Origin of the sequence: Rhodobacter viridis, from assembly GCF_003217355.1 — a bacterium.
Classification (GTDB): domain Bacteria; phylum Pseudomonadota; class Alphaproteobacteria; order Rhodobacterales; family Rhodobacteraceae; genus Rhodobacter; species Rhodobacter viridis.
The window spans coordinates 113,156-165,723 of sequence record NZ_QJTK01000009.1; the positions used below are offsets into that span (position 1 = coordinate 113,156).

Sequence of the window (52,568 nt, forward strand, 5' to 3'; positions counted from 1 at the left end):
GTCCAGAAGCCATTCGCCCGGATAGTCGACGATATCGAGATGCACGGTGCGCGGCTTGTAAAGCGCGCCCAGCATCCCCGAGGGTTGCAGCCGGAAGCTGAGCCGCAGTTCCGAGACCGCCCGCGTGCCCTCGGGCCAGGAGGGCGTGGGGCCGGTCATGCTGGCGAGATGGCTTTCATAGTCGAACCGCGGCACGGTGTCGTCGGGCTGCGGCTTGAGGTAAGCGGCGCGGATGCGGCCTGCCCCGGTCAGCGCGGGCATCCGGCCGCGGTCGAGCAGGTTTGCCACCAGCGAGGTGATGAAGACGGTCTTGCCCGCGCGCGAGAGCCCGGTGACCCCAAGCCGGATCACCGGCTCGAACAGGGCTTCTGAAACCGAGGAGCTGAGCCCCTCGATGCTGCGGCCGATGTCCTCGGCAAGGTCGGTGATGCCCACTGCGCTGCCTTTCCCGGTCATTCTGATTGAGGCGAAGATAGGCATTGCCCCAACCGATTCACAGAGGGGAAAGCAGCGCACCCCCGGGGCCATTGCGCAAAACCCGCGGCCGCGCTATCGCCGGGACATGCCCAGATTTGCCTTCAGGATCGAATATGACGGCGGCCCCTTTGCCGGATGGCAAAGGCAGGCTGTGCTTCCCTCGGTGCAAGGCGCGGTGGAGGCGGCTCTGGACCGGCTCGAACCCGGCGAACATACGATTGCCGCCGCCGGGCGGACCGATGCCGGGGTGCATGCGACCGCGCAGGTGGCCCATGCCGATCTGACGAAAGACTGGAACCCGTTCCGGCTCTCCGAGGCGCTGAACCACCATCTGCGGCCCGAACCGGTGGCGATCGTCGCCTGTGCGCGGGTGAGCGACGACTTCCACGCCAGGTTTTCCGCGATCGAGCGGCGCTATCTGTTTCGCCTGATCACACGCCGCGCGCCGATGGTGCATGAGCGCGGCAAGGTCTGGCATGTGCAAAACCCGCTCGATGTCGCGGCGATGCGCGACGCCGCAGCGCATCTGATCGGCCTGCATGATTTCACCACCTTCCGTGCCACGATGTGTCAGGCGAAATCACCGGTGAAGACGCTTGATGAAATCCGCATCGAGGAAATCGCCCTGCCGAACGGGCGCGAAATCCGCTTTCATCTGCGCGCGCGCAGTTTCCTGCACAATCAGGTGCGCTCGATCGTTGGCACTTTGGAGAGGGTGGGCGCAGGCAGCTGGACACCCGAGGATGTGCGCCAAGCGCTTGCCGCACGTGACCGCGCGGCTTGCGGGCCGGTCTGCCCGCCGCAGGGGCTTTACCTGTGCGGCGTCGGCTATCCGGACGATCCCTTCGTCTGAATTATTCCGCGGGCAGTTCCGTGGCACGCCCGGCGCGCTGCGCCTGCACGACCTGACATTGCAGCGCCTCCGACGGCAGGCTTTGCGGCGCGTATTCCGGCACGGCCCGGGCCACCACCGCGATCACATCGGCATCCGTCCCGCGCTCGATCGCCTCGCGCAGGTCGCGCAGCGCCGCCGCCGTGGCGAGCTCTGACAGATGATCCTCGCGCACCGAGATGATCTTCGGATGCGCCGTGGTCTGGGCGCCCTTGCGCACCATCAGCTCTTCATGCAGCTTTTCGCCCGGACGCAGGCCCGTGGTGACGATCTCGATGTCGCCATCGGGGTTGTGCACATCGCGCACGGTGAACCCCGAGCTTTCGATCAGCCGCCGCGCCAGCTCGATGATCTTCACCGGCTTGCCCATGTCGAGTACGAAGACCTCGCCCCCCTCGGCAAAGGACCCGGCAAGCAGCACGAGCCGCGAGGCTTCCTGAATCGTCATGAAATAGCGCGTCACCCGCTTGTCGGTCAGCGTGACCGGACCGCCGCGAGCGATCTGTTCCTGAAACAGCGGCACGACGGAGCCGGACGAGCCAAGCACGTTGCCAAACCGCACGATCGAGAACAGGGTATGGCCCGGACGCGCCGCCAGATCCTGAATGATCAGCTCGGCCAGCCGTTTCGAGGCGCCCATCAGGTTGCCCGGCCGCACCGCCTTGTCGGTCGACACCAGCACGAAGCGCTTGACCTGCGCCTCGCGCGCGGCCCGCGCCAGAACCGCGGTGCCAAGCACGTTGTTCGCCATGCCCGCCCGGGCATTGACCTCGACCAGCGGCACATGCTTGTAGGCGGCGGCATGCAGCACGATCTCGATGCCATGTTGCTCGAGCACCTGCATGACCTGCACGCGATCCGCGACCGAGCCGAGCACCGGGACGATTTCGACGCCGGTGGATTCCGCCAGCACCCGCATCTCGGCTTCGGCATTGTAAAGCGCGAGTTCGGACAGCTCGTAGAGCACCAGCTTCCTCGGACGGCAGGCAACGACCTGACGGCAAAGCTCGAGCCCGATCGAGCCCCCGGCCCCCGAAATCAGCACTTTGGCATCACGATAGGCGTTGCGCCCCGCGGTCAATTCGTGGCTGAGCGGATCGCGGCACAAAAGCGCGGCGGTGCCGACCGGGCGCAGCAGGTCGAGCAACTCCTTGCCGCCGTGGATCTGGGTGAAGGCGGGCAGGCTGTGCACCTGCAGCCCCAGATTTTCGAGCCGCTTTGACAGGAAGGTCTGCTTGTCGGTCGAGACCGAAGGCATCGCGAGGATCACCCGATTGATCTTGTATTGCTCGATCACCCGGGCGGCATGCACACCGGAATGGATCGGCACGCCGTTCATCGTCATGCCGGCGAGCGTCGCGTTGTCGTCCAGAAACGCGCAGACGACGAAATCGTCGCTGTCGCGCAGCTCGCGCGCCAGCGCCATGCCGGTGCGACCCGCGCCGTAGATCGCCACGCGCGAGAGCGTGCGCGCGTTGCGATAGATCGCGATCAGAAGCTGCGTCAGCCCCACGCGGGTGAAGAAGAAGGCGGTGAAATAGAGCAGCCCGAACACCACATGTTGGCCGGAAGCTTGATCCACCGCAGCAAATCTGGATTGCAGTGCCGAGGTCAGCGTGAGCGCTGCCGCCAGCACGGCCGAGCGCGTCACCGCCTCGCCCTGATAGTCGCGCAGCTTGATCTGCGACAGGCCCAGCAGGTGACTGAGCACCCCGGCCTCGACCAGAAGCAACGGCAGTTCCAGCACATGCGACAGGATCAGCGACAGTGTCGCGCTGCCTTCGCTCAACAAAAGCAGCGCGAGACAAAAGCTCAGCGGAACCAAAAGAAGATCGACCGCGATGAGGATCGAGGACTTTTGCCTCCGGCTGAGCGAGATGATCGATTTCAAGAGCACGCGCGCGCCCCGCTCCCACAATTAATGCGTGTGCAGAATACCGACGGACCGGTTCGGGTCAACGGCGTGCTGACCAAAACCACGCCTATTGCCCGGAACCATTGCAAAAAGGCCGCGCTATCGGCGGCAATCAGCTTATCATTCGTGCGATGGTGCGACCGATCAGCCGCAAATCGAAGCAGACCGACGCGTGGCGCGCATAGATCAGATCGAGCCGCGCCTTCGCCGGGATGCACAGGCGGCAGTAGATGCGGTCGGTTTCCGCCGCGCTGCGCGAGCGGGCCAGCAACCACTCCTCGTGACGGTGGTAGTGGATCGAGGCAAGGCCGGTCACCCCGGGACGAGACTTCAGAACCTCGGCATAGACCTCGGGGAAACGCTCGACATATTCGCGCAGCGGCGGCCGCGGCCCGACGAAGCTGATGTCGCCACGCAGGATGTTCCAGAGTTGCGGCAGCTCATCAAGGCGGACGCGGCGCAACACCCGGCCGACCGGCGTGATCCGCGCCGCCTTGTCGGCGCCCGAAACCCCTGCATCGGTCGCCACGACGGTCATGGTGCGAAATTTCCACAGCCGGAAGGCCTGCGTGGGGGTCTTCATCCGCTCGGCGGCATAGAAGAACGGGCGCCCCTGTGTCAGGGCGAGCGCAAGCAGCACGACCGCCCCGATTGCTGCGATCACCGGCAGGATCAAAAGCGCGAAACAGATGTCGAAAAGTCGCTTCGTCCAGCTCATGCCCGTCCCTCCTCGAAGCGCAGATCGGCGAGGATGGCCGCGGCCGTCACAGGCAGATCGGGCACAAGACCGAGCGCAAGCGCCCGCGTCACCGAAAGTTCGACCGTTGCGATCGCCTCGGGCGGCGCCGGGTCAGACTGCCAGCCTTCGCCCGCGGCCCGCAAGAGCGCGTCCATTCCGACGACCCCCGGCAGCGCCAGATTGATCACCCCGGGCAGCGTCGCGCCACCAAGCGACAAGCGAACAAGCCGCGCCAGCGCCCGCGCCAGCGCCTGCGGCCCGATATAGCTGCGCCGCGGCGCAAATCCGTCCGGAAAGACATGCAGCCTGCGCCCGCCTTGCGGGGCCGGTTGCCCCAAAAGCGCATCCGCCCCCGCGACATTGCCGATACGCAAGACCACCGCCCCCGGGCGTCCGGCCGCCACGGCCTCCATCGCGACCTTGGCGCGGCCATAGTCCGACACCGGTGCCGGGGCGTCTTCCTCGCGGCAGAGCGGCACCATCGGCACCCCATAGACCGCCGCCGACGAGGCCAGGAACACCGGCCGCCCCGCAGCCTGATCGAGCACGAGCGCGGCAAGGCTGCGATGCACCGACAGCACCTCGGCCGTGCCCCGCGTCGGACCGGCGAGCATCAGCACCGCATCGGCGGCCGCCATCGCCTGCGACAGCGCCTCGGGCGCGGCCAGCGGGTCGAAGACCGTCGTCGGCCCGCCGAAGGCCGCGAAGTCTGCGGGCCTGCGCGCCTGCCACACGAGGCGCGGCGCCGCGGTGCCCGACAGGCTCCAGGCGTGGCGCAAAAGCCCGCCCAGCCGCCCGGATCCGCCCAGAACGAGCAGGCGCGGAAAGTCCAGCTTGAGGTTTGACGTGAATGAACGCATAGACTTGACTGCCGAAAAACGGGTGACTCGTTGGTGGGACAAGCCTTAACACCCGCGGCGAGACGCTGGAACGGGGGAACGTGAATGCTGTCGAAACCGGGACTCGTCGTCGCCGTACTGCTGACTGCGGTATTTTCGGGCTGCACGCTGCCGCGCGGCGCCGCGATGCAAAGCGAAATCCTCAGCAACGCCGACGACAAGACCCCCAGCTTCGCGCATTACCCTGTCGATTCAAAATTGCTGTCCGAGCTGTCCGACTGGCCCGCAGCCAAAAGTGCCGCCGCGAAACGGTCCTGGATCAAGGGCGGCAGCGGTGGCGCGGGTCAGGTGCTGGCCGCGGGGGACACCGTGGCCCTGTCGATCTGGGAAGGCGGGCAGAACAAGCTGCTGACCAGCGAAGGCGCCCCCACGACGCAGATCGCCCCCACCACCGTGGCGAACAACGGTCAGATCTTCGTGCCCTATGTCGGCGCCGTGAAGGTCTCGGGCCTCAGCATCGAGGCCGCGCGCGAGAAGGTGCAGCAATCCGTCACCGCGCTGATCCCCGAAGCGCAGGTGCAGTTGGCCGCAACGCCGGGCAAGGGCAATGCCGTCTCGCTGATCGGTGGCGTCTCCAATCCGGGCACGATCCCGCTTGTCGACCGCTCGCTGACGGTTCTGGGCGCGATTTCGGAAGCCGGCGGCGTGCAGGCCTCGATCGAGAACCCGCAAGTGCGGCTTTACCGCGGCGGCAAGGTCTATGAGACCTCGATGCAGCGCGTGCTCGATGATCCCGCACTCGATACCGGGCTGCGGCCGGGCGACAAGCTGATGGTGCTGAAGGACGATCGCAACTTCCTCTCGCTGGGGGCGGCGGGCGTCGAAAAGATCATTCCCTTCCCGAAGGATCACGTGAACGCGCTTGAGGCCGTGACGCTGGCAGGCGGCATCAACGACTCCCGCGCCAATCCGAAAGGCGTGCTGATCCTGCGCGAATATCCCGCAAGCGCCGTGCGCAGCGACGCGACGCAGGGGCCGCAGAATGCCCGCGTGGTGTTCTCGATGGATCTGACCACCTCGGAAGGCCTGTTCTCGGCGCAGAATTTCGAAGTGCAGCCGAATGATCTCGTGCTCGCCACCGAAAGCGCGCTGGTCAACACCCGGACGATCCTTGGGCTCTTTGGCTCGACGCTGGGTCTGGCGCGCACGGCGGATGCGGTCGCGAACTGATCGGCTGACACCGATACAATCCGGTCTCTGGACCTTTCGGCGCGGCTGTGGCTAGGGTCGCGCCCGACAAAGGAGACCGTCATGGCATTCGGCACGAATATCCGCACCTGGTTCGAAGGACGCTGGCACGAGGGGGACGTCGCGGTCATGCGCGCGGCCGATCACGGCATCTGGCAGGGCTCGTCGGTCTTCGACGGCGCGCGGATGTTCGACGGCCTCGTGCCCGATCTGGACCTGCACTGCGCGCGGGTGAACCGCTCGGCCGCGGCGCTGATGATCACGCCGACGATGGATCCGACCGAGATGGTCGAGATCGCCCGCGAGGGGCTGCGGAAATACGCGGCAGGCGCGGCGGTCTATGTGCGGCCGATGTATTGGGCGCTCGACGGCTCCGATCTCGGTGTCGCGCCGATGGAGGGGGCGACGGGCTTCGCGCTGTGTCTGGAAGAAGTGCCGATGCCGCCCGCCGACAAGACCGTCACCCTGACGACGACGCAATTCCGCCGCCCGGTGCTGGCCGACAACGTCTGCAACGCCAAGGCGGGCTGTCTTTATCCCAACAACGCCCGGATGCTGGTCGAAGCGAAGCGCAAGGGCTTCGGCAATGCGCTGGTGCAGGATGCGATGGGCAATGTCGCGGAATCGGCGACGGCGAACGTCTTCATCGTCAAGGACGGCGTCGTGCTGACGCCCATCGCGAACGGCACTTTCCTTGCGGGGATCACCCGCGCCCGCCACATGGCAAACCTGCGCGCCGCGGGCGTCGAGGTGCGCGAGGCGATCCTGACGCTCGACGACGTGCGGGCGGCGGACGAGGTGTTCCTCTCGGGCAACTTCGGCAAGGTCACCCCGGTGACGGGCTTTGACGATGTCACCTATGCCCACGGGCCGATGACGAAACGCATCCGCGAGATCTACATGGACTGGGCGCTGTCCGCGCCGCTCTGAAACGATTGCCAAAAGGTCAAGTTCCGGTCCATGATGCCTGCAATCCGGAGGACAGGATGCGCAAGTTTCTCGTGGTGCTCGACCAGACCCGCGAATGTCTGAATGCGATGCGTTATGCCGCGATGCGGGCGGCGCATACGGGCGGGGGAGTCACCATTCTGTCGGTGATCCCGCCCGACGACTACCAGCACTGGATCGGTGTCTCGGAAATCATGCGCGCCGAAGCGCGCGAGACGATCACCGCGCATTTCGAGGTTTTCGCGAAATGGATGCGCGACAAGCAGGGGGTGAACCCCGAACTGGTGATCCGCGAAGGCGATCCGGTGACCGAGATCATGGGTCTGGTGCGCGAAGACCCGGAAATCGGCGTGCTGGTGCTGGGCGCTGGCACCGACAAATCCGGGCCGGGGCCGCTGGTGACGCAGCTCAGTCGCAGCTCGGGCAACCTGCCGATCCCGCTCACCATCGTTCCGGGCGACATGTCCAAGGAACGGCTCGAGTCGATCACGTAAGGGGTCAATCTTGACGGTTTCGGTCGGCAAGCGCATATAAGCCTCAAGCCAAGGAGGCATCCGATGTTCATCCAGACCGAGACGACCCCGAACCCCGCCACGCTGAAATTCCTGCCGGGGCTTGACGTGATGCCCGAGGGCGTCGCCGATTTCACCTCTGTCGAAGCGGCGCAGGTCTCGCCGCTCGCGGGTCGGATCTTCCGCGTTGCGGGGGTGAAGGCGGTGTTTCTGGGTTCGGATTTCGTCACCGTGACCAAGGACGAGGCCACCGAATGGGCCCATGCCCGCCCCGCGATCATGGGCGCGATCATGGAGCATTACCAGTCGGGCCAACCGGTGCTGATGGGCGCGGCCGCGGGCGGCCACACGACGGGCGGCGCCGAGGATGGCGAAGACGGTGCGATCATCGCGCAGATCAAGGAACTGCTGGATACCCGGGTCCGCCCGGCGGTGGCGCGCGATGGCGGCGACATCACCTTCCACGGCTTTGAAAAGGGCGTGGTTTACCTGCACATGCAGGGCGCCTGCGCGGGCTGCCCGTCCTCGACCTACACGCTGAAGATGGGCATCGAGAACCTGCTGCGCCATTACATCCCGGAAGTCAGCGAGGTCCGCGCCGTTGCGCAGTGAGCCGCTGGTTCTGGGCTTTGACACCTCGGCCGCGCATTGCGCGGCCGCTTTGGTTCGGGGCGACGCGGTTCTGGCCACCCGCGTCGAAGACATGGCCAAGGGGCAGGCCGAACGGCTGATGCCGCTGCTGGAAGAGCTGCTTGCAGAGGCGGGCCTCGGCTGGAAAGACCTTGATGCCCTTGGCGTCGGCACCGGCCCCGGAAATTTCACCGGCGTGCGGATTTCCGTCGCCGCCGCGCGCGGTCTGGCGCTGGGGCTGCAGATCCCGGCGATCGGCGTTTCGATCTTCGAGGCGCTGGCCCATGACACCCCCCGCCCGGTCGCGGTGGCCCTCGATGCCCGCCGCGACGAGGCCTATGCGCAGCTCTTCACCGCGACGGGCGCCGCGGCCCCGAGCCTGACCCCCGCGGCAGCTCTGGCCGAAACGCTGGCCGGGGTCCCGGTGATCGGCCTCGCCCTGCCGCGCTCGGCACCGCTTTCCCCCCGTCATCCGCTGGCCGAGGCGGTGGCGCTGGTCGCGGCAACGAAGCTTGGCACCGACCAGCCCCGGCCCGCGCCGCTTTACCTGCGCGGCGCCGATGCCGCGCCGCCCTCCGACCCGCCGCCAGTGATTCTCGACTGATGACCCCGGACGCCCTTGCCGATCTGCATGCCCGCTGCTTCACCACGCCCCGGCCGTGGTCAGCGGCGGAATTTGCCGATTTTCTGGGCTCGCCGCTCTGTTTTCTGCTGACCGAACCGGCGGGGTTCCTGCTTGGTCGGGTCATCGCGGACGAGGCGGAACTGCTGACCATCGCCGTCGATCCTGCCGCGCGACGGCAGGGCATGGGCGCAAGGCTTCTGTCCGGCTTTGCAGCGACCGCCAAAGCCCGCGGCGCCAGCTGTGCCTTCCTTGAGGTCGCCGCCACGAACGCCCCGGCGCAGGCGCTTTACCGGCAGGCGGGCTGGCGGGAGACCGGGCGACGGCGGGCCTATTACCATGCCCCCGACGGTACCGCCGAAGACGCGCTGGTGATGACCTGCGACCTGTCGCACGGCTGAGCCGCCTGCCCTCAAGTCCCCCTTGACCCCCTGCCCCGGTTCTGGCCCTATCGGCCTCGGGTTGCCCGTCCTCGCCGGGCGGACCGAAATCAGACAGAGGCCGCCAGAACCTGCGGCCATAGTCGACAGGAGAGATGTCATGAAGAACGTTTTGCTGGGAACCGTCGCCTTCCTCGCGGTGGCTGCGGTCGGTGGGTATGTCCTCGTCCTCAAGCCCGGAGCGTCTTCCGCCCCGCAACCCACCCCCGCCGCCGAACCGGCTCCGGCCGCCGCTGCCCCTGCCTCCCCCGCGGCCGATGCCAGTGCCGCGGCAGGTCCGGCGCTGATCTTCGACCTTGGCGGCAAATTCGACAAATCCTTCAACGAAGCTGCCTTCAACGGCGCGCAGAAATGGGCGGCCGAGACCGGCGCGACGTTCAAGGAACTGGAAATGCAGTCGGAAGCCCAGCGTGAACAGGCGCTGCGCCGCTTCGCCGAAGCCGGCGCAAACCCGATCGCGATGACCGGCTTCGCCTTTGGGGACGTGCTGAACACCGTCGCCCCGGATTACCCGGACACCAAATTCGTCATCGTCGATGCGGTCGTCGATCAGCCGAACGTGCGCTCGGTGGTGTTTCAGGAAGAGCAGGGCTCGTATCTGGTCGGCATGATGGCGGCGATGGCCTCGAAGACCGGCACCGTGGGCTTCGTCGGCGGCATGGACATTCCGCTGATCCGCAAGTTCGAATGCGGCTATGCGCAGGGCGCGAAAGCGGCGAAACCCGAGATCAAGGTCGTCTACAACATGACCGGCACCACGCCCGCCGCGTGGAACGACCCGGTGAAGGGCTCGGAACTGACCAAGGCGCAGATCGCGCAAGGGGCTGACGTCGTCTTTGCCGCCGCGGGCTCGACCGGACTTGGCATCCTGCAGACCGCCGCGGACGAGAACATCCTCGGCATCGGCGTCGACAGCAACCAGAACTTCCTGCATCCGGGCAAGATCCTGACCTCGATGATCAAGCGCGTCGATGTCACGATCTATGACGCCTTCAAGGAAGGCGCCGCGATGAAGACGGGCACCGTCGTCGCCGGGCTGAAGGACGACGGCATCGGCTATGCGATGGATGAAAACAACGCCAAGCTGGTGACGCCGGAGATGAAAGCCGCGGTCGATGCCGCCGCCGAAAAGATCAAGTCGGGCGAGATCAAGGTGCACGACTACATGACGGACAACACCTGCCCGGTGAACTGATGGCATCGGCAACCGAGACGGGGCGGCAGGCAACTGCCGCCCCAGCGCCAAGACCGCCTGCGATCGAGCTGCGGGGGATTTCCAAATCCTTCGGCGCGGTGCAGGCGAACAAGGACATTTCGATCCGCGTGCGGCCGGGCACGATCCACGGCATCGTCGGCGAAAACGGCGCGGGCAAATCGACGCTGATGTCGATCCTCTATGGGTTCTACCGCGCCGACGCGGGCGAGATCCTGATCGACGGCCGCCCCACCGTCATTCCCGACAGTCAGTCCGCGATCCGCGCGGGCATCGGGATGGTGTTCCAGCATTTCAAGCTGGTGCCGAATTTCTCGGTTCTGGAAAACGTGATCCTCGGCGCCGAAGATGGCGCGCTGCTTCGCCCGTCGCTCGCCAAGGCGCGGAAAACGCTGGCCGATCTGGCGCGGGACTATGAACTTGACGTCGATCCCGACGCGCTTGTCGAAGAACTTTCCGTGGGCCATCAGCAGCGCGTCGAGATCCTGAAGGCGCTTTACCGCCACGCCGACATTCTCATTCTGGACGAGCCGACCGGGGTTCTGACCCCGGACGAGGCCGACCATCTGTTTCGCATCCTGCGCGGGCTGAAGGCGCAGGGCAAGACGATCCTCCTGATCACCCACAAGCTGCGCGAGATCATGGAGATCACCGACGAGGTTTCTGTGATGCGCCGCGGCGAGATGGTGGCGACGGTCACCACCGCTGACACCAGCCCCGAACAGCTCGCTGAGCTGATGGTGGGCCGCAAGGTGCTCTTGCATGTGCCGAAAGGCCCCGCCAATCCGGGGCGCGAGGTGCTGCGCGTCAGCGATCTGCACGTCACCGATGCGCTGGGGGTCGAACGGCTCAAGGGCATCAACCTGACGATCCGCGCGGGCGAGATCCTCGGCATCGCGGGGGTGGCGGGCAATGGCCAGTCGGAGCTGTTGCAGGTGCTCGGCGGTTTCGCCAAGGGCACGGTCAGCGGCATGATCGCGGTGGAGGGGGCGCAAATCCCGGCTGCGGGCAAGGGTGCGACCGGCCAGACCCGGCGGCAGATCGGCATTTCCCATGTGCCCGAGGATCGCCACCACCTCGGCCTGATCCTCGATTTCGCCGCTTGGGAAAACATCGCCTTCGGCTACCACTCGGCGCCGGAATATCAGGCGAATGCGCTCTTCATGGACAATGACGCCATCCTGCGCGACACCGAGGGCAAGATGGACCGCTTCGACGTGCGTCCGCCGGACCCGTCGCTGCCCGCGAAAAGCTTCTCGGGCGGCAATCAGCAGAAGATCGTTCTGGCGCGCGAGATCGAGCGCAATCCGGTGCTGCTGCTGGTCGGCCAACCGACGCGCGGGGTCGACATTGGCGCCATCGAATTCATCCACCGTCGCATTGTCGAACTGCGCGATGCGGGCGCGGCGGTGCTGCTGGTCTCGGTCGAGCTTGACGAAATCCTGTCGCTGTCGGACCGCATCGCGGTGATGTTTGACGGCCAGATCATGGGCGAGCGCCTGCCCGCCGAGACGAACGAACGCGAGCTGGGCCTCTTGATGGCCGGTGTCGCCAGGACCGCGGGGGCCGCGTGATGGAGAAACTTCCGGCTTGGGCCGATCTGGTGCTGGTGCCGCTGATTTCGCTGGCGCTGGCGGCGCTGATTTCGGCGCTTGTGGTGCTGGGCATCGGTGGCGACCCGATCGAGGCGGTCTCGGTGATGGTGAAGGGTGCCTTGGGCTCGGCCTATGGCTGGGGCTATACGCTTTACTACACCACCTCCTTCATCTTCACCGGGCTGGCGGTCACGGTCGCCTATCACGCCAGCCAGTTCAACATCGGCGGCGAGGGACAGGCGCAGCTCGGCGGGCTGGGCGTCGCGCTGGTGCTTCTGGCGGTTGATTGGCCGCACTGGTCGGTGGCGCTGCTCGCCGCCAGCCTGGGCGCGGCGGCTTTCGGCGCGGCCTGGGCGGCGATCCCGGCCTGGTTGCAGGCAAAACGCGGCAGCCACATCGTCATCACCACGATCATGTTCAACTACATCGCCGCCGCGCTGATCGTCTATCTGCTGGTCGAGGTGCTGCGCCCCGTGGGCCAGATGGACCCGGCCACGGCGCATTTCCCGGCCTCGGCGCATCTGCCAAGCTTTGGCGAAATCCCGGGCCTGTCGCTTGTGTTCTCGAAACAGGTGCCGGTGAACGTCTCGTTCTTTCTCTCCATCGCGGCCTGTTTCGCGGTCTGGGTGCTCTTGTGGCGCACCCGGCTCGGCTATGAAATCCGCGCCTTCGGCAAATCCGAAACCGCGGCCGTCTATGCCGGCATTTCGCCCACCAGGGTCATCGTCGTCTCGATGCTGATTTCGGGCGCCTTGGCCGGGCTGATGGCGGTGAACAACGTCATGGGCGAGTCCGAGCGGCTGCTCCAGAACGCCTCCGAGGGGGCCGGTTTCATCGGCATCGCCGTGGCACTGATGGGGCGCAACCATCCGCTTGGCGTCTTCCTTGCCGCGCTGCTCTTTGGCTTCCTGTATCAAGGCGGGGCCGAGATGGGGCTTTGGACCACGATCCCGATCGAGCTGCGCACGCTTCTGCAGGGCCTCGTGATCCTCTTCACCGGGGCGCTTGATACGATGGTGCGGATGATGCTGGTGCCGCTCTTTCGCGCGGCGCCGATGAAACGCATCGGGGGGGCGGCGTGATGGATTACACGACGCTGATCGAGATCCTCGGCTCGACGCTGCGCCTTGGCACGCCGCTGCTTCTGGCCTGCATCGCCGGGCTTTATTCCGAACGCGCGGGCATCTTCGACATCGGGCTCGAGGGCAAGATGCTGATGGCCGCGATGGCCTCGGGCGCGGTGGCGGCGCTGAGCGGCTCGGCCTGGATCGGGCTGGCGGCCGGCATCACCGCCTCGCTTCTCTTTGCGGCGATCCACGGGCTTGCCTCGATCACCTTCCGCGGCAACCAGCTGATTTCCGGGGTGGCGCTGAACTTCGTCGCCTCGGGGGCGACGATCCTGATCGCGCAGACCGCCTTCGGTCAGGGCGGCCGCACGCCACCGCTCGACGGCGCGGCGCGGTTTCAGGCGATCACCCTGCCCTTTGCCGAGGCCCTGTCGGGGGTGCCGTTCCTCGGCCCCTTCTATGCCAAGGTGATCTCGGGGCAATCGCTGCTCGTCTATCTGGCGCTCGCCATCGTGCCCGCGACCTGGTGGCTGCTTTACCGCACCCGCTTCGGGCTGCGCCTGCGCGCGGTGGGGGAAAACCCGGAATCCGTCGACACCGCGGGGGTCTCGGTGATCCGGCTGCGCTACACCGCCGTCGCGCTGACGGGCGTGCTTTGCGGCATTGCCGGGGCCTATATGGCGACCTCGCTGCAGGCGGGCTTTGGCCGCGAGATGACCGCGGGCCGCGGCTACATCGCCTTGGCCGCGCTGATCTTTGCGAAATGGCGGCCGTGGCAGGCGCTTTGGGCGACGATGCTGTTCGGCTTCCTGCAGGCGCTTGCCCTGCGTCCCGACGTGATCGAGGCGATGTCGCCCGGCAGCCTGACCATCCCGGTCTCGTTCCTCGATGCGCTGCCCTATCTGCTGACCGTGATCGTGCTGGCGGGCTTTGTCGGCCGTGCCATCCCCCCCCGTGCCGGAGGCCAACCCTATGTCAAAGAGCGCTGAACTTGCCGATCTGATCCGCTCCCGCGCCGGGGCGGAGCCGCCCGCGATCGGGCTGATCCTCGGCTCGGGCCTTGGCCATATCGCCGAGGAGATCGAGGGCATCTTCATCGATTACGCCGACCTGCCGGGCTTTCCGCAGGCGGGCGTGTCCGGGCACAACCCGAAGCTGGTGATCGGCCAGCTTGAGGGCGTGCGCGTCGCGGTCTTCGGCGGGCGGGTGCATTATTACGAACACGGCAACCCGGCCGAGATGCGCCTGCCCTTGGAAATCCTGCGCGATCTGGGCTGCGCGGACCTTCTCCTGACCAATGCCGCCGGATCGCTTCGCGACGACATCGGCCCGGGCGATCTGATGGCGCTGTCCGATCACATCAACTTCGCCGGGGTGAACCCGCTCATCGGCGAGCCGAGCGACGCCCGCTTCGTGCCGATGACCGAGGCTTACGATCCGCAGATGCGCGCCGCCCTGCAAGCCGCCGCGGCCGCCGAGGGGATCGCGCTGCCCGAGGGCGTCTATTGCTGGTTCTCCGGCCCGTCCTTTGAAACCCCCGCCGAGATCCGCGCCGCCAAGGTGTTTGGCGCCGATGCGGTCGGCATGTCGACCGTGCCCGAGGTGATCCTCGCCCGCTTCCTCGGCCTGCGCGTCGCGGCCGTTTCCGTCGTCACCAACATGGGCGCGGGGCTCTCGACCGAGGCGATCAGCCACGACCACACCAAGGCGATGGCGCCCCTTGGCGCGGCGAAATTCGAACGCATCCTGAGGCGGTTCCTGCGGTCTCGATAACGTTACGGTAAGCCCCCCTTGCTACGCTTTGCCGCACGGGGCATGGTGGGGCAACCAAGCCGTTCGGACGACCATGCAGATCTACCTCCCCATCGCCGAGGTATCGGTCAACATCTTCCTCTTGCTGGGTCTGGGCGGCCTCGTCGGGCTGCTTTCAGGCCTGTTCGGCGTGGGCGGCGGCTTCATCATCACGCCGCTTCTGTTCTTCATCGGCATTCCGCCCACCGTGGCGGTGGCGACGGGCGCCAATCAGGTCGTGGCCTCCTCGGTTTCGGGCGTGCTGGCGCAATTCCGGCGCAAGGCGGTCGACGTGCCGATGGGGATCGTGCTGCAGGTGGGCGGGATCCTCGGCTCCGGCCTTGGCATCGTGCTGTTCAACTGGCTGACCCGGCTTGGTCAGGTCGATCTGGCGGTGCAGCTGGCCTATGTCGTCTTTCTGGGCGGGATCGGCGCCTTGATGTTGCAGGAATCGATCCGCGCCCTGCGTCGCGCCAATCGCCCCGGGGCGGTGCGGCCCCGCGATCAAAGCCGCAAGCTGGTGCATCGGCTGCCCTTCAAGATGCGCTTTCGCACTTCGGGCCTTTATATCTCGGTCATTCCGCCGTTTCTGGTCGGCATGACGGTCGGCGTGCTGGCCGCGGTGATGGGCGTCGGTGGCGGCTTCATCATGGTGCCCGCAATGATCTACCTGCTCGGCATGCCGACCAAGGTGGTGATCGGAACCTCGCTGTTTCAGATCCTGATCGTTTCGGCCTTCACCACGCTGATGCATGCGATCACGAACCAGTCGGTCGACGTGATTCTGGCGCTTTTGCTGATCGTCGGCGGCGTGGTGGGGGCGCAGATCGGCACCCGGCTTGGCGCCCAGCTGAAGGCCGAGCAACTGCGCATCCTGCTGGCGCTGCTGGTGCTGGCGGTGGCGCTGAAACTGGGGCTTGATCTCGTGCTGCCGCCGTCCGAGTTTTACAGCCTGCAAACGGGGCGTGCCCGATGATCCTGCGCGCGCTTCTCCTGCTGATCCTCATGACCCTGCCCGCGCAGGCCGAACGGGTGGTGGCGGGCATCAGCGCCGACAACATCGGCATCACCGCCGCTTTCGACGGCTCCTCGGTGCTGATCTTCGGCGCGGTGAAACGCGACGCCCCCGAGCCGGAGGGGCAGCTGGGTGTCATCGTCACGCTGGAAGGGCCGCCACAAAAGGTCACCGTGCGGCGCAAGACGCGCGAGATGGGGATCTGGGTGAACAGCGACAAGATGGTGATCAGCTCGGTGCCGAGCTTCTATGCCGTCGCCTCGTCGGCGCCGCTCGACCGCATCCTCTCGCCCGAGACCGATGCCAAGGAACACATCTCGGTGCCCGTCGCGGTCGAAGCCTATGCCGGTCCCTTGGGCCGCAGCGATGGCCGCCCCTTTGCCGAGGCGCTGCTCCGGCTGCGCGAAACTTCGGGCGCCTATTCGGTCTCCGAACGCGCGGTGACGCTCGCGGCCGACACGCTCTTTCGCGCCGATTTCGACCTGCCCGCCAATCTGATCGAGGGCGAATACACGGCACGCATGTATTTGCTGCGCGAGGGCAAGGTGATCGATCAGACCTATGCGCCGATCAAGGTGCAACGCATCGGGCTCGAGCGGTTCACCTATGCGCTCTCGCGCGAACAGCCGCTGATCTACGGGCTGATGTCGCTGTCGCTGGCGATCTTTGCCGGTTGGGCCGCGGCGGCGGCGTTCCGGATGATCCGGAACTCCTGAGCCTTCAGAACGCCCGAAAGGTCATCGTCGTCAGGGTGCGGGCGATGCCCTCGATGCCGAACAGGTTTTCGTTCAGCCAGTGGCCGACATCGGCCTCTTCCGGGATGTAGACCTTGGCGATCAGGTCATATTCGCCCGAGGTCGAATAAAGCTCGCTCACCACCTCGCGTTCGTAGATGGCATCGGCGACGGCATAGGTCTTGCCGGGCTGACAACGGAACTGGACGAAAACGCAACGCATCGCGGGCCTCCTCGGGGTGGGGCAGAGTTCGGGTTGGCGGCAGATTAGGCGCGGACGCGGGAAAGGAAAAGCCTCACTCTTCTTCGCGTTCGAGCGTCAGCGCGGCGGCGGCACTGGGCAGATCGTCGATGCCGAGCGGGCCGGAGGGCCGCGCCAGCATCGCCTTCGTCACCCAGAGCAGCCGATGCTCGGCGCGGGTGATCGCGACATAGGCGAGCCGCTTCCACAAAGGAATGCCCGCTTCGCTGCGCCCGGTGCGGAAGGCGGCATAGATGTCGGGGGCAAAGACCTGCACATCGGGCCATTGGCTGCCCTGCGCCTTGTGGATCGTCACCGCCGCCCCGTGCAGGAAGGTCGCCCCCATCCGCGCGGCAAAGGGGATGAAGGGCTCTTCCTCGTCCGGCATCTCGATCTTGACGATCGAGGCGGCCGAGAGCCGCGGGTCTTCGGCCCCGATCACATGCAGCCGCGAAAACCCGGGCTTGCGGCCGGGGCCAAGGTAGATCACCTGCGCGCCCTTGATCAGCCCGCGGGCTTCCAGATCGATGCGCTTCTTGCGATGCTTGAGCGGCAATTCGATGCCGTCGCAGATCAAGGGCTCGCCGGGCAAGAGCGCATCGGCGGGGGCACCATGCGCGTTGCGAAACGCCTGAATGAGCCGGATGCGGGTCGCATTGCGCCAGACCAGCACGGGGGACCGCGCCATCAGATCGCTTTCCACCCGCTCGGCCCAGACCACCCGCGGATCGCGCTTGGCGGCCTGCGCCACCATCCGCTCGAAGGTGTAGAAATCAAGGCTTTCGTCGGCCAAGGCATGGGCCAGATCGAGGATCGGGTTGTCATCCGCCTGACGGTGAATGCGGTGCAGGGAATGCACCGCGGCCTCGGGCAGACGTTCGAAACTCATGTGCCCGGACTGGTTCACCGGGGCCAGCTGCGCCGGATCGCCAAACAGCACCAGCGTCGGGAAGATTTCCTTCAGATCGTCGAACTGGCGCTCATCCAGCATCGAGGCTTCATCGACAAAGCCGATGTCGAGCGGATCATCCCGCCGTTTCCAGCCCGAGATGAAATCCGAGCCGCGCAGCCCCGCCGCGGCCAGGGCGCCCGGGATCGACTTGTTCGTCTCGTAAAACGCCTTGGCGCGGTCCAGCGACAGGTCCGTCAGCCCCTCGATGCGCAACAGATCCAGATTGGGCCGCTCGCCCTGCCCCGCCAGCCATTCCGCGATGCGCTCGTATTCCGGGTGATAGACCGGGGTGTAAAGAATGCGGTGGATCGTCGTCGCGGGCACACCGCGTGAGCGCAGCACCGAGGCCGCCTTGTTCGTCGGCGCGAGGATGGCCAGCGTGCGCCGATCCTTGCGCCGCTTGCCTTCCCAATCGCCCGAGACCACCTCGACCCCGGCCGCTTCGAGCCCCTTGTAAAGCTGCGCCAGAAGCAGCGTCTTGCCCGAGCCCGCCTTGCCGATCACCGCCAGAACCGAGGGCTCGCCGCCCTCGGGCATCAAGGTGCCATCGACCAGATCAACACCCGCACGCTCCAGCGCAGAGGCGACGGCATCCCAGGCTTCGGCCTGGTCTTCGGAAAAGGTGACAGCGGCAGGAAGGCTCATGGCCGCGACCCTACACGGCGCGCCCGGCTTTCGAAAGGCGCGAAATCACCCGCGGGGGGAGCCTCCGGCGGGGATATTTGAGGCAAGATAAAGGGGGTTGGCTTCTTCTTGGGGCAAATACGCCACGGGGTGAGACGGGATCGAGCAAGCGCCCGGTGGACGCTTGCCCCGTCGAGCGGGCTGCCCCTGGCAGCCCTGGGGGGTGTGAAACCCCCGCCGCCACGGCTCAGGCCGCGACCGTCTCTGGCGTGGCCAGCGTGACGATATCCATCATGATCCGATTGAGCTCGAAATCCTTCGGCGTGTAGACCCGCGCGACGCCCATCGCCTTGAGCTTCGCCGCATCCTCGTCGGGGATGATGCCGCCAACGCAGACCGGCACATGGCCAAGCCCCGCCGCGCGCATCCGGTCCATCACCTCTTCCATCAGGGGCAGGTGCGAGCCCGACAGGATCGACAGGCCGATCACATGTGCGCCCTCGGCCACGGCCTGCGCCACGATCTGTTCGGGCGTCAGGCGGATGCCGTCATAGGTGATGTCCATGCCGCAATCACGGGCACGGAAGGCGATCTGCTCGGCGCCGTTCGAATGGCCGTCCAACCCCGGCTTGCCGACCAGGAACTTCAGCCGCCGCCCGAGCTGCGAGCTGACCGCATCGACCGCGGCGCGGATGTCATCCAGCCCCTCGGTCCGGTTCGACGGGCTGCGCGAAACGCCCGTGGGCCCACGGTATTCGCCATGCACCGCCCGCATCACGCCCGCCCATTCGCCGGTCGTCACCCCGGCCTTCGCCGCGGCGATCGAGGCCGGCATGATGTTCTTGCCCGCCGCCGCATCGGCGCGCAGCTGTTCCAGCGCCGCCGCGACAGCGGCCGCATCGCGCGCCGCGCGCCAAGCCTGCAGCCGGGCGATCTGATCCTGTTCCACCGCCGGATCGACGACCATGATCCCGCCATCCGAACCGACGAGCGGCGAGGGCTCGCCCTCGGTCCAGCGGTTCACGCCGACAATCGTGGTATTGCCGGTTTCGATATTGCCGACGCGGGCAGCGTTGCTTTCGACCAGACGCGCCTTCATGTAATCGATCGCGGCAATCGCGCCCCCCATCGCATCGAGCGTTTCCAGCTCCTGCCGCGCGCCCGCCTTCAGCGTTTCGACCTTCGCCGTCACCACCGGGTTGCCATCGAAGAGATCGCCATATTCCAGCAGGTCGGTCTCATAGGCCATGATCTGCTGCATCCTGAGCGACCATTGCTGATCCCAGGGCCGCGGCAGGCCGAGCGCCTCGTTCCAGGCGGGCAGCTGCACGGCGCGGGCGCGGGCGTTTTTCGACAGCGTCACGGCCAGCATCTCGATCAGGATCCGATAGACGTTGTTTTCCGGCTGCTGCTCGGTCAGGCCAAGGCTGTTCACCTGCACGCCATAGCGGAAGCGGCGGTATTTTTCCTCGGCGATCCCGAAGCGATCTTGGCAGATTTCATCCCAGAGCTCGGTGAAGGCGCGCATCTTGCACATCTCGGTCACAAACCGGATGCCCGCATTCACGAAGAACGAGATCCGCCCCACCATCGCCGGGAAGTCCGCCGCCGGAACCTTGCCCTTGAGGTCATCGAGCACCGCGATGCCCGTGGCCAGCGCAAAGGCCAGCTCCTGCTCCGGCGTCGCCCCCGCCTCCTGCAGGTGGTAGGAGCAGACGTTCATCGGGTTCCATTTCGGCAGGTGGCTTGCCGTATAGGCCGCGACATCGGTGATCATCGTCAGCGACGGTTTCGGCGGACAGATATAGGTGCCGCGGCTCAGGTATTCCTTCACCAGATCGTTCTGCACCGTGCCCTGCAGCTTCGAGATATCGGCGCCCTGCTCCTCGGCCACGGCGATATAAAGCGACAACAGCCACGGCGCGGGCGCGTTGATCGTCATCGAGGTGTTCATCTGCTCGAGCGGGATCTGGTCGAACAGCGCCCGCATGTCGCCCAGATGGCAGACCGGCACGCCGACCTTGCCCACCTCGCCACGCGCCAGAACGTGGTCGCTGTCATAGCCCGTCTGCGTCGGCAGATCGAAGGCGACCGAGAGACCCGTCTGACCCTTGGCCAGGTTGGTGCGGTAGAGCGCGTTCGACTTCGCGGCCGTCGAGTGACCGGCATAGGTGCGGAAGAGCCAGGGGTGATCCTTGGCGGGTTTGGTCGTCTCGGTCATGGCGGCCTCCGGCGTCGATTCTGATTTCGCAAGAATGTTGCTTTGATCGACCTGATAGGCGAAACAATGTGTCGCTGTCAATTCGCCGCAGCGCGGCGAGACGCGAGGTCCCGAAAATCTTCAAATCCTTTCAAGACGAGACTTGCCGTCGATCACGATTCTGTCATCTTTCAGACTATGGCCCCGAGGCCATGCACATTGGGGGAAGGACATGTCGAAGAGAAGGATTGTTGCCGCGCTGGCCGTGATCGCCACGCTGGGTTCGATTGCCTCGCCGGTTTGGGCGCTCAACCGTCATGTCACCATCGTGAACAACACGGGATACACGATGGTGAAGTTCTACGGTTCCAACACGGGGACGGACAACTGGGAAGAAGACATTCTGGGCAATGATGTTCTGCCCTCGGGATCGTCGGTGGACATCAACTTCAACGATCAATCCGGTTACTGCAAATTCGACTTCAAGGCAGTTTTCGAGGACGGCGACGAGCTGGTGCGCCAGAACGTCAATGTCTGCGAGGTCGGGACTTTTACCTACAACTGACCCCCGGGACTTCCCTTGCAGGCCGCGCCCGTCCGGCGCGGCTTGCTGTTTCAAAAATGCTGCACCTGCAGGGTCATAAAATTACAAAAACCTAACGTCACTCATTGCATTGTTGCTTTGCAAAGTTTATTTCACTCCTCGAAGCCCGCGTCGATTCTGCAACGCGGCGAAAACAGGAGACGCTGATGGCCCTCGATCAGAACACCGGCATTGCCCCCTATGAGGCCCCCGAAAAAGACCTTTACGAAATCGGCGAGATGCCGCCCTTGGGCTATGTGCCGAAGAACATGTACGCCTGGGCGATCCGCCGCGAGCGTCACGGCGAACCCGAGCAGTCGTTCCAGGTCGAGGTCGTGCCGACCTGGGAAATCGACAGCCATGAAGTGCTGGTTCTGGTGATGGCCGCAGGCGTCAACTACAACGGCGTCTGGGCGGGCCTTGGCGTGCCGGTCTCGCCGTTTGACGGTCACAAGCAGCCCTATCACATCGCCGGGTCGGACGCCTCGGGGATCGTCTGGAAGGTCGGCTCCAAGGTCAAGGGCTGGAAGGTCGGCGACGAGGTGGTGATCCACTGCAACCAGGACGACGGTGACGACGAGGAATGCAACGGCGGCGACCCGATGTTCTCGCCCAGCCAGCGGATCTGGGGCTACGAGACGAACGACGGCAGCTTCGCGCAGTTCACCCGCGTGCAGGCGCAGCAGCTGATGCGGCGCCCGCAGCACCTGACCTGGGAAGAATCGGCCTGCTACACGCTGACGCTCGCCACCGCCTACCGCATGCTCTTCGGCCACCCGCCGCATGACCTGCAACCGGGTCAGAACGTTCTGGTCTGGGGCGCCTCGGGGGGCTTGGGCAGCTTCGCGATCCAGCTGATCAACGCGGCGGGCGGCAACGCCATCGGCGTGATCTCGGACGAGGACAAGCGCGATTTCGTCATGGGGCTGGGCGCCAAAGGCGTGATCAACCGCAAGGACTTCAAGTGCTGGGGCCAGCTGCCCAAGGTGAACTCGGAAGAGTACAACACCTGGCTGAAGGAAGCGCGCAAGTTCGGCAAGGCGATCTGGGACATCACCGGCAAGGGCGTGAACGTCGACATGGTGTTCGAGCATCCCGGCGAAGCGACCTTCCCGGTCAGCTCGCTCGTGTGCAAGAAGGGCGGCATGGTCGTGATCTGCGCCGGCACCTCGGGCTTCAACTGCACCTTCGACGTGCGCTACATGTGGATGCACCAGAAGCGTCTGCAGGGCTCGCACTTCGCGCATCTGAAGCAGGCGGCGTCCGCGAACCGGCTGATGCTGGAACGTCGGCTTGACCCCTGCATGTCCGAGGTCTTCCCCTGGGCCGAGATCCCGAAGGCGCATACCAAGATGCTGCGCAACCAGCACAAGCCGGGCAACATGGCCGTGCTGGTGCAGGCGCCCACGACCGGGCTGCGCACGTTTGAGGACGCGCTCGAAGCCGGGCCGAAAGCGTAACGCACCTGCCGACCCCTCCGCACCCCGCGCCTTCGGGCGCGGGTTTTGCATGTCGGCCATGCGTTAAATCAACATAGTTGAGTTATTCCTTGACCCGCGCCGTCCTCCGCGTCATGCTCAGGCGAAGTGGGGGGCGATCGTGCAACGGATGGTCAGGGAAGAGACGGACGGCGCAGGTGCCAAGATCGGCACCGACCATTCCGCGATGCGCGCCCGCAACGAGCGGCTGGTGCTGTCGCTGATCCGCCGCCACGGGGCCTTGGCGAAATCCGAAATCGCGCGGCTGACCGGGCTTTCGGCGCAGACCGTTTCGGTGATCATGCGCGGGCTCGAGGCCGCCGGGCTTCTGACCCGGCAGGCCCCGGTACGCGGCAAGGTCGGCCAACCGACGGTGCCGATGTCGCTGGCGCCCGAGGGGGCGCTGTTTCTGGGCCTCAAGGTCGGGCGGCGCCGGACCGAGATGGTTCTGATCGATTTCGTCGGTCAGGTCCGCGGCGCGCGGGTGATGCGGCATGATTTTCCCAGCCCCGATGGCGTGATCGACTTTGCCCGGCGTTCGGTGGCCGAGCTGACCGCGCCGCTGCCCGAGGACTTGTTGAAGCGCATTCAAGGGCTTGGCATCGGCCTGCCGTTCCAGCTCTGGGATTGGGCGGCGTCGCTTGGTCTGGCCGCGGATGCGATGGACGACTGGCGCCACCGCGACATCCGGGCCGAGCTTGCCCCCGAGATGCCTTGGCCGGTGCTGTTGGAAAACGATGCCTCGGCCGCCTGCAATGCCGAATTGGTCTTCGGCAAGGGCAGCCTGCCGAAGGATTTCGTCTATGCCTTCCTTGGCTTTTTCGTTGGCGGCGGGCTGGTGCTGAGCGGCTCGATGTTTGCCGGGCACAGTGGCAATGCGGGCGCCTTGGCCTCGACGCCGGTGCCCGACGGGCAGGGCGGCTCGCGGCAGCTGGTCGAGGTGGCCTCGCTTTCGGCGCTGGAACGGGCGCTGGCGGCGCGCGGGCAGAACGGGGCCTTCCTGTGGGAATCCGCGCCGGATTGGGAATTGGACGAGGAGATCGTTGCGCCGTGGCTGGCCGAGGCGGCAAAGGGCCTCGCCCATGTCGCGGCCTCGGCCGGGGCGCTCTGTGATCTGCAGGCGATGGTGATCGACGGCTGGCTGCCAGACCGGCTGCGCACGCGGCTGATCGCGGCGATCGAGGTGGAACTGGATCACATCGACCTGTCGGGAATGGCGCGTCCGCGGATCATGGCGGGAACGGCAGGACCGCAGGCGCGGTCGCTTGGCGCCGCCAGCCTGCCGCTCTCGGCGAAGTTCCTGGTCGAATTCGCCTCACTGCCCGACGTGCCGGACCGCGACTAGGCGGCAAGGCCCCGCATCGCCACGATCTGCCCGACCGCGCGGTGCAGCGGCACGGTGCGGAACATGTCGGCGAGCATCCGCAGATCGGCCAGAACGCCTGCCAGACGGCCGCGTTTCGCACCCTTCCAGGGGCTTGCCACCTCGGGCCAGCGCACGATCGCAATCCGCGCCCGGGCCGCGATCAGACGGCGATTGAGGTGCATTTCAAGCCCGAAGCGCGGCAACGCCCGCAGCGCCTGCGGCTGACCGATCAGCCCGCGGCGTAGCACCCGCTCGCCCGAGATGTAGTCAAGCCCGATCAGTCGCCACGGCAAAGGGGCATTCCCCCGCAGCGAGATCGCCACATCGGCCTGACCCGATCGAACCGGCGCGATCAGATCCGAGATCGCCTCGGGCGCAAGGCCCAGAAGATCGCTGTCCAGCAGCAGGATCAGCTCGTGACGCGCGGCCTCGATGCCGACCGACACGGCCCAGCTTTTGCCCCGGTTCGGGCTTTGCCGGATCAGCCGGAGACCGGGCACCAGCGCCGCCACCTCGGCGGTGCCGTCGCTCGATCCGTCATCGACCACGATCACCTCGTCGATCAGCGGATGGCCGATCACGGTTTGCAGCACGGCGGCGATGCGGGGAGCCTCGTTATAGGCCGGAATGATGCAGGACACGCCCATGACTTACGCCTTCGCCTCCTGCGTCGGCGCCAGCGCATTGCCGCGCCATTCGAACCCGCGCGCGCGCCAGGTGGCGACCCAGAGCGGCGCCAGCAGCAGATCACGCAGCACCATCGCGGCAATGTCGATCCGCCGCGCGGGCCAGCCCGCGACACGGTTCATCGCCACCTCGACCCCGTACCAGAGCGCGAAGAAGGGCAGCGCCAGCGCCGCCGTCCAGAGGCCGAGCATCGGGATCAGCGCGGCCAGCGGCACGAAGGGCCCGAGCAGGATTTCGGCGGCAAAGAGCAGCGGAAAGCCGTCGCGGCGCACCCGCGCCCAGCGCAACTGCCGCTTCCAGACCGACAGGAAGCCGCGCGCCCCGATCGGCTGGGTAAAGGCCCGCCGCGTCAGCCGCACCTTCAGCCCCTGCGCCCGCACCGCCTTGGTCGAGGCCACATCCTCGGCCAGATCGCGGCCGAGCGCCACCAGACCGCCCGCATTCTCCAGCACCTCGCGCCGCCAAGCGAGCGTCTTGCCCTGCGCGAAGCCGTTGCCCAGACTGTCCGAGGCCAGTTGCCAGCGGTCCTGAAAGCCGTCGAGGAAGGCGCATTCGAGCGCGGCCCACAGCCCCTCGGCGCGGATGCCGACCGGGGGCGAGGTGACAAGACCGGTATCGGGGCGGAAGGTGGCGAGGATCTGCTCGATATAATCGCGCGGCAGCAGCAGGTTCGAATCCGCCATCGCGACGATCTCGCCCTTCGACGCCTTCCAGCCCTTTTCCAGATTGTTGAGCTTCGGATTGCCAGTGATCCGGTCCTCGCCGATCAAGAGTTGCGCCCGCGCTTGCGGGTATTCGGCGATCAGACCGCGCAGAAGCGTCACCGCCGGGTCGTCTTCAAGTGCCGCACAAAAGATGATCTCGAGGTTCGGGTAACTCAGCTCAAAAGACGAGCGCAGCGTTTCCGCGTCATGGGTGTCGAGCCCGCAGACCGGCCGCAGAAGCGTCACCAGCGGCGGATTGGCGGGCAGCAGAACCGGCGCCGGGCCGCGATAGCGCCACGCCGTCAGCGCGGCGGTCGAGACATGCAGGGCAGCGGCAAGTCCGGCAAACCCGGCCAGCGTTTCGGCGATCATGCTTCGACCTCCCCCATCAGACCTTGGCGGGCCGGAACGGCTTCCACCTCGGCGCGCCATTCGACAAGTTGGAGAGCGCCGTCGAAGGTTTCAACCAGCGCCGTCCGGCTGTCGACCCAATCGCCGCAATTCGCATAGGTGATCGGGCCGCTCTGCCGCAGTGCCGCCTTGTGGAAGTGACCGCAAATCACCCCTTCGTGCCCGGTCGTGATCGCCATCGTCGCCAGACGCTTCTCGAAGCCGTTGCCGACCATCATCAAGGCGTTGACGCCACAGATCGCCCATTCGAAAATCCCCCGCTTCGCCGAGGGCCGCAGGCCGCGCAACGCGTGATCAACCGCGCGCAGGGCGGCATCGAGCCGGGAGCCGATCCGGGTCATGATGTGGAAGCGGAAGATCCGCGCATCGACCTGATCGCCATGCAGGACAAGGTAGCGGGTGCCGTCCGCGGCAATGTGGGTCAGGCTGTCGGTCAGCTCGAAACATTCGTAACGGTCGCCCTCGATCTCGCGCAGGGGGGCGTCGTGATTGCCGGGCAGATAGACGACGCGGGTGCCGGACCGGGCGCGGGCGCTCAGATCGCTCCAGATCGCATCCTGCGCCGCGCCCCAGTGCAGCTTGCCCGGGTGCCAGACATCCAGAATGTCGCCGACCAGATAGATCGTCTCGGCGTCGACGCCGGTCAGGAAATCGAGGATCTCCGCCGCGCGACACCCCCTTGCGCCCAGATGCAGATCAGACAGGAACAGACTGCGGTAACGGCGGCGCGGACGGGTGGCGGAAGCGTCGAACATGATCAAACCCCGTTGTCGATGCAGTTGAAGTATCAACAGTCGGGAGCGACGCTTCCGTTGCAGCTTCACGAAGATTTCATGACGCTTCGCCGCAATGCAGCGTCAGGCTGTCGCAGCCTTGGGCGGCAGGCATGAAAAAGCCCGAAGCGCAGGCCCGCTTCGGGCTTTTCGAAGTCTTGCAAGCTCAGGCGCGGGCGAGCAGCGCCGAGGGGCGGTATTGCGCGATGGTGCGGGTGACGAACGCGGTCACCACGACCTTGATCATGTCGCCCGGGATGAAGGGGGCCATGATCAGCGTCGCGGCCGAGAGGCTCATCGGCGCGTCTTCGGGTTTCAGGCCCGCGTTCTTCACCAGCCAGAAGCCGACAATGCCGAGCGCATACATCACGACGATGCCCCCGAGCGTCGCGCCGATCCCGGCGGCAAGGGCGACCGGAACGCGGCGCAGGCGCTCGACGATCAGGCCGGTGACGAAGGCGGCCGGAAGCCAGCCGATCAGGAAGCCCGCGGTCGGGCCGACGAAGATGCCAAGGCCACCGCGGCCGCCCGCCAGCACCGGCAGGCCGATCGCGACCAGCGCCTGCACCAGAAGCACCGCCAGCGCCCCGCGCCAGCTGCCCAGAACGGCCCCCGCCAGCATCACGCCGAGCGATTGCAGCGTGATCGGCACGCCGAAGCCGAGCGGAATGGCAGGCACGAAGCCCAGCGCCACGATCAGCGCGGCGAACAGCCCGATAAGGGTCACATTACGTTCCAAGTCAGTCTCTCCCCCTGTGCGGCAGGGCCAATCCACCGCGTGCGCGCAGTGCATCGGCCATATGATCTGCATCGTCAAGCAGCGAAAACGTCAACGGCGCAAGGAGTTTCGTGCGGGGTTTGCGGGCGGAGCGGGCCATCCAGGCCTCGGTCAGGGTGTCGTAGCGCGCGCGCAGAACCGGCACGAAGCGGATCACCAGAGCCACGGAAATCGCCGGGACACGCGGGGAAATGCCAAACTTCGCAAGCGGTTGGGCAAGGCGTTCGATCAGGGCAACGATCTCGGGCAGGGGCGTCGTCAGGGTCACCACATTGGCCAGCCCGACCATCGCGAAGACCCGCAGACCGAACAGGACCCCCAGACGAAAGTCGCCCTGCAGCGTGTCCCAGATCAGGATCACCGCCACGATCCAGACCAGCGGCCGCAGCGTCACAAGGCTTTGCGCCATCGCGCGACGCCCCAGGCTGGCGGTCAGCGCCAGCGCGATCAGCACCGCCGCCCCCTGCCCCGCAAGAGTGCCGATCTGCATCAACCCGATCATCGCAAGGGTCAGAAGACCGAATTTCAGCGCAGCGGGCAGGCGATGCGCCCAGGTCCGATAGGGCAGCGCGAGGCTCAGCATGCCGCGTCCCGCGCCAGCGCCTCCATCGCCGCGATGTAGCGCGGCAGAACCTCGGCGGGCGGGCCATCGGCCTCGATCCGGCCCGCTTCCAGCCACAGGATGCGGTCAAAGCCGGTCAGCCGCGCCGGATCATGCGTCACCAGAACGACATGCTGCGCCAGCGCCGCGATCCGCGCCTCGATCGCCAGCGCGGTCGGCAAATCGAGCGAATTGAACGGCTCGTCGAACAGGATCCAGTCCGGCTCCATCGCGAGGATCGACATCAGGCAGACCAGCTGGCGTTGCCCCTGCGACAGCGTATGGCAGAGCCGATCCGCCCAGTCCGACCGCCCCTGCGCCGCCAGAACGGCCTCGGCCCGGCGCAGCGCCTCGGCGCGCTTCAGGCCCTTCTGTTCCAGACCGAAGGCGATCTCGTCGCGCACCACCGGAAAGATGATCTGGTGATCGGGGTTCTGAAACAGCAGACCGACCGTCGCCAGCGCCCCGGTGCGATCCTTCGCGACCTCGATGCCGTTCACCCGGACCTGCCCGCGCTGCGGCGCCACAAGCCCGGTGATCAGCCGGATCAGCGAGGATTTGCCCGCGCCGTTGCGCCCGACAACCCCGATGCGCCGCTCGGTCAGGCGCAGGGTCAGATCAGGAAAGATCCTTGCCCCGTCCCGTTCCAGCGTCACATGTCCGATATCGATTGCGTGCATCGTCGCCTCCGGCGTCTGCCTTGCCCGCTTGGCTCCGCAAGGTCAACCGCGAAGCGGTGGCGATTGCGCGGCGGCGGTGTTAAGGCTGGCGTCGGTGGGCGGAATCATGTCGCCGATCCTGACCCATCGCCGCGAAAAGGCCCAAGATTGAAGGCTCGATGACCGAAACCTGTCTGTCACCCGCTGAAGCCAAGGCCGAATTGGCCCGTCTGACCGCTCCGGTCTCGAAGCAACTGCGCTCGGCCGGGATGCTGGCCGCCCTGTCCGAGATGCTCTGGGCCGCGCAGGCCGCGCTGGTCGCCACCGCCCTTGGCGGTTTGGTGGCCCCGCCCGCCAGCCTTTCGGTGCCGCAGGCCGCAATCGGATTCGTCTTCGTGATGCTGCTGCGGGCCGCGCTTGATGCCGCCGCGCAGGCCCGCGCCAACCGCGCCGCGACGACGCTTGTGGCCAGCGAACGGGCGCAACTGCTGACCGAGGCCGCGCGTCTTGATGCCCGCGCCACCGGCATGGCCCCCGCCGAACTCGCCAGCCTTGCGGGCGAGAAGCTGGCGCTGCTCGGTCCCTATGTGTCGCGCTTCACCCCGGCGATGACGCGCTCGCGCATCGTGCCGCTCGTGTTTCTGGCGCTGGTCGCGCCGCTGAGCTGGGTCGTCGCGCTGATCTTCATGATCGCCGGGCCGCTGATCCCGGTCTTCATGGCGCTGATCGGGATGGCGGCGCAACAGGCCTCGGAACGGCAGATGGCGCATATGGGCACGCTGAACGGCACGCTGGCCGACCGCATCGCCGCCAGCGCCGATCTGCGGCTGCTGGGCGCCGAGGCCCGGGCCGGACGCGAACTGTCGATCGTGTTTCACATCCTGCGCGCGCGCACGATGAAGGTGCTGACGGTCGCCTTCCTGTCCTCGACCGTGCTGGAACTCTTTTCCGCGCTCGGCGTCGCGCTGGTCGCGGTTTATGTCGGCTTCAACCTGCTTGGAGAGATCACCTGGGGCTCCTGGGGCGGGCAGCTGCACCCGGCGAGCGGGATTTTCCTTTTGATGCTGGCGCCGAACATGTTCCAGCCGATGCGCGATCTGGCCGCCGCCTGGCATGACCGGGCCTCGGCCTTTGCCGTTGCGGGCGAACTCAAGGCCGCCAAGGCGATGCTGTCGGAAGAAGGTCAGATCATGGGCTCGGGCGCCGCTGCGACGGCGCTGCCGCCTGCGGCGCTCAGCTGGCACGGTCTGGCGCTGCGCCCGGGCCCCGGCGCCGCGCCGATTTCCCTGCCCGACGGGCAGGTGGCCCCGGGCGAGGCCGTGGCCATTTCCGGGCCTTCGGGCGCGGGCAAGACCACCCTTATTGCCGCTCTGGCCGGGCTGATCCGCCCCGATGCGGGCGAGATCCGCTGGGGCGAGACGGCTCTGGCCGAAGACAGCGCCGATGCGATCCGCGCCGGGCTCGGCTGGCTGCCGCAGGCGCCGCAATTCATCGCCGCGCCCTTGTCCGAAGCCATCACGCTTGGCCGTCCGGGCGATCTGGCCGCGGCGCTGAAGGCCGCCCATGCCGAGGAAATCATTGCCGCCCTGCCCGAAGGCTTGGCGACGCCGCTCGGCGATATCGGCGGCGGCGTCTCGGGGGGCGAGGCGCGGCGGCTGATGCTGGCCCGTGCCCACCACGCGCAGGCGCATCTGATCCTGGCCGACGAGCCGACCGCCGACCTTGATGCCGAAACCGCGCAGCTGGTGCTGGCCGGGCTGATGGCGCTGCGCGATGGCGGCGCGGCGCTTTTGATTGCCAGCCATGATCCCACGGTGATCGCCGCGATGGATAGGGTGATCGCCCTTGAAGGCAATGGCCATGATGCGGAGGACCGGACATGATCGCGCTTTTCCGTCTGGCCCGTCGCCTGTCAGAAACGGACCGCACCGCCTTCCTCCGCGGCCTTGCGCTGATGGTCACCGTGCTGGTCATGGGCGTTGCCCTGCTCGGCCTGTCGGGCTGGTTCGTCACCGCCGCGGCGGCGGCCGGGGTGGCCGGGGTCGGGGTCGGCTTCGACTTCTTCCGCCCTTCGGCCGGGGTCCGGTTTCTGGCGCTTGGCCGCGCGATGGCACGCTATGGCGAGCGCCTGCTGACGCATGACGCCACGCTGCGCGCGCTGGCCGGGATGCGCAGTGCCGTCTATGCCGGGATCACCCGGCTGCCGCATGAGGTGCAATCGCGCCTGCGCGGGGCCGAGGCGCTGAACCGCATCACCTCGGACATCGACGCGCTTGATGGGCTGATGCTGCGCCTTGTGCTGCCGATCAGCGCCGCGCTGGCCGGTCTGGCCGCGGGCACGCTGGCGGTCTGGTTCCTTGTGACCCCCGCCGCCGCGATCGCGCTGGCGCTGATCTATGCGCTTGGCGGCACGCTGATCCTTGCGGTCACCGCCCGCATCGCCCATCGCCCGGCCGCCGCGGCCGAGGCCGGGCTGCAATCCTTGCGCGCCGCCAGCCTCGATCTGATGCGCAACCGCGCCGATCTGGCCGTGGCCGGGGCGCTCGATCGTCTGACCGGTGTGGCGCTTGAGGCGGTGAATGCCGAGGAAACCGCCCGCAATCGTCTCGACGATATCGAGCGGCAATCCTCCTCGGCACTGTCGCTGACCGTCGGTCTGGCCGCCGCGGCGACGCTTTATCTGGGCGGCACCGCGGCCGAGGCCGGGTTGATCTCGCCCGCCCGCGCCGCCATCGGTTTCTTCGTGGCGCTGGCGCTGGCCGAAAGCCTTGGCGCACTGCGCCGCGGTCTGGCGGAATGGGGCCGGATGCAGGGCGCGGCCGAGCGGGTTCTGCGCCTGACCGACACGCCGCCGCGGCCCGAACCGGCCGTCGTGCCGCTGCCTTTGCCCGAAAAGCCGCTGCTGAACGTCACCGATCTGCGCCATCGCCGCGCGGGGGCGCAGCGCGACAGCTTCGGGCCGGTCTCCTTCACCCTCGCCCGGGCCGAGACGCTGCTGATCACCGGGCCGTCGGGCGTCGGCAAATCGACCCTGCTCGCCACGCTGGCCGGTCTGACCGCGCCCGTTTCGGGGCAGATCCTGCTTTCAGGCGTGCCTTTGGCGGATTGGTCGGAGGAACTCTTGCGCTCGTGGCTGACGCTGGTGCCACAACGCTCGGCGCTGATGGCGGGCACCGTGGCCGAGAACCTGTCGCTGGCCCTGCCCGAGGGGCAGCCGCTGGACGAAGACCTGCTCTGGAAGGTGCTCGAGGCTGTCGATCTGGCCAGCACGTTGCGCGCCCGCGAAGGGCTTGCGACGCAGCTTGGCCCGCATGGCTCGGGCCTGTCGGGCGGTCAGGCGAAGCGGCTGGCGCTGGCGCGCGCCGTTCTGCGCCGTCCGAAGGTGCTGATGCTGGATGAACCGACCGAGGGGCTGGATGCGCCGACGGCCAAGGCGACGCTGGCGGGCATCCGCGCGCTTCTGCCCGACACCGGGATCATCTTCGTCAGCCACCGCAGCCCCGATGCCGATCTGGCCGACCGGGTGCTGCATCTGGCGGAATGAACGGCCTCCCCCGGATCAGCTCCGGGGGGTCAGTTTCAGCTTGATCCCGGCATCCGAACGCACGGTCAGATGCGCGACCGGCATCGGCACCTCGCCCGCGACGGGTTCGAAGCGGAAGGCACGCAGGAACATCGACAGGATGAGCGGCCCTTCGGCCATCGCAAAAGCCGCGCCCGGGCAGACCCGCGGTCCTTCCGAAAACGGCACATAGGCGTCACGCAAGCCGATCTTGCCGTTCTCGGTCTCCCAGCGGCCGGGATCGAAAGCATCCGGGTTGTCCCAGATCCGCTCGTGCCGATGCAGGTGCCACGGGCTGACGATGATCTGCGCCCCCTTCTTCACCTTGCGGCCGCGGAAGCTCATCGGGCAGGCGGCCTCGCGCACGAACATCGGCACCGGCGGGTAAAGCCGCATCGATTCGCGGAACACCGCCCGCGACAGCTTCAGCCGGTTGAGGGTCGAGAACACCGGAATGTCGTCGCCCAGCACCTCGGTCGCTTCCGCGGCCAGTTTCTCCTGCCAGTCGGGATGGGTGGCGAGCAGGTACAGCGACCAGGCCAGCGCCGCGGCCGAGGTCTCGTGCCCGGCGAGGAAAAAGATCGCCACCTGATCGACCATTTCTTCGGTCTCGAAGACATGGCCGGTTTCCGGGTCGGGCGTCGTCATGATCTTCGTCGCCAGATCGTCGGGCGCGATGCCGTTCTCGATCTCGTTCGCCCGCATCGTCGCCAGCTTTCGGATCAGCGCCCGGATCGCCTGCGCCGTGGCGACCGTCTGTTTCGAATGGAACGAGGGGAACCATTTCGGGAAGGGCAGGATCGCGGCCAGGTTCGCCACCGGATGCGCGGCCTGATGGGCGCGGAAGCCCTCGAAGGCGGCTTGCGCGATCTCGTGCTCGATCGGCATCGAGAACATCGTGCGGAAGATCACATCCATCGCCACATGGCTGGTTTCCGCCTCGATTTCCAAGGGCTTGCCATCGGCCTTGGCCTGCAGCCGCGCGACCGCGGCGACGCCGCTGTCCCACATCGCCGGGAAAACCTCGCGCAGACGGCCGCCCTCGAAGGCGGGGTCGATGATGCGGCGTTGATGCTCCCAAAGCGCGCCGTTGGTGATGAAGACAGAGTCACGCAGAAGCGGTTTCAGACCGAAGCGGATGCGTTCGGATTTCGGGAAGTCATGCGGCGAGCCCCGCAGCACCCGGTGCACCAGATCCGGTTCGTTGCACAGAAACGACCGGAAGAACGGCGTCTTCATCTCGGCCATCCAGGCGCGGTAAAGATGCGCGGGCTGCGCCGACAGAATGTCGCGCTGAAACAGCCGAAGGTATTCCCGCAGTGACACCTTGCCCTGACGCGCGGCCGGTTTCGGCGGCAGACCTGTCCCCTGCGGAGCGGTTGCGGTTTCATCTCTCATCGGCTCGCTCCGGTGCTGCAAGGTCATCGCTCGGATATCGAAAGGCAATTTGCGCTTGTCAGTGACGGCTATCACAGGTTTTTGCCCCTGTCCGCAAAGTGATACCATGGGTCGCACTCGCCCGGGCAGCGAAACGGGAGTAAAGTCGTCGGAAATCCAACCGGCGCAAAGGCCGCGTATTTCGATGCTTGACGCCCTTGATCCCCCGACGCACCCCTGCGGGAAGTGCCTCTTCTACGAAAAGAGCCTGTGGAATCCCGTGGGGATCGGCGGCGTGTCGGTCTTGGCCTGCGGCTTTTCCCGCCGCGAGATCGCCGCGGGCGAAGTGCTGTTCGAACAGGGCAGCCGCAACAAGGGCGTGTTCTGCGTCTCGAAGGGGCTGATCGCGCTGCGCAGCCACAACCCGGACGGCTCCTCGACGCTGATGCGCCTTGCCTATCCGGGCGAGATCGTCGGCTTCCGCTCCTTCCTGAGCCACGGCGAACACCAGACCGAGGCCCGGGCGCTGATGCCCGCGCGGGTCTGCACCGTCGCGCGCGGCAGCGCCGAGAAACTTCTGCGCAGCCATCCCGCGATCATGGAGCGGCTGATGGTGCGGGCCGTGGCCGAGATCGACCGCAGCCATGCGCGGATCATCGCCGCCGCGACGACCTCGAACAAGGACCGGCTGGAAGAGCTGCTGACCTGGCTGATGGCCCGGCATGGCACGCGCACTGGGGCGGAGTTGCGGATGCAGCTGCCGATGACGCGCTCGGATCTGGCCGATCTGATCGGCGTGCAGCGCGAGACGATGTCGCGTTTGATCAAGCGTCTGGAAGAAGATGGCGAGTTCCGGTTCTCGGGGCGCGAGGTCTGCATGCGGGCCGGTGCGGATGTGATGGCCGAGTGCAGCGCCGAAGAACGCGCCGAGGTGGAGCTTCTGGTGCAGCGTCTGCGCTAGGCCGAACGATGCAACGCACAGTTGCGCCGACTCGATAAAATTCGAAGGAAAACGATCCGGATTAGCGTTTCGGTAAGCTGCCGCCCGTAGCTTTCAGGCATCTTGCCAGCAACGCGCGCCCGATGATCGACCTTTGCGATTCCCCATCCCTGCAGGATCTGACCGGGCTCAAGCTCGCGCTGATCCGGCTGATCGAGACCGAGGCCGATCCGCGGATCGAGACCGCGGCCTTGACCGGTGCCTCGCCCGCGCTGGTGCAGCTGCTGTTCGCGGCCCAGCGCATGGCGCAGGCACGGGGCAAGCGGCTCGAGATTTCCTGTCCGGCAAAGGGGGGTCTGGCCACGGCGCTGACGGCGCTGGGGGTCGAGGATGCCCTTGATACCGGCGCGCAGATCGACGCCGGGCGCTGGACCGGCCTGACCACCCCATGAGGAGACCCCATGTCAAAGACCATCATGACCATCGACGACAGCCCTTCGGTCCGGCAGATGATGAGCATGACGCTGCGCGGCGCCGGCTTTGCCGTGCTTGAGGCCGTCGATGGCGAAGATGCGCTGAAGAAGCTGGCCACGGCCAAGGTCGATTGCGTCTTCACCGACCAGAACATGCCGGTGCTGGACGGGCTGGGCTTCATCAAGCGGTTCCGGGCGACCCCGAATTCGGTGGGCGTGCCGGTGGTGTTCCTGTCGACCGAGTCGCGCGACGACCTGAAATCCGCCGCCCGTGCAGCGGGCGCCACGGGCTGGCTGACCAAACCCTTCGATCAGGCGAAACTGCTTGAGGTCGTGCGCAAGGTCGTGCGCGCATGACCGACGAAGCCGGGCAGATCTTCTTGCAGGAGGCCGCCGAACTGGTGGCGTCGCTCGAACGCGATCTGCTCGAGCTTGAAACCACGCCCGAGACTTCGGACCTGGTCAATGCCGCCTTTCGCAGCCTGCACACGCTGAAGGGCTCCGGCGCGATGTTCGGCTTTGCCGCGATGAGCGCCTTTCTGCATGAATTCGAAACCGCCTTCGACCGCATCCGTCAGGGCGAGGTGGCGCTGAGCCCTGCCATCGTCGCCGTCGCCCTGCGCGCCTGCGACCGCATCCTGCCGATGATCGCCACCCCCGAGGCCGAGGCCGAAGCCGCGCGCTCGGTGCTGGACGCGCTGGCGCAGGCGATGCCCGGCGGCGGGGCCCACGTTGCCCAAAGGACCGAAGCCGCCCCGCCGTTGGCGACCGCCAGCCGGCTGCGCTTTCGTCTGCCGCCCGATGTGCTGCGGCTCGGCCATGATCCGCAGATGCTGCTGGACGAGCTGCGTGAACTTGGCCCGGCGCGCGTGCAGGCGATCACCGCGAAGATCCCGACGCTTGAAACCCTCGATCCCACCGATTGCCTGATGGCCTGGGAAGTGTCCTTCGACACGCCCGTGCCGCGCGGTGCGATCGAAGATGTCTTCCTGTTTCATGGCGACGATCTGGAGCTTGAGCTCGATCCGGCCGAGAAAGCCGATCCCCCCCTTGCCGCGGCCTCGACGGCGGCGCAGCCCGCCACGACCGGTCCGAAGACCCAGCCCGCCGCCGGGGGCGAGACGATGCGGGTCGCGACCGAGCGGCTGGACGAGCTGATGGACCGGGTGGGCGAACTCGTCATCGTCGAGGCAAGGTTGCAGGCGCTGGCCTCCAGCCGCAAGGACCCTGCCCTGCTCGCCGTCGCCGAGGATATCGAGCGTCTGGCCGCCGGGCTGCGCTCGGCCACGATGTCGATGCGGATGGTGCCGATCGCCTCGGTCACCGGGCGGTTTCGCCGTCTTGTCCGCGATCTTTCCGCGACGCTCGGCAAGCCGATCCGCTTCGAGGTCACGGGCGAGGACACCGAACTCGACAAGACGATGATCGAGCTGATCGCCGATCCGCTGGTGCATCTTCTGCGCAATGCCGCCGATCACGGGCTTGAAACCGCCGAGACCCGCCGGGCCGCGGGCAAGCCCGAAAGCGGAACGATCCGCCTTGCCGCCACCTATTCCGGGGCCGAGGTGCTGATCACCCTGACCGACGATGGCCGCGGCCTCGATCTTGGCCGCATCCGCGCCCGCGCGGTGACCAACGGGCTGATCGCCCCCGAAGCGCAACTGTCGGAACGCGAGCTTTACGCGCTGATCTTCGAACCCGGTTTTTCGACCGCCGCGGCGGTGACCGAGGTCTCGGGGCGCGGCGTCGGCATGGATGTCGTGCGCCGCTCGATCGAACAACTGCGCGGCCAGATCGAGATCTCGTCCGAGCCGGGTCATGGCACCACCGTGACCCTGCGCCTGCCGCTGACGCTGGCGATCATCGACGGCTTGCTGGTCGAGGTCGGCGGCGAGCGCTACACGATCCCGCTCGCCGCGGTCGAGGAATGCGTGGAACTGCCCGCCGATCAGGCCCATCCCGGGACCGGCACCGCCTTCCTCAACATCCGCGGCGCGCTGGTGCCGTTCTTGCGGCTGCGCAGCCTGTTTGGCGTCACCGCCCCGCCCTTGCTGCACCCGAAGGTCGTCGTGGTGCAGGCCGCGGGCAACCGCATCGGCCTCGTCGTGGACCGGATCGTCGCCAACACCCAGACGGTGATCAAGCAGCTGTCCCCGCTGCAGGCGCATCTGCGCGGCTTCTCGGGCGCGACGATCCTTGGCGACGGCCGGGTGGCGCTGGTGCTGGATGTCGGTCAGATCGTTGCGCTCGGCCGCGAAGCCGAAGACCTGCACCGGCGGGAGAGCGCGGCATGAGCAGCAAGCCGATCGACATCGTGACCATGCGTCTGGGCCGCGAGATGCTGGCCATTGCCGCCTCGGATCTGCACGAGATCCTCGAACCCGTGCCGGTGACGCGGATGCCCAATTCCGGGGACTTCGTCTTCGGTCTGATCAACGTGCGCGGCGCGGTGGTGCCGCTCGCCGATCTGCGCGTGGTCTTCGGCATGCCTGCCGAAGCCGCGACGAACGATACCCGCATGGTCGTGCTCGACGTGCCGCTCGAAACCGGGCCGGTGACCGTGGCGATCCTCGCCGACAAGGTGCTCGACGTCTCGAGCCTTGACCCCGCCACCGTCGAACCCGTGCCGCCCGTCGGCAGCCGCTGGCCCGCCGAAGCCGTCCGCGGCATCGGCCATCGCGATGGCGGCTTCGTGATCCTGCCCGACTTGCCCGCCATCTTCAGAACCCATTGCGCCCGCAGCGCAGAACTCCGGAAGGACATCCACAGATGACCGAGATGACCCCCACGACCCGCGGGCGCCTGCAAAGCGTTTCCGCCAAGATCATGATGATCCAGATGATCGGCTTCGTCGCCATGCTGGTGATCGCGGCGACGAGTTTCTGGGGATCGGAGCGGATGACCAGCGCGATCTCCTCGGTTCAGGCGGACCGGATCGTGCCGATGCGGCAGATCAAGGACGTGGCGGATGTCTATCTGTTCGAGGGCCCCGCCACGCTGCGCGGGGCGATTTCGCGCGGCGAGCCCTGGGATCAGGCGGTGCAGGAATTGCAGACCTCCCGCATTGGCGCACAGCAAGACTGGGAGGCCTATCTGGCCACCTATCTGACCGATGCGGAAAAGGGACTCGTGGCCGAGGTCGAAGCCGCCAAGATCGCGGGCGATGCCGCGCTTGACCGGCTGGAGGCCTTCGCGCGGGCCCATGATTCCGACGGCGCGCGGGTCTATCTGGGCGAAACCTATCCGTCGTCGATCGAAAAGCTGAACCTCGCCCTCGACAAGCTGGCGCGCTACCAGCAGGAGGAAGCGCAACGGCTGATCGGGGAGACCCTGTCGCTGGCGCGCCAGCTGGCCTACATGATCGGCGCGATCACCGTGATCTCGGCTCTGGTCGCGCTGACGGCGGTGCTGATGTTCGGTGCGCGGGTGCGCAAGGCGCTGTCGGCGGCGGTCGGTCTGGCCGAAACCGTCGCGGCGGGGGATCTGCGCGCGACGGTCACGGTGACCTCGCGCGACGAGATCGGCGATCTTTCCACGGCGCTGAACCGGATGGTGCAGCGTCTGCGCGGGATCGTTGCCGATGTCTCGACCGCCTCGCGCGATGTCGCCACCGGGGCGGAGCAGCTTTCGGCCACGGCGCAGGAACTTAATCACGGCGCCACCGAACAGGCCACCGCCACCGAAGAGGCCTCCTCCTCGATGGAAGAGATGGCCGCCTCGATCAAGCAGAACGCGCAGAACTCGGGCGAGACCGAGGCGATGGCCCGCAAATCCGCCGAGGATGCCCGGCTTTCGGGCGAGGCGGTGGTGCGTGCCGTGGAAGCGATGCAGACGATCGCGGAAAAGATCATGGTGGTGCAGGAAATCGCCCGTCAGACCGATCTTCTGGCGCTGAATGCCGCGGTCGAGGCTGCGCGGGCGGGCGAGCATGGCCGCGGTTTCGCCGTCGTCGCCTCGGAGGTGCGCAAGCTCGCCGAGCGCTCGCAGACCGCGGCGGGCGAAATCTCGGCGCTCTCGGGCAATACCGTGCGCGCGGCGCAGGAGGCGGGGGACATGCTCGCCGGTCTCGTGCCCGATATCGAACGCACCTCGCGTCTGGTTTCCGACATTTCCCGCGCGACGCGGGAACAGGCGACCGGGGCGAGCCAGGTCAACACCGCGATCCAGCAACTTGATCAGGTGACGCAGCAAAACACCGCCGCCGCCGAGGAAATGTCGGCCACGGCCGAGGAACTGGCCGGTCAGGCCGAACAGCTGCAATCGGCCATCGCCTTCTTCCGGCTGAGTGATACCGCCCCGGCTCCGGTCGCAACCCGCAATGCCGCGAAGCCGCAACGCAAGCTGCCCCCCCGCCCCGCGGCGCCGAAAACCCCGGCGGCCACGGGCGGCGGCTTCGACTTCCGGCTCGACGATGCCGAGGACGAGCTTGACGCCCGTTTCCTCAGCGTGCGGGGTGGCAACCGGGACCGTGTCGCATGAGCACGACAAAACAGGTCCTGACCCTGCGGATCGAGGGCGACCTCTTCGCCCTGCCGGTGACGCAGGTGCAGGAAATCCTTGATCTGGCGCCGCTCTTGCGGGTGCCGCATTGGCCCGACCATCTGCTCGGCGTGGTCGATGTGCGCGGCACCGGCATGGCCGTGATCGATCTGCGCCGCCTGCTCGGCCTGCCGCCGCGTCCGGACGATGCCGCCACCCGCCTTGTCGTGCTGCGGCTCGACAGCCCGCAGGGACCGCTTGGCCTTGCGCTGAAGACCGAGCGCGTGCTGGAAGTGACCGACCTCGATGCCCCGGGGCCGGATCCCCTGCCCGCGACCGGCCTTTCCCGGGACCAGAGCCGCTTCGTCGCCAGTCTTGGGCGCCGCGACGGGCAACTGGTCGCGCTCCTTGATCTGCAGCGGATGTTCGATGCCGAAACGCTGCGCGAAGCCCGAAACCCGCGGGCCGCAGCATGAGTGTCCTTGTCCGCCCCGCGACGCGGCGCTCTGCCCTGTTCGATCAGTTCACCGATTTCGTCCGGCTGGAAATCGGCGTGAACCTGTCGACGGCCAAGCGCACGATGATCGAGGGGCGGTTCCACCGGCACCTGCTGGAGCTTGGGCTCAAGGATTTCGACGCCTATCTCGCCTGGCTCTTCGAGGAAGGCGCGCTCGATCAGGAACGCGACGCGATCTTCGATGCGATCACCACCAACAAGACCGATTTCTTCCGCGAGCCCGAGCATTTCCAGATCCTGCGCGCCGAGTGCCTGCCGCGGTTCCGTGCCAGCGGCCGAACCCGCTGCAAGATCTGGAGTGCCGCAGCCTCGATCGGGGCCGAGGCCTGGACGATCGCCATCGTTCTGGCGGAAGAGGCACGGGCGATGCCCTTCGACTGGGCGATCCTTGGCACTGACATCAATGCCTCGGTTCTGGAAACCGCGCGCCGGGCGATCTATGCCGACGAGATGCTGCGCCCCGTTCCGCCCGCGCTGCGCGCGCGGTATTTCCTGCGTGGACAGGCGGAATATGCGCAATCGGCCCGGGTCGTGCCCGATCTGCGCCGACGGGTGCAGTTCCAGCGTCTCAACCTGATGGACCCGGCCTATCCGGTCGACCACGACGTCGACGTGATCTTCCTGCGCAATGTGCTGATCTATTTCGAGCCGGAGGATCAGGCCGCGGTGATCGACCGTCTGGTCACGCATCTGGACCCCGGTGGCTGCCTGTTCGTCGGCCATTCGGAGTCGATGGTGGTGCGGCATCCGGCGCTGCAGCAGATCGCTCCGGCGGTCTACCGCAGGCGATAGGAGGATGACCGTGGGTGCTCCGCTTTCCGTGCTGATCGTCGATGATTCCGCCGCGATCCGCTCGGCCTTTTCCAGCATCATTCGCGACGATCCCGGTCTGACGCTGATGGGGGTCGCCGCCGACCCCTATGAGGCGGCACGGCTGATGCGCGATGTGCTGCCCGATGTGATGCTGCTCGATCTTGAACTGCCGAAGATGGACGGGCTGACCTTCCTGCGCAAGATCATGGCGCAGCGCCCGCTGCCGGTCGTGGTCTGCTCGAGCCATACCGAGACCGGCTCGCAGGCGATGCTGGCGGCGCTCGAAAGCGGCGCAAGCGAGGTGCTGGCGAAACCCAGGTTCGACACACCGCAGGCGCGGCGCGAAGCGGCGATCCGGCTCGGCGATGCGCTGCGCGCCGCGGTTGCGGCCCGGCGTGGCCGCAGTGTCAGCGCCGCACCGGCGGTCCGCCCGGAAACCCTTGCCCCGGGAGAGAAATTCACCGCCGACGTGATCTTGCCACCGCGGGCGCCCGCCAACCTGCCCGCGACGGCGCCGCTTGTCGCCATCGGCGCCTCGACCGGCGGCACCGAGGCGCTGCGCGAGATCCTGACGGCGCTGCCGCCCACGGCCCCCGCCATCGTCATCGTGCAGCACATGCCCGAAACCTTCACCGGCGCCTTTGCCCGACGTCTGGACACGCTCTGCCGGATCGAGGTCCGCGAGGCGGTCGAAGGGGATACGCTCGCCCCCGGTCTGGCGCTCATTGCCCCGGGCAACCGCCACATGCTGCTGCGCCGGGTCGGACGCGGCTATCACGTCACGCTGCATGATGGCCCCTATGTCTGCCGCCATCGCCCTTCGGTCGACGTGCTGTTCCGCTCGGTCGCGCAACAGGCCGGGGCGAATGCGCTGGGGGTGATCCTGACCGGCATGGGCGCCGATGGCGCCGCGGGCATGGTCGAATTGCGCGAGGCCGGCGCGATGACGCTGGCGCAGGACGAGGCGAGCTGCATCGTCTACGGCATGCCGCGCGAGGCGGTGGCGCTTGGCGGCGTGCAGAAACAACTGCCTCTGGCAGCCCTCGCGGCACCGATCGCCAGCTTTGCCGGGGGCCCCCGAAGCGCATCGCAGGTAGGTGTTGCATGATCCCTTCGAACCCGGCTCTTTGCGCGATTGCCCAGAACTGCTCCGCGCTGGTTCACACCGTTCGCGACGAGACCGAAGCGCATTTCCTGCGCGCGGGGGCGGCGCTTGTCTCGGTCTGCGACCGGTTCGAAACCGTCGAGCAGCCGATCGGCGCGCTGTCGGATCTGGCCACCGGGGGCGAGGTGCAGGGGCTGGTCGGGCATATCCGGCATTTCGAGAACATGCTGCAGGGCCTGCTTTACAGCGTCCGCGAGGCGCGGATTCCGCTTGGGCAGACACTGGAAAAGGCGCGTTCGATGCATGGCGTGGTGGCGCAGCTGTCGCGCACAATCCGCACGATGAACATCGTGACGCTGAACGCGCGCGTGGCGGTGGCGCCAATGGTCGACGCGAAAAGCTCGATGTCGGTCTTTACCCGCGATGCCGCCGAGCTGGTGCAACATGCGTTCCGCAAGCTTGCCGAGATCGAGCACGCGCTGTCGGACCTTGATGCGCAGGTGGAGGTCTCGCGCGTCCAGTCGACCGAGCTGGGTCGGATGCTCGACGAACGCGCCGCGGCAGCGCTCGGCGAGATCGTCGCCGGTCTGACCCGGCTCGAGGACCATATCGGCACGTTGACGATGCGCGGCGGCAAGCTGTCACGCGCGGCGCTGACGATCCGCGATGCGGTGGCGAAATCGGTTCTGGCGCTGCAGGCGGGCGATGCGATGCGCCAGCGGCTCGAACATGTCGAATATATCCTTGCCGCGGTCTGCGACGCCGCCCCCGGTCGCGGAATGCAGGCCGCCTTGCTGAGCCTCTCGCAGCGGCAGATGTTCGATGCGGCGGAACGCCATTCCCCCAGCGTCTCGATGCTCGAGCGGCAATTGCGGCTGGCGGCGGGGCAGACGACGACCTTCCTTGTCGATGTCGAGGAGGTGTTCCGTCCGGGTCAATCGGGGATCAGCGATCTGTTGACCGCGTTCAGCAACATCGAGCGGGTGCTGGCGGATGCCGCGGGGTTGCAGCTGTCGCTGGGCAACAATGCCCGCAAGCTGACAGAGGCCGTCGATCGCGTGCAATCCCATGTCAAGGAAATCGGGGCGCTGGAAGCGCGGATGAACCTCATCGGCATCAATGCGGTGATCGCCTGTTCGAGCCTTGGGCAGGATGGTCTGCCCTTGAAGGTGATCGCGCATCAGCTGCGCGATCTGGTCGAGGAAAGCAGCGGCTGTGTCGTGCAGATGCAGGGCGATCTGGGCGGGATGCGCAGCACCGCGCAGGAGGTGGCCGAGCTGCTCGAGCTGCAGGCGCAAGAGACGCAATCGATCCGCGAGGGGCTGGAAACGCAGGTGACGCCGGGGCTGACGAACCTGCGTTCGGCCCTGCAGGCGGTCCGCACGGCCGTCAGCGCGAACCAGTCGCATCTGTCGGGCGGGCTGCAGGACGGGCTGAACGCGATGGAGGCCCATCGCACCGGGATCGAGGCGATGGTGCAGCGGGTGGGCGTGACGATTTCCTCGCAGCCGCGGATGCGTCAGTTCACCCTGACCGCGTCCGAAGCAGCGCTGGTCACCGCGATCCGCAGCATCCTCTCGATCGAGGCGGAGCGGACGGTGCATGACGCCTGGCTGTCAAGCATCGGCGTCGACGCCTCGGGGCTTGAAGTGTCACTCCCGCAGGCGGTCGGCTCGGATATCGTCCTGTTCTGAGGCCCGGGCTCAGCGCGGGCTCAGCGCCAGCCAGATCCCGTCGCGGCCGCGCACGGTCAGCTGCGCCACCGGCATCGGCTCGCGGCCGGGCACCAGCGACACGCGGAAGTGCTTCAGCATCATGCCCAGCAGCAGCGGCCCCTCGGCCATGGCAAAGCCCGCCCCCGGACAGACGCGCGGCCCGGCCGAGAACGGCACATAGGCCAGACGCGAGCTTTCGCGGCCCTCGGGCGTGTCCCAGCGCGTCGGGTCGAAATCGTCCGGGTCTTTCCAGATCCGCTCGTGCCGATGCAGGTGCCACGGGCTGACGACGATCAGCGAGCCCTTCGGCACCTTGCGGCCGCGGAAGGTTTCCTCCTTCTCGGCCTCGCGCAGATACATCGGCACCGGCGGATAAAGCCGCATCGATTCGCGAAACACCGCACGCGCCAGTTTCAGCCGCGGCACCGACGAGGCGTAGATCTTCTCGACATCGATCACCGTCTCGGCTTCCTCGGCGAGCTTGTCCTGCCATTCCGGGTAAAGCGCCATCAGGTACAGCGACCAGGCCAGCGCGGCAGCGCCGGTCTCGTGCCCGGCCAACAGGAAGATGCCGACCTGATCGACCATCTCGCCCGGGCTGAAGCATTGGCCGTCCTCGGGGTCGGGGGTGGACATGATCCGCGTCGCCAGATCATCGGGGGCGATGCCCGCCGCGATCTCGGCAGCCCGCGCCTCGACCAGCGAAGAGATGAAACCGCGGATCTGTTTCGCCGTCTTCGCCGTCGCGCCAAAGCGCAGCCGCGGCAGCCAGCGCGGCAGGGAAAACAGCGTCCCCGTATTCACCATCGGCCGCGAGGCCTGATGCGCGCGGAAGGCATCGAAGACCGCCGTCGCCGTCGCATTCTCGACCGGGATCGAGAACAGCGTACGGAAGATCACGTCCAAAGCGATATGGCTCGCCTGCCCCTCGACATCGATCGGGCGACCATCGGCCAGCGGTTTCAGCCGTTCGACGCCAGACAGGGCCGCATCCCACATCGCGGGCAACACGTCCTTGGTGCGGCCGCCGTCAAAGGCCGGGTCGATGATGCGGCGCTGACGTTCCCATTCCGGCCCGTTGGTGATGAAGATCGAATGACCGAGAAGCGGCGTCAGCCCCTCGAAGAGCCGCAGCGATTTCGGGAAATCCGCCGGGCGGCGGGTCAGCACGAGATCGACCAGATCGGGGTCGTTGCACAGGAACGAGGTGAAGAAGGGCGAGTGGAATTCGGCCATCCAGGCGCGGAACATCCGGGCCGGTTGCACCGCCAGAATGTCCTGCCGGATCAGGCGGAAGAAGTCGCGGACACCGACGCGCTCGGGCCGGGGCGCGGGCTTCACCGGGCGGCGATGCGCAAAGGGGCATTGCGGTTGCTCGGCGGCGCGATCGGCGGCAGCGTCTTTCATCGGTTCTCTCACCTCACCCAGTTCGGCCCCTTGTGGCACGAAGCAGGCGCAGCTGTGTTGACCATCGTCAAGTTTATGCTGCGATCTCAGTCGACTGCGGGCACCAGAACCGGCTCGGCCCGCCAATCGTCCGGGAACATCCGCTCCAGCGCCGCGATCTTCGGCATGTCGACCGTCGCGATATAGGGGTGGTCGGGATAGACGGTCAGGAAATTCTGATGATAGCCCTCGGCCGGGTAAAAGGGCACGCCCGGATCGATCTTCGTCACAATGGCGGCCTCGAAGGCCCGGGCGCGGGTGAGCTGATCGATATAGGCTTTCGCGATCCGCGCCTGATCCTCCGAGGTCGGAAACAGCGCCGAGCGGTATTGCGTGCCGACATCCGGGCCTTGCCGGTTCAGCTGCGTCGGGTCATGCGCGACCGAGAAAAACACATGCAGCAGTTCCCCATAGCTGATCTGCTTCGGATCGAACACGACCTGAACGGCTTCGGCATGGCCGGTGTCTCCGCCCGAGACCTGATCATAGCTTGCCGTCGTTTCCGCGCCCCCGGCATAGCCCGAAGTGGCGCTGATCACGCCGTTCAGATGCTGAAACACCCCCTGCACGCCCCAGAAGCAGCCGCCCGCAAAGATCGCGGTTTCGGGGCCGCTCATCGAGGTTTCATCGACCGAGGGGGGCGGGATCACCCGGCCCTCCTCGGCCAGAACGGGGGTGGCGAAAGACAGGGCAAGCGTCAGGGCAAGACCAAGGCGGCGCATTTTGCGATCCTTTATCCGAAGGTGAAGGCAAAGGCCTGGACGCCGGGGGCGTCGAAGCGGATCTCGAACAGGTGGTCTGCAACCGGGCCTTTGGCGCGGTAGAGCTGGTAGAGCCGATCCTCGGTCACGGTGCCGCGGCCCGCGGCGTCGACATCCAGCCCCGCATCGGCCCCGGGGGGCTGGCCGTCGATCGTCACGGTGAAAGGCACGGGGGTCGCGCCCGGCGCCAGCACCAGATGCAGGTCGCGGGCATGAAAGCGCATCGTGACGCTGCCACCGGGGGCAGTCAGCTGCGCAGCTTCGGCCCCCACGGTCCAGTCGCCCGCCAGCGCCCATTCGTTCGGCCGAAGATCGGGTGCGGTGTAGCGGTGCGATTGATCGGCGATCAATCCCTCAGGATTCAGGTTACCGCTGGCGCGGGCATGGCCCAGGTAGGTCTCGGGCGAGAACACATCTTGCATGTCCGCCGGGGCCGAGACGCCCGCGGCCTGCACCTGCGCCTTGGTGTCGGGCGCCTGCCCGGCCTCGGCCAGAAGCGTGCGGATCACCTGTTCGGAGTCCTCATAGCCGCCCTCGCCGAAATGGTGGTGGCGGATCTGGCCCTTCGCATCGACGAAATAATGCGCGGGCCAGTAGCGGTTCGAAAACGCCCGCCAGAGCGCGTAATCGTTATCCAGCGCGACGGGATAGGTCAGGCCCAGATCCTTGACCGCCTTGGCGACATTGGCCGGGTCTTTTTCAAAGGCAAACTCGGGCGCATGCACGCCGATCACCACCAGCCCCTTGTCGCGATAGGCGGCGTCCCAGGCCTGCACATGCGGCAGCGCGCGCAGGCAGTTGATGCAGGAATAGGTCCAGAAGTCGATCAGCACGACCTTGCCGCGCAACTCGGCGGCGGTGAGCGGCGGGGAGTTGAGCCACTGCACGGCGCCGGTCAGATCGGGCATCTGGCCTTCGATCGGCAAAGCCTCAGGCTGGCCTTTCGCGGTCATGGCCGGGCCCGTCCTCATCGCAGGACCGCCCGTCATCGCCGGAGCCGCCTGCATCACCGCGCCGCTGTCCGGGCCGAACCGGGACAGGAGCGCCGCCTCGAGCCGGTTCGTCGAAGCGGTCGAGAGACGCGTCAGCACGCCGGTATCAAGGCCAAGCGCAATCGCCGCAACGCCCGCCAGAACCAGCCCCCCAAGGCCGCGCCGCAGCCCTTCGCCAAAGCCCAGCCCGCGCTTCATCAGCGCAAAGACCCGCCCCCCGGCAAGAAGCGCCACAGCCAAAGCCGTTGCCGCCCCCAGCGCATAGGCGAACAGAAGCCCCGTCGTCGCAAGGCTCGCCCCGTTCAGCGCCGCTCCGGTCAGGATCAGCCCCAGGATCGGCCCGGCGCAGGGCGCCCACAAAAGCCCGGTCGCCACCCCCAGCGCGGCCGATCCGAAGACCCCCTCGCCGCGCCCGGAGGCACGGTTGCCCAGCGCGACCAGCGGTCGGGTCAGCCGCTCGGAGAGCGCGGGGAAGAGCAGCATCAGCCCGAAGACACCGAGCAGCGCCAAAGCGATCCCGCGGCCCCAGCCGTTTGCCGCCACGGCCCAGCCGCCGCCAAGGGCGGCAAGGCTTGCCACCGCTGCAAAGGCCAGCGCCATTCCGGCGAGCATCGGCAAGCCATTCGTCCAAAAGGGTTTTCCCGCGCGGGCAAAGACGAAGGGCAGAACCGGCAGGATGCAGGGGCTGAGGATCGTCAGCACCCCGCCGAAGTAAGCCAGAAGGGCAAGTGCCATCGGTCAGGCCGCGGCGGGGGTGAAGGTCATCGCGACTCCGTTCATGCAGTAGCGCAGCCCGGTCGGCGGCGGGCCGTCCTCGAAGACATGGCCCAGATGGCCGCCGCAGCGGGCACAATGCACCTCGGTCCGGGTCATCATCAGCGCACCGTCGATGCGGGTGCCCACCGCGGTCTCGGAAATCGGCTGATAGAAACTGGGCCAACCGGTGCCACTGTCGAACTTCGTGTCAGAGGAAAACAAGGGCAGCGCGCAGCCCGCACAGGCGAAGGTGCCCTTGCGGTGTTCCTGCTCCAAGGGGCTCGTGTAGGGATATTCCGTGCCCTCCTTGCGCAGCACCGAATAGGCCTCGGGCGTCAGAAGCTTGCGCCACTCGTCATCGCTGTGCACGACTTCGAACGTTTCGGCCGGCGCCTTGTGCGGCGCCAGCCCGACGGCGGCCAGACCCACCGACAACAGCAGATTTCTCCGGTTCATGCGCTCCTCCGCAGCTTGATCCGGAGCACCAGTTAGGGCGCTAACGGCCGCTGTCACGGGTCCGCGGCCAAAGCTTTCGTGAGCTGGTTAAAAGATCGCGTGATCGCCGCGGTCATCGGCAATCTCGCCGCGCAGCATCGCGGCGACGTAATCCTCGAACCTGTCGGTGCCATATTCCGGCGTCGCATCAGGATCATAGCAGCCCTTGGCCGGGTTCCACAGCAGCATCGATTCCGAGGCGTAATAGCGCCCGATCTTTGCCAGCTCGGCCTTGCCCGCAAGCTTCGGGGAAAATTTGCCCAGAACCGTCAGCACGCCGACGATGGCATCCATCAGTTTCGGCGTCACATGCTTGATCTTCACGGGCTTGCCCGTCAGCCGTTCCAGCATCGCCGCCTGATCGAGCGGCGTCATCGCCGGTCCCGGGCCGCCAATCGGCAGCACCTTGCGGATCTTGTCGGGATCATTGAGGCAGGAGGTGATGAACCGCCCCAGATCGGCATCGGAAATCGGCTTGCAGGCAGTGATGCGCCCGTCGCCAAAGACAAGGAAGGGCTTGCCCTTCTGCACCCGCGGGATCTGCCCGGAGAGCGACTTGAAGAACGCCGTCGGCCGCACGATCGACCATTCAAGCGGCGAGCCGCGCAGCTGCGATTCAAAAGCCAGCTTGGCCTTCTGGAATTGCAGATAGGGCTTTTGCACGCAGATGGCCGAGAGCAGCACGAATTTGCGCACCCGCGCCTCCATCGCCGCTTCCAGCGCATGGGCATGGGCGCGGTCATCGATGGCCCAGGCGTCGGCGGGCAGCCCGGTGCGCGAGGCAAGGCAGGACACGATCGCGGCGCAGGGATGATCCTTCAGCAGCCGGGCCACGGTGTCGGGATGGCTCACGTCGCCCTCGATCAGCGTGCAGCCGGGCAGCTTGGCGGGATCGGTGCCGGGACGCACCAGCGCCCAGACGCCATGCCCCTCGGCCAGCAGCGCAGCGGCAGTGGCGCGGCCGATGGTGCCGGTGCCCCCCAGCAAAAGCACACGGAATTTCAGATCTTTCATCGCAAGGCCCCCTTATCGCGTCCGCACCTTAGCAGGATGAACGGGCGCGGCCAGACGCAGTTTGGCGCAGGGGAAACGAAAGGGGCGCAGACCCCGCGGCCTGCGCCCCCGAACGTCAGATGTGGCGATCAGTTCTTGCCGACGATCACGTCGGAGGCCTTGATGATCGCGCAGGCCTCGTCGCCGACCTTCAGCGCGAGGTCGGCGGCAGCTTCATTGGTGATGGAGGCGGTGACGATGGTCCCGCCGATGTCGATCTTGACATGGGTTGTGACATTGCCGGTTTCGACGGCGGTCACCTTGCCCGCCAGAATGTTGCGTGCGCTGAGTTTCATCGGGGTGTCCTTTCCCGGAACGATTGAGTCCATTTTTGCCAATTTCTTGCGGCAGGATCACTGTTGACCTTTGCTAGACCTTTGACAATATGAGAAAAATCTACATATCGAAGCCATGCGGTGACCGCATGGCTCCTCTTCCGGTGGTGGGACGCAGACCTTAGCCCTCGGGGACGGTCAGCAGGTCGGTCAGCGCCGAAAGCGGCAGATCGAGGCGACGAATCTCCAATTCCTCAAGGAATTTCTCCTCCATCCGCGTCAGCGGACCGGAGATCACCGCGACATGGCCCACGCCCGAACGCTTGGTGATCTGGCGTGCGTAAATCCGCAGCAACTGATCATCAAAGCGGCAGCCAAGGAACAGGAAGGGCCGCCCGGTGCGACGTTCGCGGACCTCTTCCGGGATCGGCGTCTGGATGTCGATCTCGGTCAGCACCTCGACGTAATCGGCATCCGAGAGCAGGAACGACGACCCCATCCGCACGAGGCCATTCGGTTTGTAGAGCAGCGACTTCCACGCCGGATCGGCGGCCGCGACGGGTTCGCCGAAACTGTCGAAGGCGGCAGTGAAGGCCTCGGAATGCGTCCCCGCCCGGCTGATCCCCTGTACCAGCCCCCAATCGCCATCGCCGGGGCCAAAGGCGCGCAGGAGGCCCTCGTCATACCAGGTGTCGACGACCATCGGCACCCGCATCGAGGCCAGCCAGTCATGCACCGGATTGGGCCGATCCGGGCGACCGACGAAAGCCTTGCGCACCAGCGCATCCAGCGTCGCGCGAAACTTCCGGCTTTCGATATATTGCGCCACCGACCACAGATTGCCCGAAGCCCGGCGCGGCACCCGCACTTCGGCCTCGAGACGGCGGCACAGCTCGGCCGTCGTGCCGGGCGCCTGCCCGCCCGACAGCGCCGAGACCTCGGGGCCAAGATAGGGGATGCGGCGGCCCGCCCCCACCTCGGCCATCACAGCTTCCAGAATCTCGGTGTCGGTCATGGTCAGTCCTCGTCGGAAAGCTTGCGCGCCTCGACCGTCACCGGCAGCTGCGGCGGGGTGTCGAAGGCGGGCATGGCAAAGACCCAGCCATTGGCGAGCTTCGCCCAGCCGCCCCAGAGCCCGGGTTTTTCCTGCTCGACCACCATCTCCTCGAGGTCCTTCTTCGGCACATAGGCTTCGATGCCCTTGGCGGTTTCGCGGATCATCACTTTCATCGGGGCAGTTCCTTCGCGGGTTGGGCGAGCATGTCGCGGGTCACGATGTGGGATTGCAGTTGCCGCTCGCCGCTGCTGGTGCGGGCGGCCTCGGCCGGTTTGATTTCTTTCTCGCGCATGCCGACGATCGAGCCGCGCTCGATGAAGTCGATGGCGTAGATGTAGAATTGCGACAGGAACACGCCGATGTCGCGGACATAGCCGACATCGCCCTTTTTCACGACAATGTCGCCGATCTCGAAACCGGGCATGGTGCCGTCGTTCTTCACCTGCTTGCGGGCGATCACCTTGTCGCCCGGCAGATAGGCGGGGGCGCGGTAGACCTCGATTTCGCGGTCGTCGGTCGACATGGGTCACTCCTCGATATGGGCGAGCCGGTGGATTGCGGTCTCGCGGATGATGTCTTCGGGGTCGGCGACGAGGCGGCGCAACTCATTCCGCCCGCCCTCTTCGGCAACGGTGTGGCGCACGCGGATGTCGTCGTCGGCCACGAACAGCGCAGGCCGCCGCCGCGCCGCCACCCGGCGCACCAATGGCTCGGGGTCGGTGCGAAAGCGGTCGAGAAAGGCGGGCGCGATGCGGCGGGCCACTTCCGAGCGCACCTCGGGATCGGGGTCCGCGGTCAGCATCGGCAAAAGCCCCGGATCGGCACGGCGGGCGACGATCAGACGGACGTACCCATCCTTGTCCTGCAACATCGGCAAAAGCTTTCCGGGCGGCAACCGATGCGCGACCGCGATCCGCACCGCGCGCTCGGGGTCGTTGATCAGCCGCTCGGCATGCGAGGCGGGCAGACGCAGCACCGCCATGCCCCGCACCGCCGGATCGGGATCGTGCATCAGCCGCGGCAGCCGGAAAACCGAGGCCGTCCGCGCCGCATTCACCCGGGTTTCGAAATAGGGATGGCTCAGGTTCTCATCCGCCAGTTCCGGGTTGAGCAGGAAGAACCGCTCGATCCGCTTGGCGTAACGGTCATTCAGGCAAGACCAGCCCAGCCCGCATTGCCCGCTCTCCAGCCGGTCATGGAACCGGCAGGCGCCGCAATCAAGCGCCTCGCCAGTCCAATCAAGGGGTTCGGGGCCTTCGGGCATCGGATCCTCAGGCGCTTTGCGCTTGTTTCTGGGCCATTTTTTCGCGGTAAAGCGCAAGGACGGCGGTTTCGATGTAGTCATGCGCCCAGGTGTCGCGGGCGGTGATGCCGGCGATGGCCAGGCCCTCGCGCGGGCAGTCGCCGATCTTTGCCACCAGAACCGTGTCGATGCCGTCGAGCGTCGCGATGACGCGCTCGAGCCGGTCCTCCTCGCCGCCGCCATCGACGCAGTAGTTGTCGCAGCGGCGGTGAAAGGCGAAGCGCACCCCCGTCGCGTCGACCTCGAAGACCTGGAATTCCGTCGCATGGCCGAAATGCTGGTTGATCCGCCCGCCGCCCTGTGTCGTCACCGCGACGAGGAGTTTCGGCGACGTGGCCGCCACCGCGGCTTCGGTCGCGGCCTGCGCGGCTTCGGCCGCGGCGCGGCGGTCTTCGCGCTCGGCCACCACCCAGTCGCGATAGGTTTCCCGCGCGGCGCCGTCATAGACCGGGGCCTCGGGCACGAGGTCCAGAGTGAAGTCCTGGCCCCGATCTTCGCCGAGCAACCCCACCGCATCGGCGCGGCATTGGCGGCAATGCTTCATCAGATTGGCGCCCCCCGCGCAGGCCTCCTGCACCGCCAGAAGCTCGGCCGCAGTCGGACCCCGCTGCCCGGTCAGACCGAAATGCGTGCCATGTTCGGGCGCGGAAATCAGCGGCATGATGTTGTGGAGGAACGCGCCGCGGCGTTTGACTTCCTTGTTCACCTCGAGGAG

Annotated in this window: 54 protein-coding genes (1 of these 54 cut by a window edge); 29 read left to right on the plus strand and 25 right to left on the minus strand. The window is 66.8% G+C overall.

Annotation, left to right across the window (positions count from 1 at the left end):
- Positions 1-456, minus strand: partial view of a YcjX family GTP-binding protein gene (locus tag C8J30_RS12370; protein WP_394341937.1) — the 5' end (the start) only. It extends 969 nt beyond the left edge of the window; 456 of the gene's 1,425 nt are visible here — the first part of the coding sequence; it begins with the start codon at positions 454-456; its stop codon lies beyond the left edge, outside the window.
- A gap of 106 nt (positions 457-562) precedes the next feature.
- Here C8J30_RS12370 and truA point away from each other — a divergent pair, with 106 nt between their 5' ends.
- Positions 563-1,330, plus strand: a complete 768-nt coding sequence (truA, locus tag C8J30_RS12375) for a tRNA pseudouridine(38-40) synthase TruA (protein ID WP_110806156.1) — start codon at positions 563-565, stop codon at positions 1,328-1,330.
- Position 1,331: 1 nt separating this feature from the next.
- Here truA and C8J30_RS12380 read toward each other — a convergent pair whose 3' ends face one another.
- From C8J30_RS12380 to C8J30_RS12390, 3 genes are all read right to left on the minus strand, one after another.
- Entirely contained in the window at positions 1,332-3,266 is a 1,935-nt protein-coding gene (locus C8J30_RS12380) for a polysaccharide biosynthesis protein (RefSeq protein WP_110806216.1), read from the minus strand.
- Between the two features lie 130 nt (positions 3,267-3,396).
- A complete protein-coding gene (locus tag C8J30_RS12385; protein ID WP_110806157.1) occupies positions 3,397-4,002 on the minus strand; it encodes a sugar transferase in 606 nt (201 codons plus the stop codon).
- Entirely contained in the window at positions 3,999-4,883 is an 885-nt protein-coding gene (locus tag C8J30_RS12390; RefSeq protein ID WP_110806158.1) for an NAD-dependent epimerase/dehydratase family protein, read from the minus strand. The genes C8J30_RS12385 and C8J30_RS12390 overlap by 4 nt, the downstream gene beginning before the upstream one ends.
- Positions 4,884-4,967: 84 nt before the next feature.
- Here C8J30_RS12390 and C8J30_RS12395 point away from each other — a divergent pair, with 84 nt between their 5' ends.
- The 13 genes from C8J30_RS12395 to C8J30_RS12455 all read left to right on the plus strand — a co-directional run bounded on the left by C8J30_RS12395 (position 4,968) and on the right by C8J30_RS12455 (position 16,659).
- Entirely contained in the window at positions 4,968-6,092 is a 1,125-nt protein-coding gene (locus tag C8J30_RS12395) for a polysaccharide biosynthesis/export family protein (protein WP_110806159.1), read from the plus strand.
- Positions 6,093-6,173: 81 nt separating this feature from the next.
- On the plus strand, positions 6,174-7,040 hold the full coding sequence (locus C8J30_RS12400; RefSeq protein ID WP_110806160.1) for a branched-chain amino acid aminotransferase: 867 nt from the start codon (positions 6,174-6,176) through the stop codon (positions 7,038-7,040).
- 56 nt (positions 7,041-7,096) lie between these two features.
- Complete coding sequence (locus C8J30_RS12405) at positions 7,097-7,552, plus strand: universal stress protein (RefSeq protein WP_110806161.1); 456 nt, start codon at positions 7,097-7,099, stop codon at positions 7,550-7,552.
- 63 nt (positions 7,553-7,615) lie between these two features.
- Positions 7,616-8,182 carry a NifU family protein gene (locus tag C8J30_RS12410; RefSeq protein WP_110806162.1) on the plus strand — a complete coding sequence of 189 codons (567 nt, stop codon included), beginning with the start codon at positions 7,616-7,618 and terminating at the stop codon, positions 8,180-8,182.
- Positions 8,172-8,804: a tRNA (adenosine(37)-N6)-threonylcarbamoyltransferase complex dimerization subunit type 1 TsaB gene (tsaB, locus tag C8J30_RS12415; protein WP_110806163.1), complete on the plus strand. Its 633-nt coding sequence runs from the start codon at positions 8,172-8,174 to the stop codon at positions 8,802-8,804. The genes C8J30_RS12410 and tsaB overlap by 11 nt, the downstream gene beginning before the upstream one ends.
- A complete protein-coding gene (gene rimI, locus C8J30_RS12420; RefSeq protein ID WP_110806164.1) occupies positions 8,804-9,223 on the plus strand; it encodes a ribosomal protein S18-alanine N-acetyltransferase in 420 nt (139 codons plus the stop codon). Before tsaB ends, rimI begins: the two co-directional genes overlap by 1 nt.
- 139 nt (positions 9,224-9,362) lie before the next feature.
- Complete coding sequence (locus C8J30_RS12425) at positions 9,363-10,457, plus strand: BMP family lipoprotein (RefSeq protein WP_110806165.1); 1,095 nt, start codon at positions 9,363-9,365, stop codon at positions 10,455-10,457.
- On the plus strand, positions 10,457-12,049 hold the full coding sequence (locus C8J30_RS12430) for an ABC transporter ATP-binding protein (RefSeq protein WP_110806166.1): 1,593 nt from the start codon (positions 10,457-10,459) through the stop codon (positions 12,047-12,049). Before C8J30_RS12425 ends, C8J30_RS12430 begins: the two co-directional genes overlap by 1 nt.
- A complete protein-coding gene (locus C8J30_RS12435; RefSeq protein WP_110806167.1) occupies positions 12,049-13,152 on the plus strand; it encodes an ABC transporter permease in 1,104 nt (367 codons plus the stop codon). The genes C8J30_RS12430 and C8J30_RS12435 overlap by 1 nt, the downstream gene beginning before the upstream one ends.
- On the plus strand, positions 13,152-14,126 hold the full coding sequence (locus tag C8J30_RS12440; protein WP_110806168.1) for an ABC transporter permease: 975 nt from the start codon (positions 13,152-13,154) through the stop codon (positions 14,124-14,126). The genes C8J30_RS12435 and C8J30_RS12440 overlap by 1 nt, the downstream gene beginning before the upstream one ends.
- Positions 14,110-14,910, plus strand: coding sequence for a purine-nucleoside phosphorylase (locus C8J30_RS12445; protein WP_110806169.1), 801 nt, complete (start codon positions 14,110-14,112; stop codon positions 14,908-14,910). The genes C8J30_RS12440 and C8J30_RS12445 overlap by 17 nt, the downstream gene beginning before the upstream one ends.
- A gap of 73 nt (positions 14,911-14,983) precedes the next feature.
- Positions 14,984-15,904, plus strand: a complete 921-nt coding sequence (locus C8J30_RS12450) for a sulfite exporter TauE/SafE family protein (protein ID WP_110806170.1) — start codon at positions 14,984-14,986, stop codon at positions 15,902-15,904.
- The gene (locus tag C8J30_RS12455; protein WP_110806171.1) at positions 15,901-16,659 is read left to right on the plus strand and encodes a TIGR02186 family protein; all 759 of its coding nucleotides are present in this window, start codon (positions 15,901-15,903) and stop codon (positions 16,657-16,659) included. The genes C8J30_RS12450 and C8J30_RS12455 overlap by 4 nt, the downstream gene beginning before the upstream one ends.
- Before the next feature lie 4 nt (positions 16,660-16,663).
- Here C8J30_RS12455 and C8J30_RS12460 read toward each other — a convergent pair whose 3' ends face one another.
- From C8J30_RS12460 to C8J30_RS12470, 3 genes are all read right to left on the minus strand, one after another.
- Positions 16,664-16,900, minus strand: a complete 237-nt coding sequence (locus C8J30_RS12460; RefSeq protein ID WP_110806172.1) for an Lrp/AsnC family transcriptional regulator — start codon at positions 16,898-16,900, stop codon at positions 16,664-16,666.
- Positions 16,901-16,973: 73 nt separating this feature from the next.
- On the minus strand, positions 16,974-18,515 hold the full coding sequence (locus C8J30_RS12465; protein ID WP_110806173.1) for an ATP-dependent DNA helicase: 1,542 nt from the start codon (positions 18,513-18,515) through the stop codon (positions 16,974-16,976).
- A gap of 226 nt (positions 18,516-18,741) precedes the next feature.
- On the minus strand, positions 18,742-20,715 hold the full coding sequence (locus C8J30_RS12470) for a protein meaA (protein WP_110806217.1): 1,974 nt from the start codon (positions 20,713-20,715) through the stop codon (positions 18,742-18,744).
- 211 nt (positions 20,716-20,926) lie between these two features.
- On the opposite strand from C8J30_RS12470, the gene C8J30_RS12475 reads away from it, so the two are divergent.
- The 3 genes from C8J30_RS12475 to C8J30_RS12485 all read left to right on the plus strand — a co-directional run bounded on the left by C8J30_RS12475 (position 20,927) and on the right by C8J30_RS12485 (position 24,100).
- A complete protein-coding gene (locus tag C8J30_RS12475; RefSeq protein WP_110806174.1) occupies positions 20,927-21,259 on the plus strand; it encodes a hypothetical protein in 333 nt (110 codons plus the stop codon).
- Positions 21,260-21,444: 185 nt separating this feature from the next.
- On the plus strand, positions 21,445-22,737 hold the full coding sequence (ccrA, locus tag C8J30_RS12480) for a crotonyl-CoA carboxylase/reductase (RefSeq protein WP_110806175.1): 1,293 nt from the start codon (positions 21,445-21,447) through the stop codon (positions 22,735-22,737).
- Positions 22,738-22,885: 148 nt separating this feature from the next.
- Positions 22,886-24,100, plus strand: coding sequence for an ROK family transcriptional regulator (locus C8J30_RS12485; protein WP_110806176.1), 1,215 nt, complete (start codon positions 22,886-22,888; stop codon positions 24,098-24,100).
- Here C8J30_RS12485 and C8J30_RS12490 read toward each other — a convergent pair.
- The 6 genes from C8J30_RS12490 to C8J30_RS12515 form a co-directional block, all read right to left on the minus strand.
- On the minus strand, positions 24,097-24,768 hold the full coding sequence (locus C8J30_RS12490) for a glycosyltransferase family 2 protein (protein WP_110806177.1): 672 nt from the start codon (positions 24,766-24,768) through the stop codon (positions 24,097-24,099). The two genes, C8J30_RS12485 and C8J30_RS12490, sit on opposite strands and share 4 nt — an antisense overlap.
- A 3-nt stretch (positions 24,769-24,771) precedes the next feature.
- Positions 24,772-25,884 (minus strand): ceramide glucosyltransferase, encoded by a 1,113-nt coding sequence (locus C8J30_RS12495; RefSeq protein WP_110806178.1) that lies wholly within the window; start codon positions 25,882-25,884, stop codon positions 24,772-24,774.
- Positions 25,881-26,678, minus strand: a complete 798-nt coding sequence (locus C8J30_RS12500) for a UDP-2,3-diacylglucosamine diphosphatase (RefSeq protein ID WP_110806179.1) — start codon at positions 26,676-26,678, stop codon at positions 25,881-25,883. Before C8J30_RS12500 ends, C8J30_RS12495 begins: the two co-directional genes overlap by 4 nt.
- A gap of 184 nt (positions 26,679-26,862) precedes the next feature.
- Positions 26,863-27,435, minus strand: coding sequence for a biotin transporter BioY (locus C8J30_RS12505; protein ID WP_110806180.1), 573 nt, complete (start codon positions 27,433-27,435; stop codon positions 26,863-26,865).
- A 1-nt stretch (position 27,436) separates the two neighbouring features.
- Entirely contained in the window at positions 27,437-28,057 is a 621-nt protein-coding gene (locus tag C8J30_RS12510; protein WP_110806181.1) for an energy-coupling factor transporter transmembrane component T family protein, read from the minus strand.
- On the minus strand, positions 28,051-28,755 hold the full coding sequence (locus C8J30_RS12515; protein WP_110806182.1) for an energy-coupling factor ABC transporter ATP-binding protein: 705 nt from the start codon (positions 28,753-28,755) through the stop codon (positions 28,051-28,053). Before C8J30_RS12515 ends, C8J30_RS12510 begins: the two co-directional genes overlap by 7 nt.
- A 158-nt stretch (positions 28,756-28,913) precedes the next feature.
- Here C8J30_RS12515 and C8J30_RS12520 point away from each other — a divergent pair, with 158 nt between their 5' ends.
- Both C8J30_RS12520 and cydC read left to right on the plus strand, forming a co-directional pair.
- Entirely contained in the window at positions 28,914-30,617 is a 1,704-nt protein-coding gene (locus C8J30_RS12520; RefSeq protein ID WP_110806183.1) for an ABC transporter ATP-binding protein/permease, read from the plus strand.
- Complete coding sequence (gene cydC, locus C8J30_RS12525) at positions 30,614-32,278, plus strand: thiol reductant ABC exporter subunit CydC (protein ID WP_110806184.1); 1,665 nt, start codon at positions 30,614-30,616, stop codon at positions 32,276-32,278. The genes C8J30_RS12520 and cydC overlap by 4 nt, the downstream gene beginning before the upstream one ends.
- A 15-nt stretch (positions 32,279-32,293) precedes the next feature.
- Here cydC and C8J30_RS12530 read toward each other — a convergent pair whose 3' ends face one another.
- Complete coding sequence (locus C8J30_RS12530) at positions 32,294-33,694, minus strand: cytochrome P450 (RefSeq protein ID WP_110806218.1); 1,401 nt, start codon at positions 33,692-33,694, stop codon at positions 32,294-32,296.
- Positions 33,695-33,878: 184 nt separating this feature from the next.
- On the opposite strand from C8J30_RS12530, the gene C8J30_RS12535 reads away from it, so the two are divergent.
- The 10 genes from C8J30_RS12535 to C8J30_RS12580 all read left to right on the plus strand — a co-directional run bounded on the left by C8J30_RS12535 (position 33,879) and on the right by C8J30_RS12580 (position 43,694).
- On the plus strand, positions 33,879-34,634 hold the full coding sequence (locus tag C8J30_RS12535; RefSeq protein ID WP_110806185.1) for a Crp/Fnr family transcriptional regulator: 756 nt from the start codon (positions 33,879-33,881) through the stop codon (positions 34,632-34,634).
- 122 nt (positions 34,635-34,756) lie between these two features.
- Positions 34,757-35,065, plus strand: coding sequence for a hypothetical protein (locus C8J30_RS12540; RefSeq protein WP_110806186.1), 309 nt, complete (start codon positions 34,757-34,759; stop codon positions 35,063-35,065).
- A 9-nt stretch (positions 35,066-35,074) separates the two neighbouring features.
- Positions 35,075-35,443, plus strand: a complete 369-nt coding sequence (locus C8J30_RS12545) for a response regulator (RefSeq protein WP_110806187.1) — start codon at positions 35,075-35,077, stop codon at positions 35,441-35,443.
- Positions 35,440-37,380 (plus strand): chemotaxis protein CheA, encoded by a 1,941-nt coding sequence (locus C8J30_RS12550; protein WP_110806188.1) that lies wholly within the window; start codon positions 35,440-35,442, stop codon positions 37,378-37,380. The genes C8J30_RS12545 and C8J30_RS12550 overlap by 4 nt, the downstream gene beginning before the upstream one ends.
- Complete coding sequence (locus C8J30_RS12555; RefSeq protein ID WP_110806189.1) at positions 37,377-37,859, plus strand: chemotaxis protein CheW; 483 nt, start codon at positions 37,377-37,379, stop codon at positions 37,857-37,859. The genes C8J30_RS12550 and C8J30_RS12555 overlap by 4 nt, the downstream gene beginning before the upstream one ends.
- Positions 37,856-39,565 carry a methyl-accepting chemotaxis protein gene (locus C8J30_RS12560; RefSeq protein ID WP_146227909.1) on the plus strand — a complete coding sequence of 570 codons (1,710 nt, stop codon included), beginning with the start codon at positions 37,856-37,858 and terminating at the stop codon, positions 39,563-39,565. Before C8J30_RS12555 ends, C8J30_RS12560 begins: the two co-directional genes overlap by 4 nt.
- Positions 39,562-40,041 carry a chemotaxis protein CheW gene (locus tag C8J30_RS12565; protein WP_110806190.1) on the plus strand — a complete coding sequence of 160 codons (480 nt, stop codon included), beginning with the start codon at positions 39,562-39,564 and terminating at the stop codon, positions 40,039-40,041. Before C8J30_RS12560 ends, C8J30_RS12565 begins: the two co-directional genes overlap by 4 nt.
- On the plus strand, positions 40,038-40,874 hold the full coding sequence (locus C8J30_RS12570) for a CheR family methyltransferase (protein WP_110806191.1): 837 nt from the start codon (positions 40,038-40,040) through the stop codon (positions 40,872-40,874). Before C8J30_RS12565 ends, C8J30_RS12570 begins: the two co-directional genes overlap by 4 nt.
- A 4-nt stretch (positions 40,875-40,878) precedes the next feature.
- Positions 40,879-42,003, plus strand: coding sequence for a protein-glutamate methylesterase/protein-glutamine glutaminase (locus C8J30_RS12575; RefSeq protein ID WP_110806192.1), 1,125 nt, complete (start codon positions 40,879-40,881; stop codon positions 42,001-42,003).
- A complete protein-coding gene (locus tag C8J30_RS12580) occupies positions 42,000-43,694 on the plus strand; it encodes a hypothetical protein (protein ID WP_110806193.1) in 1,695 nt (564 codons plus the stop codon). Before C8J30_RS12575 ends, C8J30_RS12580 begins: the two co-directional genes overlap by 4 nt.
- A gap of 9 nt (positions 43,695-43,703) precedes the next feature.
- Here the strand turns inward: C8J30_RS12580 and C8J30_RS12585 are convergent, their stop codons facing one another.
- From C8J30_RS12585 to C8J30_RS12635, 11 genes are all read right to left on the minus strand, one after another.
- Positions 43,704-45,122 (minus strand): cytochrome P450, encoded by a 1,419-nt coding sequence (locus tag C8J30_RS12585; RefSeq protein ID WP_110806194.1) that lies wholly within the window; start codon positions 45,120-45,122, stop codon positions 43,704-43,706.
- 86 nt (positions 45,123-45,208) lie between these two features.
- Complete coding sequence (msrA, locus tag C8J30_RS12590; protein ID WP_110806195.1) at positions 45,209-45,883, minus strand: peptide-methionine (S)-S-oxide reductase MsrA; 675 nt, start codon at positions 45,881-45,883, stop codon at positions 45,209-45,211.
- Positions 45,884-45,894: 11 nt separating this feature from the next.
- The gene (locus C8J30_RS12595; protein WP_110806196.1) at positions 45,895-47,649 is read right to left on the minus strand and encodes a cytochrome c biogenesis protein DipZ; all 1,755 of its coding nucleotides are present in this window, start codon (positions 47,647-47,649) and stop codon (positions 45,895-45,897) included.
- Between the two features lie 3 nt (positions 47,650-47,652).
- The gene (gene msrB, locus C8J30_RS12600) at positions 47,653-48,126 is read right to left on the minus strand and encodes a peptide-methionine (R)-S-oxide reductase MsrB (RefSeq protein ID WP_110806197.1); all 474 of its coding nucleotides are present in this window, start codon (positions 48,124-48,126) and stop codon (positions 47,653-47,655) included.
- 87 nt (positions 48,127-48,213) lie between these two features.
- Entirely contained in the window at positions 48,214-49,179 is a 966-nt protein-coding gene (locus tag C8J30_RS12605; RefSeq protein ID WP_110806198.1) for an NAD(P)H-binding protein, read from the minus strand.
- Positions 49,180-49,307: 128 nt separating this feature from the next.
- Positions 49,308-49,514: a TOBE domain-containing protein gene (locus C8J30_RS12610; RefSeq protein WP_023923708.1), complete on the minus strand. Its 207-nt coding sequence runs from the start codon at positions 49,512-49,514 to the stop codon at positions 49,308-49,310.
- Positions 49,515-49,674: 160 nt separating this feature from the next.
- Complete coding sequence (locus C8J30_RS12615; protein WP_110806199.1) at positions 49,675-50,508, minus strand: SIR2 family NAD-dependent protein deacylase; 834 nt, start codon at positions 50,506-50,508, stop codon at positions 49,675-49,677.
- Between the two features lie 2 nt (positions 50,509-50,510).
- Entirely contained in the window at positions 50,511-50,723 is a 213-nt protein-coding gene (gene nifT, locus C8J30_RS12620) for a putative nitrogen fixation protein NifT (protein WP_110806200.1), read from the minus strand.
- Positions 50,720-51,073: a nitrogen fixation protein NifZ gene (locus C8J30_RS12625; protein ID WP_110806201.1), complete on the minus strand. Its 354-nt coding sequence runs from the start codon at positions 51,071-51,073 to the stop codon at positions 50,720-50,722. Before C8J30_RS12625 ends, nifT begins: the two co-directional genes overlap by 4 nt.
- A 3-nt stretch (positions 51,074-51,076) precedes the next feature.
- A complete protein-coding gene (locus tag C8J30_RS12630; RefSeq protein ID WP_110806202.1) occupies positions 51,077-51,814 on the minus strand; it encodes a 4Fe4S-binding leucine-rich repeat protein in 738 nt (245 codons plus the stop codon).
- Between the two features lie 7 nt (positions 51,815-51,821).
- On the minus strand, positions 51,822-52,568 hold a 747-nt coding region (locus C8J30_RS12635; protein WP_281269379.1), incomplete at its 5' end, for a NifB/NifX family molybdenum-iron cluster-binding protein.

Excerpts from the sequence above, each read along its gene's own strand:
- truA (WP_110806156.1), top strand. The coding sequence starts at position 563 with ATGCCCAGATTTGCCTTCAGGATCGAATATGACGGCGGCCCCTTTGCC.
- C8J30_RS12385 (WP_110806157.1), bottom strand. The coding sequence starts at position 4,002 with ATGAGCTGGACGAAGCGACTTTTCGACATCTGTTTCGCGCTTTTGATC.
- C8J30_RS12390 (WP_110806158.1), bottom strand. The coding sequence starts at position 4,883 with ATGCGTTCATTCACGTCAAACCTCAAGCTGGACTTTCCGCGCCTGCTC.
- C8J30_RS12395 (WP_110806159.1), top strand. The coding sequence starts at position 4,968 with ATGCTGTCGAAACCGGGACTCGTCGTCGCCGTACTGCTGACTGCGGTA.
- C8J30_RS12400 (WP_110806160.1), top strand. The coding sequence starts at position 6,174 with ATGGCATTCGGCACGAATATCCGCACCTGGTTCGAAGGACGCTGGCAC.
- C8J30_RS12405 (WP_110806161.1), top strand. The coding sequence starts at position 7,097 with ATGCGCAAGTTTCTCGTGGTGCTCGACCAGACCCGCGAATGTCTGAAT.
- C8J30_RS12410 (WP_110806162.1), top strand. The coding sequence starts at position 7,616 with ATGTTCATCCAGACCGAGACGACCCCGAACCCCGCCACGCTGAAATTC.
- rimI (WP_110806164.1), top strand. The coding sequence starts at position 8,804 with ATGACCCCGGACGCCCTTGCCGATCTGCATGCCCGCTGCTTCACCACG.
- C8J30_RS12425 (WP_110806165.1), top strand. The coding sequence starts at position 9,363 with ATGAAGAACGTTTTGCTGGGAACCGTCGCCTTCCTCGCGGTGGCTGCG.
- C8J30_RS12430 (WP_110806166.1), top strand. The coding sequence starts at position 10,457 with ATGGCATCGGCAACCGAGACGGGGCGGCAGGCAACTGCCGCCCCAGCG.
- C8J30_RS12435 (WP_110806167.1), top strand. The coding sequence starts at position 12,049 with ATGGAGAAACTTCCGGCTTGGGCCGATCTGGTGCTGGTGCCGCTGATT.
- C8J30_RS12440 (WP_110806168.1), top strand. The coding sequence starts at position 13,152 with ATGGATTACACGACGCTGATCGAGATCCTCGGCTCGACGCTGCGCCTT.
- C8J30_RS12445 (WP_110806169.1), top strand. The coding sequence starts at position 14,110 with ATGTCAAAGAGCGCTGAACTTGCCGATCTGATCCGCTCCCGCGCCGGG.
- C8J30_RS12450 (WP_110806170.1), top strand. The coding sequence starts at position 14,984 with ATGCAGATCTACCTCCCCATCGCCGAGGTATCGGTCAACATCTTCCTC.
- C8J30_RS12455 (WP_110806171.1), top strand. The coding sequence starts at position 15,901 with ATGATCCTGCGCGCGCTTCTCCTGCTGATCCTCATGACCCTGCCCGCG.
- C8J30_RS12460 (WP_110806172.1), bottom strand. The coding sequence starts at position 16,900 with ATGCGTTGCGTTTTCGTCCAGTTCCGTTGTCAGCCCGGCAAGACCTAT.
- C8J30_RS12465 (WP_110806173.1), bottom strand. The coding sequence starts at position 18,515 with ATGAGCCTTCCTGCCGCTGTCACCTTTTCCGAAGACCAGGCCGAAGCC.
- C8J30_RS12470 (WP_110806217.1), bottom strand. The coding sequence starts at position 20,715 with ATGACCGAGACGACCAAACCCGCCAAGGATCACCCCTGGCTCTTCCGC.
- C8J30_RS12475 (WP_110806174.1), top strand. The coding sequence starts at position 20,927 with ATGTCGAAGAGAAGGATTGTTGCCGCGCTGGCCGTGATCGCCACGCTG.
- ccrA (WP_110806175.1), top strand. The coding sequence starts at position 21,445 with ATGGCCCTCGATCAGAACACCGGCATTGCCCCCTATGAGGCCCCCGAA.
- C8J30_RS12485 (WP_110806176.1), top strand. The coding sequence starts at position 22,886 with ATGGTCAGGGAAGAGACGGACGGCGCAGGTGCCAAGATCGGCACCGAC.
- C8J30_RS12490 (WP_110806177.1), bottom strand. The coding sequence starts at position 24,768 with ATGGGCGTGTCCTGCATCATTCCGGCCTATAACGAGGCTCCCCGCATC.
- C8J30_RS12495 (WP_110806178.1), bottom strand. The coding sequence starts at position 25,884 with ATGATCGCCGAAACGCTGGCCGGGTTTGCCGGACTTGCCGCTGCCCTG.
- C8J30_RS12500 (WP_110806179.1), bottom strand. The coding sequence starts at position 26,678 with ATGTTCGACGCTTCCGCCACCCGTCCGCGCCGCCGTTACCGCAGTCTG.
- C8J30_RS12510 (WP_110806181.1), bottom strand. The coding sequence starts at position 28,057 with ATGCTGAGCCTCGCGCTGCCCTATCGGACCTGGGCGCATCGCCTGCCC.
- C8J30_RS12515 (WP_110806182.1), bottom strand. The coding sequence starts at position 28,755 with ATGCACGCAATCGATATCGGACATGTGACGCTGGAACGGGACGGGGCA.
- C8J30_RS12520 (WP_110806183.1), top strand. The coding sequence starts at position 28,914 with ATGACCGAAACCTGTCTGTCACCCGCTGAAGCCAAGGCCGAATTGGCC.
- cydC (WP_110806184.1), top strand. The coding sequence starts at position 30,614 with ATGATCGCGCTTTTCCGTCTGGCCCGTCGCCTGTCAGAAACGGACCGC.
- C8J30_RS12530 (WP_110806218.1), bottom strand. The coding sequence starts at position 33,694 with ATGAGAGATGAAACCGCAACCGCTCCGCAGGGGACAGGTCTGCCGCCG.
- C8J30_RS12535 (WP_110806185.1), top strand. The coding sequence starts at position 33,879 with ATGCTTGACGCCCTTGATCCCCCGACGCACCCCTGCGGGAAGTGCCTC.
- C8J30_RS12540 (WP_110806186.1), top strand. The coding sequence starts at position 34,757 with ATGATCGACCTTTGCGATTCCCCATCCCTGCAGGATCTGACCGGGCTC.
- C8J30_RS12545 (WP_110806187.1), top strand. The coding sequence starts at position 35,075 with ATGTCAAAGACCATCATGACCATCGACGACAGCCCTTCGGTCCGGCAG.
- C8J30_RS12550 (WP_110806188.1), top strand. The coding sequence starts at position 35,440 with ATGACCGACGAAGCCGGGCAGATCTTCTTGCAGGAGGCCGCCGAACTG.
- C8J30_RS12555 (WP_110806189.1), top strand. The coding sequence starts at position 37,377 with ATGAGCAGCAAGCCGATCGACATCGTGACCATGCGTCTGGGCCGCGAG.
- C8J30_RS12560 (WP_146227909.1), top strand. The coding sequence starts at position 37,856 with ATGACCGAGATGACCCCCACGACCCGCGGGCGCCTGCAAAGCGTTTCC.
- C8J30_RS12565 (WP_110806190.1), top strand. The coding sequence starts at position 39,562 with ATGAGCACGACAAAACAGGTCCTGACCCTGCGGATCGAGGGCGACCTC.
- C8J30_RS12570 (WP_110806191.1), top strand. The coding sequence starts at position 40,038 with ATGAGTGTCCTTGTCCGCCCCGCGACGCGGCGCTCTGCCCTGTTCGAT.
- C8J30_RS12575 (WP_110806192.1), top strand. The coding sequence starts at position 40,879 with ATGACCGTGGGTGCTCCGCTTTCCGTGCTGATCGTCGATGATTCCGCC.
- C8J30_RS12580 (WP_110806193.1), top strand. The coding sequence starts at position 42,000 with ATGATCCCTTCGAACCCGGCTCTTTGCGCGATTGCCCAGAACTGCTCC.
- C8J30_RS12585 (WP_110806194.1), bottom strand. The coding sequence starts at position 45,122 with ATGAAAGACGCTGCCGCCGATCGCGCCGCCGAGCAACCGCAATGCCCC.
- msrA (WP_110806195.1), bottom strand. The coding sequence starts at position 45,883 with ATGCGCCGCCTTGGTCTTGCCCTGACGCTTGCCCTGTCTTTCGCCACC.
- C8J30_RS12595 (WP_110806196.1), bottom strand. The coding sequence starts at position 47,649 with ATGGCACTTGCCCTTCTGGCTTACTTCGGCGGGGTGCTGACGATCCTC.
- msrB (WP_110806197.1), bottom strand. The coding sequence starts at position 48,126 with ATGAACCGGAGAAATCTGCTGTTGTCGGTGGGTCTGGCCGCCGTCGGG.
- C8J30_RS12605 (WP_110806198.1), bottom strand. The coding sequence starts at position 49,179 with ATGAAAGATCTGAAATTCCGTGTGCTTTTGCTGGGGGGCACCGGCACC.
- C8J30_RS12610 (WP_023923708.1), bottom strand. The coding sequence starts at position 49,514 with ATGAAACTCAGCGCACGCAACATTCTGGCGGGCAAGGTGACCGCCGTC.
- C8J30_RS12615 (WP_110806199.1), bottom strand. The coding sequence starts at position 50,508 with ATGACCGACACCGAGATTCTGGAAGCTGTGATGGCCGAGGTGGGGGCG.
- nifT (WP_110806200.1), bottom strand. The coding sequence starts at position 50,723 with ATGAAAGTGATGATCCGCGAAACCGCCAAGGGCATCGAAGCCTATGTG.
- C8J30_RS12625 (WP_110806201.1), bottom strand. The coding sequence starts at position 51,073 with ATGTCGACCGACGACCGCGAAATCGAGGTCTACCGCGCCCCCGCCTAT.
- C8J30_RS12630 (WP_110806202.1), bottom strand. The coding sequence starts at position 51,814 with ATGCCCGAAGGCCCCGAACCCCTTGATTGGACTGGCGAGGCGCTTGAT.